Annotated in this window: 20 protein-coding genes (1 of these 20 only partly in view); all 20 read right to left on the bottom strand. The window is 47.5% G+C overall.

Annotated features, from left to right (window positions below):
* Nucleotides 1–2,612, bottom strand: a 2,612-nt coding sequence (locus tag HPS53_RS08660) for a UvrD-helicase domain-containing protein (RefSeq protein WP_172205680.1), incomplete at its 3' end; no start/stop codon positions are given.
* 97 nt (nt 2,613–2,709) lie between these two features.
* Nucleotides 2,710–3,381 (bottom strand): hypothetical protein, encoded by a 672-nt coding sequence (locus HPS53_RS08655; protein WP_172205678.1) that lies wholly within the window; start codon nt 3,379–3,381, stop codon nt 2,710–2,712.
* 333 nt (nt 3,382–3,714) lie between these two features.
* On the bottom strand, nt 3,715–5,010 hold the full coding sequence (gene mobV, locus HPS53_RS08650; RefSeq protein WP_172205676.1) for a MobV family relaxase: 1,296 nt from the start codon (nt 5,008–5,010) through the stop codon (nt 3,715–3,717).
* A 128-nt stretch (nt 5,011–5,138) separates the two neighbouring features.
* Entirely contained in the window at nt 5,139–5,327 is a 189-nt protein-coding gene (locus tag HPS53_RS08645; RefSeq protein WP_172205675.1) for a hypothetical protein, read from the bottom strand.
* 315 nt (nt 5,328–5,642) lie between these two features.
* A complete protein-coding gene (locus tag HPS53_RS08640) occupies nt 5,643–6,830 on the bottom strand; it encodes a primase-helicase family protein (RefSeq protein ID WP_172205674.1) in 1,188 nt (395 codons plus the stop codon).
* Between the two features lie 247 nt (nt 6,831–7,077).
* Nucleotides 7,078–7,443 (bottom strand): hypothetical protein, encoded by a 366-nt coding sequence (locus tag HPS53_RS08635; RefSeq protein ID WP_172205672.1) that lies wholly within the window; start codon nt 7,441–7,443, stop codon nt 7,078–7,080.
* 10 nt (nt 7,444–7,453) lie between these two features.
* Nucleotides 7,454–8,662 carry a site-specific integrase gene (locus HPS53_RS08630; protein ID WP_172205670.1) on the bottom strand — a complete coding sequence of 403 codons (1,209 nt, stop codon included), beginning with the start codon at nt 8,660–8,662 and terminating at the stop codon, nt 7,454–7,456.
* Nucleotides 8,663–9,070: 408 nt separating this feature from the next.
* Complete coding sequence (locus tag HPS53_RS08625) at nt 9,071–12,409, bottom strand: hypothetical protein (protein WP_172205668.1); 3,339 nt, start codon at nt 12,407–12,409, stop codon at nt 9,071–9,073.
* A 134-nt stretch (nt 12,410–12,543) separates the two neighbouring features.
* On the bottom strand, nt 12,544–14,913 hold the full coding sequence (locus tag HPS53_RS08620; protein WP_172205666.1) for a glycoside hydrolase family 98 domain-containing protein: 2,370 nt from the start codon (nt 14,911–14,913) through the stop codon (nt 12,544–12,546).
* A 658-nt stretch (nt 14,914–15,571) separates the two neighbouring features.
* Nucleotides 15,572–19,462, bottom strand: a complete 3,891-nt coding sequence (locus HPS53_RS08615) for a two-component regulator propeller domain-containing protein (RefSeq protein WP_172205664.1) — start codon at nt 19,460–19,462, stop codon at nt 15,572–15,574.
* 414 nt (nt 19,463–19,876) lie between these two features.
* Nucleotides 19,877–21,115, bottom strand: a complete 1,239-nt coding sequence (locus tag HPS53_RS08610; protein WP_104370029.1) for an Ig-like domain-containing protein — start codon at nt 21,113–21,115, stop codon at nt 19,877–19,879.
* Between the two features lie 331 nt (nt 21,116–21,446).
* Entirely contained in the window at nt 21,447–22,958 is a 1,512-nt protein-coding gene (locus HPS53_RS08605; protein WP_172205662.1) for a glycoside hydrolase, read from the bottom strand.
* Entirely contained in the window at nt 22,955–24,625 is a 1,671-nt protein-coding gene (locus HPS53_RS08600) for a RagB/SusD family nutrient uptake outer membrane protein (protein WP_172205661.1), read from the bottom strand. The genes HPS53_RS08605 and HPS53_RS08600 overlap by 4 nt, the downstream gene beginning before the upstream one ends.
* A 12-nt stretch (nt 24,626–24,637) precedes the next feature.
* Entirely contained in the window at nt 24,638–27,766 is a 3,129-nt protein-coding gene (locus tag HPS53_RS08595) for a SusC/RagA family TonB-linked outer membrane protein (RefSeq protein WP_253942859.1), read from the bottom strand.
* Between the two features lie 14 nt (nt 27,767–27,780).
* Nucleotides 27,781–29,403 (bottom strand): hypothetical protein, encoded by a 1,623-nt coding sequence (locus tag HPS53_RS08590; protein WP_253942858.1) that lies wholly within the window; start codon nt 29,401–29,403, stop codon nt 27,781–27,783.
* Nucleotides 29,404–29,443: 40 nt separating this feature from the next.
* Nucleotides 29,444–31,366: a fasciclin domain-containing protein gene (locus tag HPS53_RS08585; RefSeq protein ID WP_253942857.1), complete on the bottom strand. Its 1,923-nt coding sequence runs from the start codon at nt 31,364–31,366 to the stop codon at nt 29,444–29,446.
* Nucleotides 31,367–31,398: 32 nt separating this feature from the next.
* A complete protein-coding gene (locus HPS53_RS08580) occupies nt 31,399–33,087 on the bottom strand; it encodes a RagB/SusD family nutrient uptake outer membrane protein (RefSeq protein WP_172205658.1) in 1,689 nt (562 codons plus the stop codon).
* Nucleotides 33,088–33,097: 10 nt separating this feature from the next.
* Complete coding sequence (locus HPS53_RS08575; RefSeq protein WP_172205698.1) at nt 33,098–36,352, bottom strand: SusC/RagA family TonB-linked outer membrane protein; 3,255 nt, start codon at nt 36,350–36,352, stop codon at nt 33,098–33,100.
* A gap of 41 nt (nt 36,353–36,393) precedes the next feature.
* The gene (locus HPS53_RS08570) at nt 36,394–38,931 is read right to left on the bottom strand and encodes a hypothetical protein (protein WP_253942855.1); all 2,538 of its coding nucleotides are present in this window, start codon (nt 38,929–38,931) and stop codon (nt 36,394–36,396) included.
* A 907-nt stretch (nt 38,932–39,838) separates the two neighbouring features.
* Nucleotides 39,839–40,499 carry the 3' portion of a xylose isomerase gene (xylA, locus tag HPS53_RS08565; RefSeq protein WP_172205657.1) on the bottom strand. The gene runs 656 nt beyond the window's last position, so 661 of the gene's 1,317 nt are visible here — the last part of the coding sequence; its start codon lies beyond the right edge, outside the window; the stop codon is at nt 39,839–39,841.

Genomic DNA, 40,499 nt, shown 5'->3' with positions numbered 1-40,499 from the left:
CCTTCCAATTTTCCTAATCGCATTACTATCGAGGTTTGACTTCTGCCCATTTTCTCGGCTATGTATTTTATACTTTTCCCTTCATGATAAAGGGTAAGCAGAAAATTATCCGCACTGCGTGTCCACTTTTTGTTGGCGTTTGGATGCTTGGCATAACTTTCTTCCGTGACTTTTTCCGGATGCAAGAACTCGTCCACGAAAACAGAAGGGAAGCGTCTGTCATACAGTACATAGGTCTTGACTTTTGCTCTGGTAATGGCTACATAAAACAGCCTACGTTCTTCTCCGTATGGATATTGGTCGCTTTTTGTCAAGACATAATTAAGAACAGGGTCATCGCTTACAAGTGAGGGAAACCCGTATGTGTCCTTGTTACATTGAAGAACTATCACATAGTCTGCTTCAAGTCCTTTGGATTTATGAACGGTCAGAAACTCTATTTTCCTATCTCCGATGATATAGAAAAAACGATTACCCTCTTTCACGGATTTATACATGAACGACAGGTAATAATCATCAAAGGAATATCTCCCTAACAAAAATACTGATTTGTCCAATGGAATTGACGCAACCAATTGTCCGATGACATTGCAATATTCACGCCTTTCATAATCACAGAATTGTAATTCTGTTTTAACTTGTGGATTAAAAGGATGGATGTTCTTTTTAATTTGGGCTTCGTTGCGTTGGATGAATTGCGAGGACAGGCTGACCAAAGGCTCTCCAAACCGATATGTAGTTTCAATCTTGTTGATTTCCGTCTGACCGAAGTAATATGAAAATTGATTGAAAAGTGCCATGTCGCTCCCTGAAAAACGATAGATGGACTGCCAGTCATCGCCCACACAATACAACTTAGCAGGTGGATTTCCCTCTCGCAATACTTTTAAGAAGTTGTAACGGTCAACGGATATGTCTTGAAACTCGTCCACAATGATATAATCATACTTCACAGAATGGGAGGAACGACAAATGTCGGTAGCTTGCAGGATTGCATCCGTAAAATCTATTTGGTTGATATTCGTCAATTCTTCAATATACCGTTTATAAACGGGTTGAAAGATGTTTTTGATAATGAATGTACTGCGTTCGTCCCCTGCGTTTTTAGTTTGCCTTAATACTTCATCTACAGATTTGCAGCTTGACTTTATCAATGTCACAAAAGTCACGACAAGGCGGATAAAAGCCTTCTCCTGCTTGCTATTCGTGGGAAGAATCATATCGTATAATTCAGCATCTGTTTTCTCTTGGATAGGTACATCAGTCTTTTCCAATAAGTTTTTTAATTTCTCCCGAATATCGGAATAATGAAAATCTGCACTTGAAGTTGTTAATAGCTCTGTACCAAATTTCTCATGTGCCGCTTTTTTCCATGTTATGCCATCGTTATACTTTTGGTTTGCTTCTTCATAGGTAATGCCTCTGTCTTTGGCAAACCATATAGGAACAAGTCCATGTTCGTCCACTCCAAAATGCTCTAAATATACTCGCCTTGTTTTTCCACTTTGTTCAAAATATATGGAAAAATCCGGTTTGTATTGAGAGTGCATCTCGTCTGCCAATGGATGTTCGTATGGTTCTTCATATCTGAATTTTACGCTAAGGGAAGATAGCGCAAAGCATATTTTCTGCTCTTGCTCACTTCGTACATAAACAGTTTTTCCGTCCATATCAGGAAACGATGCTTTCAAACGTACATCCTTCTGTTCTGAAAGTTGTTGCCTACGTTCATTCTTCCGCTTTTCCCACTCCTTTTCGGGCGTTTGATAATCAATAAAGTATTCTATTACGCTTTCCTTGAATTTCTTATCATTCAATAATTCATGGTAGATTTTCACGAAGAGCGCGTCCGTCTTTTCATATATTGATGGCTTTTGACCTGTTGTTTGTCCGATAATGTCAAGGGCAAGTTTGTGAAAAGTGTACCCTCTCAAACCTGTAATACCCATTCTTTCTGTCAATTCGGCGGCAGCCTTGTTTGTGTAGCTGATAAGGAGGATATTTTGAGGATTGACTTTCTTTATTTCAGTCAAATACTTTACCTTTCCTACGATGGATGAAGTCTTTCCACTTCCCGCACTACTAACTACCAAACAATTTTCTTCTTCTGAAACGATTGAGCGTCTTTGTTGCTTGTCTAATGGATATTTCAGGCAATGGTCGAAAAACTCTTTATGCGTGTCAAGCAGAAATGTAATTACCTCTTCATTATGTTGTTTTACGAGTTTATTGATAGCTCCAAAATCATTGATAAATTTGGATATGGTTTCAGATGGAGTGATATTAAAGGATTTAAGTTTCTTAACAAGTGAATACGATTTTTGAAAATGTGGCTTATAATGATTGGCAAAATCTTTTTCTTGCGTTGCAGATATTACCCTCCCTGAAAAAACGTTATTAAGGTCGGTCGGAATATCGATAAATGCCTCGTTGTTTAAAACCAACAATCTTTCTTTTGCTTGCTCGTAATTGGATTTATTGCCATAAGAAGATATGTGGTTTAACTTTTCTGAAAGTTCCTTGGACTTGTTTTTTAGGCGTGTCCTTGTTATAACTATATAACAAATTGAAATAGCTATAATACAAATTACCCCAATAAACAATGCTTGCATACTAAAAAAAAGATTTGTCGTTGATAAAGGTTACATTGTATAAAAGGTTAACGTGCCATTAAGGCACGCTAACTTTCTAAGCTATTAAAAGACTGGATTACAGTAAAAAACTATCCTCCCTAAAATAGTCTATTATATCTTCATCAGAAGTTGCCTCATCTACAGCTTTCAAAATTTTTGCAAAGTTCTCAAACTTATCAACTTCATAACCGCCACAAGTTGTAAACTCTTTGTCGCAAAAGAAAATCATTTCTCCCGGAATGGTTATTGAACCTGTGCCATTAAGACTCCTAAATCTATGACTTACTGCCCAACCTGTAAATTCACCTTTGTAATATTTTACAACATTTTCTTTTAGAGAAACAAGTTGTTCTGAAAGTTTCTTGGTATATTTATCCAAATCAGATTTGGCTTCTTCTTTCTCTTTTTTTGCCCGCGCATATTCTCCACGAGAGTATTGAGAAGAATATCCATTAGGAGCAAAAATATCCATAGAAGATTCCGCAGATTCGATGTTTCTTTTACATCTGTTTATTTTAGACATCAAATCTTTGATGTCATCACTAATTTTCATAATAGGTTCAATAGTAGTTACATCAATGAACATACTATCAACTTTTGTTGATATTGGTTCATAAGAATCTGGGTGATATAGATAGCCTTTAAGCGTCTCTTTAACCAACTTCTCAGCTTTTTCCTCGTTAGAGAGTGTGCAAGAAGTCATAACTAATGCAACTGCACAAAATAATAAGATAATAACATTCTTCATAATGTTCACTATTTAAATGATAATTATTGACGCTTGTCCGAAACACGAAGCGTGGAACTGTATGCCACACTCTTTACTTGAAGGTCGTAGGAAACCTTGGATACAGATGTAACAATAGCAGCCCACGCTATAGCGTGAGAACCACTATGCTATCCTTGTATCCAATTTGAAAATTTCCTACGTTTTCAAGTACAAGATAAGCATAACGCTTCTTCTTTTTTCTATGTTTTTGGAAAGGGTTGCCCCAATCCAATTGCAAAAATAGCTAAAATTCTTGATAAGTCCCTTTCATTGAATGATTATCTTTACTTCTTGGGCGAAATTTATACATATTCAGATTTTCATCCTGTTACCTTGCTTTGGGGTAGTAAGCCCCAAACCGTTTCTCCATTCATGCGCTTTCTGCCGGAACCATTGTACAAGCGGAATGTTGTTCACACATATATGGAAACGCCCTGTCCTGCTTTTGTCTTCTTCAAACGAGAAAGCCGCCCCCTCTGCATGGAATTTACGGTTGAACTCAGGTGAATAGAAATCACCTTTCAAGTTCACTTTCTTCAACTTGCATAGTTCTTGGATAATCTGTTCGGAGAAGTGTAGCGTATTACGGCAGAAGTCAATCAAGGGCAGCAGTTTCTCTACATGAGGGAAGTATCGTTTTACCTTGTCCATATACTCGCTGAACTTGCTGCATTGGGCTTGGTGTTCACGTTCCATCTGCTTAATATGTTGCTCCAACCTTGCATTTTGGTTTTCAAGTTCCGCTATGCGCTGCTGAAATCCTTCCCTTTCCGCTTTCAACTTTCCACCGCCCAAAAAAGAACCGACCTTTGCCACGAGTGCGGCTTTCGCCTCGGTCTTGGCGGCTTCCAGTTTCTCCGACCTAATTTCTTTCTTCACCTCGTCAAGTTTCTGTTCCGCTTGTTGCCTTTCCGTCTGCAACTGCTGCACATTGACTTCAAGTTCTCCCGTCTGCCGCTTCAAGTCTCGGTAGTATTGGGCAGTGGTGATATGTCGTGCCTCCGAACCACGGATGCCACGCTGCAAGCCGTGTTTCGCCATTGCTTCCGCATAACTGTCGTGATAGGCTGTCAGCTTCTCTCGTGTCAGCACGTCATCGGCGCACAGACGAATGGCATCCGTTTTCTTACGGTAGGTGCGCTTGCCCTCCACCTGTTGCTTCTTTTTCGCTTTCCTGCGTTCGCCTGTTACAATCGGTACGACCGTAGCGTGGATGTGCGGCGTATGCTCGTCCATGTGCAAGACTGCAGAAACGGTATTCTCCCGTCCGAACGTGCGGTGCAGCCATTGTAGGTTGTCGGCACACCATTCGTTCAGCCTGCCCTCGTCCTGCACTTTCATCATGTCCTCATGTGTTCCCGAAAGCACGATGCGGATTGCCCTCACTTGGTCGGGCGTTATCTTCCTCTTGATGCCTGCCGTGCGGATGCGGTGGTTGATTGCCTCGGTGCGGTTCGTCACGCCATCGGGGAAGTCCACCAGCTCACGGTTGAGGCAGGTGCGTGTAGGGTTGGCGTTCTTGGGGAGGGTCTTGCGTTCGATGTGGTCGGACGCGCCCGTGTCCGCCGAGCCTTTCACCTTGTTGAATTGGATGCTTATGTATCCCATGTTCGTCTTTTGTTTTTATAGGTTATACAAACTTGTTTGTTCATGCCCGTCCGCTGCGGTCGTGCCGCATGAAAACGGGGGTGTCCAGAGGGGTGTAATCCCGTTGGCTCATTGGGGCGTTTTTAGCATTAGCGCAGCGGTGCGTGAAGAAAACGCCCTAATGAGCTATGGCTTTTTCGTTTCAGAAAATCCGCTGCGCTGTCGGTGGTTGTCGGATGCTTTTCCCCTTTCGCCAACTTGGGGTGTACCTCATGTCGCCATGTTGATATGTCGTCATTGTTTTGTGTCGTCATGTTGTCGTGTCTGCTTGTCGGCATGATGGCATGTCGGCATACGTAATACCTGCTTGGGGTATCCAGTCATTTTCCCACGGACTTGTTGATGGGTGTAAAAGCGTTGAAGTGTTGAATATGACACATAACACATTGTTATATTGCTTGATACGCGCTCAACTTGTCCTCAACAAACGCATAATGCCCAACAAACGGCAACGAAAAGAAGAAGTGATGGTATAACCGAATGCTGCTGCGTTCCCTCTTCATCGTCCGTTGGGTGTTGTTGGTATTCTGTTGAGCCTGTATTTTGCTATATATCAACATTATATTATATCTATTCAACAATTCAACAGAATATCAGAGGCTCTCCAGCAGTCCTTTGGTCACGGTGTAATACCTGCCCACATCTTTACGGGTATGATAGCGTCCGTTACCGCCATACACGTAGGTGGTATAGGTAAGCCCGTTGGGTGCCGGTGATAATTTCCAGCACTCCTGCAACACTTTACGCACCTGCGGCTTCTCCGCCTTGACCTGCGAACACAACAGCAGGGGGATGATGTCGTTCAGGCAGAATGACACCGTTTCCACCTCCATCTTCGCCATGATGTCGAGCAGTAAGTCCGCCATTTCTATTTCGAGGCGGTTGCGGTTACTACGGATTATCTTACGCAGGGCTTCTGTCTCAATTAGCTTCGGGGCAAACCACATACGGCTTTCTTTTTTCGTTGACAACTCCCGATGGATAAGGAAGTACAGAAAAGCGGGGATTTCATCCTTCAGCTTTTGCAGGAAATCGGTGTCATCACACTGCAACCGTCCTATCTTGCGTACCCAATAGCGTGTCTCGCCTGCGTCAATGATGACGGGCAAATGCTCGTTGTTGGAACACAACACGAACTTGGCGAAGAAACCGATTTCGTTACGGTCTTTGCCTTTGGCTTCCACCTTATAGGACAATGTAGTACTGAGGTTCTTCAACCGTTCACTGTCCTCCCTGCGGTTGAGCAGTACTTCGTCCACCATGATGAGCAGTTTCCCTGCCCAATCGGAATTGAACTGGCTGCGGAAGTCCTCGTTGGTGTTGAACGTCACGTTATCTTTAAAGATGGCTTTCAGGAAGTTCAAGAACGTGCTTTTGCCCGTGTTCCGTTCTTCGGACACCAACAGCAGGATAGGCAGCTTTTGAACAGGTTGCAGGTAAAGCAGTTGCAGGTAGTCCATGCCCAACTCGTATTGCTCTCCGAAGATATGCTCCACTAACGAGCGGATGCAGGGGAAGCAGCCCTCCTGCGGTCGGTGTCCTATCGGCTCGTAGAGGTTGAGGAACTTTCCGACAACGGGCTTGTAGCCCACATGGTCGGGGACGGTACAGAACCCGTCATACTTCGGCACGGTCGCCATGCGGTCTTTGCCGTAGTCCTGCCGCAAGGTCTCGGAGCTCCATGCGATGCGCTTCTTTACACAGCCTCCGTCAATCAGTGGCTGGTCAACAATCTTGTAGAGGGTTGTCCCTACGCGGATGAATTCGTTTTGTTCTGCCATAGGCTTTGCTTGGTTTTATGTCGCCGACAACAGTGTCTGCAACGGGTTAAACAATCGGATGCAAAACTACGGCACAATGCTTAAAACATTGATACGCAAAACGAAGCGGAACGGTGCAATCATAACAGACAGACGAGAAAATGCAGAAAATCGCATAAGGGAAAGGAGCAGGAAAGAATAAAGAAAGCCCGAAGAAGAGTGGCATTGTCGCTTCTTCGGGCGGTTGTCGTATGTACGTACCCACGCTCTAACACTCGCACATCGGTCTGTTTACTGACACCCACAAGACTTGTTTCTCTTTTCGCCCGTAGAACCTTTCCAATAGGGCATCGCGTACCCTTGCCGCACATTCGGTATTGATGCGGAATGCGAGTGCCACGACCATAGACAGGGCATACACGTCCATGCCGTAGCCGTCTGGCAAACGGATATACCGTTCTGCCTCATGTCGTTTCAGCACTCCACTCTTATATATGGCGCGAATGGCTGCACGGAGTGTCGGGGCGATTGTACCCAACAATGAGGACAGCTCTGCCTCCGTCATCCATACATTTGTAGAAGTGGGTATAGTCACTCTACCGTACTCATTTATCGTAATAATGTCCCGTTCCATAATCAAGCGGTTATATGGCGAAACGTCCGCTTATTTTGTTCTCAAAAGCGGAAATGTCGCTGTTTAATTTCGTGTTTGTTACCTTGGCATAAATCTGCGTGGTCTTGATGTCCGTATGTCCGAGTATCTTGCTCACGCTTTCTATCGGCATACCGTAGTTCAATGCCATGACAGCGAAGCTGTGCCTACTGAGGTGAAAGGAAACCGGTTTCTCGATGCCGCACTTCTTCGCTATGTTCTTTATGCGTTTGTTCACCATGTCAAGTGAGCCTATGTTGAACAGTCTCTTGTCTTTTCGGAACGGTTCGTAACGCTTGATTATCTGCATCGGGATGTCCATCAGCTTGACTTGGAACGGGACACCTGTCTTTTGCCGTTTTGACACAATCCACAGCGCACCGTTCATTTCCACGATATTGTCAGTCGTGAGGTTCTTGACGTCTATGAACGATATGCCCGTCCAGCACCCGAACAGAAACAAGTCCCTTGCTAGTGCGAAGTTTGGATTCTCTAGTTTGATAGTACCCAATGCCTGAAGTTCCTCCTCCGTAAGGAAGCCGCGCTCCTTGTGGTCGGGGTCAACGTGGTACATTGCAAACGGGTTTCTCGGTATCTTTCCGTTGTAGTGAGCCGTGGTGACGATATGTTTCAATGGTATGGAGTATATCCACACGGAAGATTGTGCAAGCCCTGCCTCGTTGCGCAGATACAGGCAATAGTCGCGGATGAAATCCTCCGTAAGTTCGTTCATCGTTATGTCGGCACGTTTATATTGCTTTCTGATAAACTCGGCTACATACTTGCGGACAGTCAGGTATTTCAGATATGTGCGCTTGGAGCGGTCTTTACCCACACGTTTGGCAAAAGCCGCGTTTTCCTTGTCAAAGGCACGTAACAAGGTTTCATATTCTGTGCCTATGCCCTGATAAGCATTACGTACCATTTCAGCGGTCACACAGGCTTCACGGTCTGAAAGACGTTGGTAGTGCTTTGCTATCTGTGCCTTAATGTTCTCCAACGCGAAGTTTACCGCCTGTGCCTCCTTGCTCTTGCCTTTGGCGCGGTTGCCTTTTGCGTCCCAAAGTGCCTTCGGGATGGTCTGTTTACAACTGAACTGTGCGATTGTCCCGTTGATGGTCACACGTCCCATGATGGGGACAACTCCGTTTTTCTCCTTGCTTGCGTTCACGTAGAACACGGTCTTGAATGTACTCCTCATAATCCTTACTTTTTGTTTGGTGCAAAATTAGTTTATGGGAGTTGTAAGGACAGAATGTAAACCTACGCAGAACGCAGAAATATAGACCGTTAGCGTTAAAAGTGCATCCGATGTCGGGTAATGATTTGGAAGTGCATCTGTTTCCATATTCTTCCCAAAGCCTGTCTCCCGCATCTGTGCCACTTTGTGCCAATCTATGCCGAAACCTCCTGACTGTCAATTGAAATGCTCAATTCTGCTCAAATCTTCATTTTATCCTATTCTTTTTATATAAAAGACGTCTCATAAACGTCTCTTTTGTCTTTCTATTCGTTTCAAAACAAGCACGTCTCTTTTTTTGCACAAAAAAATACGGGCGGACAATGCCTGCGCATGTCCGCCCGTAAATAAATACTATCCTAAAATATGTTATTTCACAATAACCTTTTCAGTGCGTACAGAACCATCGTTCATGTATTTCTTCACGATGTTCAGACCTTTCTTGGCCGTAACGATGCGGCGTCCGTTCAGGTCGTAAAGCTCAACCTTGCGTACTGCGTTGTTGTTTCCTGCCTCAACAGAGTCGATACCGTCTACAAGCTCTTTCAGTGCAGAAGCATAGTCGAAGCCCTCAGCGCTGTTGGTCATGAACAACTGAACGTTATTGAAGAATACGTGAGAGCCATTGGCTGCAAAAGCACCGAGAGTGAGCTGACCGTCAGTAATTACTACATTCGTGAATGCGAGGTTGCTGTACGGGAACGACTGTCCGATAACCGGAGCATGAACCGTCTGATCTGCCTCGTCTGCCGATGTCTTGATGAAGAAATGGTTGTTCAAGTCACCTGCATCGGTCTCGCGCTCGCCAAATCCGCCCATTATAGTATAGATACCTGCCGGCAGGTCTGTTATTGTCTGCTCTGCACGGAATTCTTTTGTCCAGTTCTGAACCATTGCGTCAACATAAGGGTTCTCTTCGCTCAACGTCCAACCCCAACCGGTAGACGCAGTTGCCTGCCAACCCTCACCGAGAGTAACCGTCCAACCGGGGAATGTCTCTTCATCAGGATTTACTATAATGTCGTTTGCCGAGCCAAGTTGGTTATCAATGGTTATATAGATGTTCGGGTTCTTAACGAACACTGTCATATCGAATGAGTCTTTGTACTCTTCCAATGTAACCTCGTCAACCTTGGTGTCGAAGAGGGTATTGTCGGCATCGCTAAGAATTGTATAGAGTTTCTCCTTGATACTGTGCTTCAGAAGTTCGGCCACTGCGTCATCGTCTGTCAGCGCTTTGTTTGCCTCCACGATTACAGGAGCGTCCTCTGCCACACCGAGTTTCTTGGCTACGGCTATACCCGCACGGATACGCTCTGTGAGAGCAGCCACACCTGATGTACCGGTCTGTGAGCCGATACCCTTTTCATTTACATTAGCCTCCGTGAACATGTTCTTACACAAGTTGATAGCTCTTGTCAACTCAGCAATCGCTGTTTCGAGTTCTGCATCGTCCGTCAAGAGTTTGCCTGTATACTTACCGTTCACCTCTACGAGGTTCTTATAGTAGTCAGTTGCGTTGAACTTAGTCTCGGCATACTTGTCAACCATAGCCTGAGCGCTGTTATCGCCTGTTATCAAGCCGTCATAATTATTGACGAGAGATACGTGTTTGTTCAGAGCATCGACAGCCTCTTTCAGTTCGGCAACGGCAGCCTCGTAAACAGAAGGAGCGGTAAAGCGCTTTCCGTCATACTTCTGTATAGCGTTGTCAAGAGCAGTCCAAGCCTCACCGAGGTAACGGTCGCCGTTATTGTTGTCACGGCAAGCCTTAGCCTCGTCAAGAGCCAGCTTCAACATACCGTCGTAACGGGCTGCGGGAGATGAGGGAACATAGTCGAGACGAATATTTCCGAACATTACCTCATGCCAATCAGAACCTTCTTCGCCTGCCTGTGCGCAAGGTATCCATTTAAATGTATAGTTTCCTGTCTCAGGAGCCTTGAAGTCAATCGTAAACTTGGTCCAATCCCCTGTCGAGGCACCGGTATTACCGTTCACGTTCGGCAGACATTCCTCAATAGTTTCCGCTACTATTTCACCACTCGGAGCCATAACAACACACTTCATCCAATTCTGACCTTTCCAAGAACATGCATTGAACGTAAGCTGATACTTGTCGCCCTCTTCCAATGCTATGTTATAGTCATCAGCCTGTCCATACTGGCAATGGTATGCACGGGTATACAGCGCATGACTGAAATTACCACCGCCTGTAAAGTTGAATATACGCGGACCTGAGCCGGCGCTACCTACGGGGATAGGATCACCGCTATCGTTGCACACTTCCCAACCTTCCGGAATATAGTTCGCGCCTTTCTCCTTGAAGTTGTCGGTATAGATATTGCGTACCACATCATTGGGATCAGCTTCCACCTCACCGAAATACATCTTGATTGTTTCCTCTCCGTAAATATCGTCACCGAGAATTCTTTCCGGGAATATCTTGGTAATATTCAGAGTGTATTCACCGGTCGCAAGGTCCGTAGCGTTAGGACGCTTGAAGACAACCTCGGCAGCCAGGCCTTCTGCCGGTGTGGCAGTCAGAGTCTCGCTGAATCCGTTGTCGCCAGTGAGAGTAGCCTCAATCTGAGAGCAGTCTACAACCTTGTTGAAGGTCACAGAGAAATCCGTAGTGGCGTTAGGCAGGTTGAAAGCACCGTTCTCGGGATCAGCCTTAACCAATACAGGAGTCTCATAGCAGAAAGAGAACACATCGGCTATTTCCTCGTTATAGCTACCTACCTCATTGCTGAAAGCGCGAACTACAACATCACCTTCGTGTACACGCGGGTGCTTGTTGCCTTTATACTGGATCTGATTTGCGCCTTCCTGATTCTTGAAGCTTACGATAACTTTTGAATCCTCACCGCCGGGATATACATCGTCGCAGAAGATATAGAGATAGCCGTCGTCAAGCAATTCAACAGAAAGCGCGTTGGCTTCCTGATCGTCAATGTTCAATGTCACGCAATCGTTGGGAAGGATGACACGTCCGTTGTTCGCCTTCACAAGATCCTTGATATTGGTATCGTATCCGAAGTCCACGCGGATCACGTCGTTCTTAAATGCCACACCGGCAATCTCAGACTCCTCGATAAGCACGTTATCGATATAGTAGTCACCGGGAGAGAACACGTTCAAGGTAAGGAAGTACTTCTTCACAAGCTCCTCAACCTTGCCCGGATGCTCCTTATAATACTCCTGCTGGATTGCGTCAAGAGCATAGAAGAACATCATGGTGTACTTACGATAGCCGGTCCCAGGCTCCTGGAAATAAGAAATATCATAAGTATACTGCTCGTTGTCTTTTCCAAGGAATGGCAGGTCGCCATTCTCCTGACCCTGCATGAGGGCCACACGGGCTTTCGACTTTATCATTGTCTCGCCGTCTATGGTATACTGGTTCAAACCGCAGAGGTCGAAAGACACACGATAGGATGTCTGTTCCTTGATGGGAAGATTTCTGAACTTGATGGCACGGGTCCAGTCGGTAGTGTCCACCATTGTGTTGTAGAAATGCATGGCACCGTCTTCGATATTACGCTCATCACCTTCCATGTTGTTGACGAACTCATACCAACCGACCTCGGTGTCTCCCTTGGTCTGTTCGGCATCGAATCCCTCAAACATCACCTGCGGAGCCTGCGCCCACGCGAATGATGCGGAAAAGAACAAGCCGAGACTTAGTAAAAGGTTCTTTTTCATACTTTAATGTTTTAAATGTTAATAATAATAGTTATGGTAAAAATTTTCATTTTCCGACGTGGCAAAGATAAAGCCATGTGATGTAACAGGCTTTATCTTATGTCTCATAGAGTTTTGTATTTGTATTTCAACCGTTATTTAACAACTGTTTTTCGACCGTCCCTTATATACACTCCCTTTACCGGATTGACTACCCTGCGCCCCGTAAGATCATAGTAACGGCCGGATTTTTTCATATTTTTACCGGTTTCGACACCGTCTATTCCGCTCGTCTCCTCTATCAGTTCTACCACGACATTGTCGATCAGCAACGGCTGCGGAGTGGCCACGGTGGCGTTTGCACGAAGGTAAAAGACATTGTCACCTTGATTAAGCTCCACGTCTTTCGACACAGCAAGCCACTCGTTTCCGGTCTTTGTAAACCTTATGCGGCCTTGATTTCCGGCGTTGCCGGTGCTGTTGAGATACATCAACACGTGCATCACATCGGCATCAGCCGCACGGTAGCGGAACGTAAAACGGTATTTCCCGGCCACGGGAACATTTACAGTATCCTTCACCATGGCTGTCGACTTGGTGCCGAAATCCATATATCCCTGAGCCGTGTAGCCCTTCACACCGCTGTTCACACCGTTTGTCACGCAACGCCCCACGTTCTTGTAATCGAAGCACTCTCCCTCATACTGACGAGGACCCATGTATACGGGAGGAACAGCCGGCGCCACGATATCCGCCCCGGGTATGTCTGTCAGACGCCCTGTAGCCTTGCCGGCACACTTCACGTCGAGCTCCACAGCCCCGTTGTGCGACACCTTTATTATATATACGCCGTCTTTCCACTCCGTCGTCACCGTACTACGGACATGAGCGCCACGGTCTTTCCATGTCACGTCAGGCTGAGCCGTGCTGCCGTATATTCGAAGCTCGTCTGTCTTTACATCCGTCGTGTCCACACGGTAATTGTTGAGATAGAATGTCACATGGTCGGAATATTCATGTATCAGTCCCGATGAATATTCAGAATATGTGATACGCATGCTGTCACATGTGTTATACTTGAAAGGAATCTTGGCCCAGGCCGTCTTTCCGTAGCGGTATGGATAGTATGTGACCCACGCGTTCTTCATGCGGCCGGCAAACAGATTGCCCTCATATTCCTCGGGAGCGTACTCGTTTATCTCGTCCACTTTGGCCTGCACCGACTTCCAACGGGCGGCATAACCCGAAGTACGCAGGCGGATGGGTATCTCTTTCACGTCATCCGTATTGTTGTAAAATCCCGGCACGATGGGTATTGCGCCGTAGCGGCCCGTCTTCTTGAACCATAGCGTGTTCTTATCGAGCGAGCCCTCGCCGTCCTGCTTGTACAGTCCGTCGTAAAGCGAGTTGGGCGTGGCATACATGTCTTGCGTGGAACCGGTGTTCACATCGTTCACCAAAGCGAGCTGCGTGCGGCCTATGACATCCTTTCTCGTGGGGATGCGCAGTGTGCCGTCGAGTATCTTGCGATACATGTCGACCCATATATTGTCGAACTGCGAGAATCTGGCCCACCGGCGCGACGTATACCCGTCGGGCGTCTGCCTCGTGCCGTTCTCATAGAAGCACTGCTTCCATATCAGCTCGGGGCCATCCATCACTGTCATACCGGTCAGCTGTATGTTTTCAAGCACCGGGGCTATGCCTGCCGCCGTTGGATAGGTCTCTTTCCTCTCTTCGTCCAGCGCCCATCCGCACTCGTCGAACCGTATGCCGTAATTGTTGGTAAGACCGCTTATGAACGTGCCGAGACACAGACTCTCGTTGTTATACCACGATGCGGCAGAAGTATACTTGTAGCACATTATAAGATTATCGGGATGCGCCTTGCAGGCTTCAAGAAAATTCTTGTCGCGTTTCATCATGGCGAGGGGATCGCTGTCCCAATGCCATATACCGCCGCACCAGCTTATCGTGAGATAGCCGCCATACCTGACACTGAGATCCATCAACTTGGCAAAGTGGGCCAGGCGCACCGGCACATCGACACCGTATTTAAGCGGATCGGTGGAGAATATCGAACGGAAACCCCAGAACTGCTCACAGTAGTTGAAACCTATGAAATTGGGATACTCGCGGTAAAACTCCTCGTAGACCTCCATCTCGTTATCGGGCAGATGCGAGAACGCTCCGCTCGCCGGCTGCACCATGCACCACACCCTGTTCTCGGCACAAGTACGCACCCACGAGCGCGCCGTCTCAAGACCGTCTGGCACTATATTAAACTCACCCGTTGTCTCGTTATGCGACACGGACAACGAGATGTTGAATACACACCACGGCTTCAAATCTTCGGGAACGAGGTTTATTATCTTCTGCGGATCAGGCCAGTTCCATGTGTCTATATGGATGATGAACATCGGGTTGTTCACGCTTACCGGACGGCGCATGGGAGCAGCCTCTTCGGCCCTTGACAAAAATGGGAAGGCAATGAACAGGATAATAAGTAAAAGCTTGTGTCTCATGTTGTATCTTCTTTTATATATCAGACGCAAAGATAGGCTTATCCGCCGAACAAGACTATTCCCTGTGTCTCACAAACTTTCGGAATTGTCTCCGGCCATGTTTTTATCGAATCAAAGACAAACGTATTTATCGCATCAAAGACAAACGTAAACAAAAGATACGGAATGCGCTGACAAAGGCGACGGCTCCGCTACACAGGCGTTCCGCCACACCTCCGAACGCCTCAAAACAACAAATGTTAAAACGCAGGAAATAATCTGACAAACAAGCGTTCATATTTCGATTTTCTGAAAATATAGACCCGGCGGCCGAAAATAAGCGAATTATGAGTTTTTCAGCACAACCACCTGTGTATCAACGCCATACATCCACCACACTTATTTTCCCCACCAAACAGCCCCACCAACCCGAAATACGTGTTCCATTCAGCGTCCCGTTGGCTCGCATTTAGCGTCTAAATGCAATGCAACGGGACGCTAAACGCAACGCAACCGGCAATCAAACGCACTCCAACGGGCGTCCCATCGCAAAAAAAGCCGCTTTCCGCCGGATGGCGAAAAGCGGCATATCGCATCGAATATAGAGGTGTGTATCGTTTTCATTTTCTATTTCAATGAAAAACGAAACGTTAAATCCGTGATTTTATTATTACAACGGCTAACTGTTTTCCCTGTCCACATACTTGGACGGGGACACACCGAAATACTTGCAGAACACTGTTGAGAAGTGGGCGAGATTGGAGAAGCCGGTAGCATAAGCGACCTGGGTGATGTTCAGTTTCTGCTCGCGAAGCATGCGGGCAGCCTGTTCGAGCCTTATGTTGCGGATGAACTCGCTCGTGGGAATACCGGTCATCTCTTTCATCTTGCGGTGCAACTGGGCACGGCTTATGCCCACCTCACGCGTAAGCATGTCTACGTTGAAATCGCTGTCGCCGATATGCTCGTTGACAACTTTCATTATTCGCTCCATCAGCAACTCGTCGTTGCCCTTCACTTCCTTGGTCTCCACCTTGTCTGTCTGCAACTGCAAGCCAGAGAACTTGCCTTTGAGCCTCAACACGTTATTAATGACATTCTCTATGTTCATGTGCAGCTCTTCCATGTCGAACGGTTTGGCAAGGAAAGCATCGGCACCGCGTTCGAGACCCTCCAGCCTGTTGCCCACGTCAGACTTGGAGGTAAGCATTATAACAGGGATGTGACTGATGTTGATGTTGGTCTTTATCATACGAAGCATGGTGAAACCGTCCATCTCGGGCATCATGACATCACTAATCACCACATCGTAGGCATTGGTAAGGAGTTCCTTGAGTCCTTCCTTTCCGTTGGTACATACACCGAACTTATAGTAACAACCAAGCTCGGTGCTGATATACCGGCCTATCTCAAAATCATCGTCGACCACAAGTACCCTGTACTTAGTCTGCGGACGCGCCTGACGGATGCGCTCGCGGCTTGTCTCCTGCTGTACCTCCTCTGAAGAGAAATGAGAACTTCCGAGAGGTATCCGCACTGTGAATATGCTGCCCTTGACGTCTGTCCTGTTCTCGGCTGAAATGGTGCCATGGTGCATGTCGACAATCATCTTGCACAGGTTCAGACCGATTCCCGTGCCGCTTATGTGCAGCCGGCGCGAGTTGCTTCCCTGGTAGAAACGGTCGAAGATATGCTTCATGCTCTCACTTTTCAGTCCCACGCCTGTATCGGCTACCTGTATCATGGCATGTGTCTTGTCGGAGGTCAGTCTGATTTCTATCGTTCCGTCATTATATGTATACTTGAAAGCATTGGAAAGCAGATTGGTTATCACCTTGTCAAACTGGTTTCTGTCTATCCACACGTCAAGTGTCTCGTCGAAATGGGTGAACACGAACTTGATGTTGCGCTCCTGGGCACTATACTCGAACATCTTGTATATGCCGTTTATGAACGACACCATGTCCGTCTGCCGGCAATGGAGGTGCATCTGCTGCTTGTCTATCTTCCGCACGTCGAGAATCTGGCTCACAAGGTCAAGTATTCTCCTGGCATTATGCTCTATCGTGGTTATGTCGCGCATAGAGTCGGGGAACGACTCTCCCACCCTGCGCTTCAAGTTTGCCAACGGACTCATTATCAGCGTCAGCGGCGAACGTATGTCGTGGGTGGCGTTGATGAGAAACTTCATCTTCTCTTCATACAGCTGCTCGCGCTTTCTGCGATTGTAGAAATAAATGATGTAGGCGACGAAAGCGATCAACAGGACGATATATATGAAATTGGCCACGGGCGTCTTATACCAAGGCGGACTGACAAGCACCGTTATGGTCTTCGTGCCCGAATAGATCCCGTCTATCATCGCACGTACCTCCACATCATACTTTCCGGGCTGCAAGTGGCTCAGAGTGATGGTGTTGTGCCCCTCACCGTTGTTTTTCCAATCATCGTTGTTCACCCTGTATTCATATATTATGTTACCGGGAGCGACATAGTCGAACAGCGAGAATTCGAGGGAGAACGTATTGTCAAGGTAAGACACGGTGAAATGGTCCGACTCGGCAAGCGGCTCGTCAGTCACCCTGCGGCCGCCCGACTCCGTATTCATGCTGACAGACTTGCCCGCTATGAGGAAGTCGGTAAGGCACACGTCGTTTATCTTGCCGTGGCTCTCATGTATGTCTTCCGGCCTGAATACCGTGAGACCGTCATTGTTTCCGAAATATACCATGTCATCGTCCGTATGCAGACCTACCGAATTGACATACTCCTTCATTGTAAGACCGTTACCGTTCACATGGCCGATGAACTTCTTCTTCCGGGCATTATACTGCCATATTCCCATCGACGTGGAACACCAGATGTCACCGTTGTTAGACTCTACGATATATCCCACTGTCTTGTCTCTCAGCACCTCGCCTCCGGGCATGTCTGTCACTTTGCCAGCACCAGGCCGGTACACGTAAATACCCTGCTCGGTGCCCATAAGGATACGTCCGTCGCGAGTCTCACAAAGTGAATAGCAGGCCACGCCTTCAAGCAATGACGACCAGCCCTGAACACGGAAACTGCCTGTGGCCGGGTCGAAACACGACACTCCCGAGGCCGTACCGAGCCATATATGCCCATTGCGGTCGGGCATCATACACATGACCCAATTGTTGCACAGACTGCCTTTCGGGCCGTTCACCGAACTCTGGACATAGTTTTTCAATTTGCGCGTTGTGGGATTGTATACACAGAACCCGCGCGAGAAAGTGGATATATATATGTTTTTCCCGTCATCGGTCATATCGTTGAACTTGTTGCACTCGAAAGTAACCCTCAGATCAGACTTGCCCGTCACCGGATCATATACATAGAAGCCGTTATCGGTGCCAAGCCAATACCGGCGCCTGCTGTCACGGAAAATAAACTCGGTGGAAGACGGAGACTGGGGACGGGCCACTATACGGCCGTTGCCGTCGAAACCGAACACGCCGTTGCCCTGCACCGTGCACCACATGATACCGTTATCGCCCTCGCAGATAGAAGTAATCGTAGAGCCGATACTGACTTTCTGGGCAGAAAAGCTCCAATTGCGGAACCTCGGCTGGCGACAAGGGAGCACGAAGAGTCCCTTAGACTGGCAACCGACCCATATATTGCCGTCACGATCCTGGGTGACAGCCCATATCTTGGCTGTGTTGAGGTCGATACCCTCGGTGACACTCTCTATCCGCTCAAACCTGCGGCTTCCGTTCGAGAGGCGGAAAAGCCCGTTTCCGCGAGTGCCTATATAGATGTTCCCCGATTTGTCTTTATATACCGTAAGGATAGGTATTCTCTTATCCGACATCACGGACATGTCTATATCAGACACACGGACACTTTTACCCCCCCCTATTGAAAATGACAATATTCCGCGCATACAGACAATAAGCACCTCGCCTTCGTACTCGGTGAAGCCTATGGGAGAACCGAAAGGAGAGACAAACTTGCGTATTGTACCGTTGGTCTCACGCAAGGTAAAGACATTTCCGAAACCGCCTTTCCACACACGGCCGCGGCTGTCCTCATACACACGACTGAAAAAAGCGTCTTCCTCGGGTACGGTATAACGCTTCGACACATCGGCCAGGCTGTCTCCACTCTCCACCAAATGGGCTCCATAGCCGGCCGTGCCTACGAACAGCCTCCCGTCACGAAGACTGCTTATGACATTCACACGGGGCTTCACCCCGTTGGCGAAGCGATAGTGGCGAAACATATTACGGCCGTAATCATAGCGGTCGAGCCCTTTTGCCGTGCCGACCCACAGACTGCCCTCATCGTCACAGAACAACCTGGAAACCGCATTGCAACATAGGGAAGTGGTGTCGCCGGGCTGGTTCAGATATGTGGTGAAACGATAGCCGTCGAACCTGTTCAGTCCATATTCCGTGGCTATCCATATATAACCATACCGGTCCTGGCAGATATCCGTAATCTGGCTGCTTGAAAAACGGTTGGAAGGGATGAACCATCCTGTCTGTCCGGACACAGCTGTGAATGAAACATACAACAAGAGAAATGTTATTATTCGTCTCATGGTCAGTCAATATATTTTACTGTTAAGATATGCTATTTATATTTATGTCTCTTATATCGTTTGGCAAATATACTCATTTTTTGCAATAATATGCAATATATTTGAGACGTAATGAAAAATTTCCCTTTTTTACCTGCTTTTGCGACTCACGTACTTTCATCTTTACCGGATTAGCGACGGCAGACACAAAGACCAATGACACAAAAAACACTAAACGGCTACCTATATTCACATACCGGTAACCGCTCTATTAGTCTTAACAATAAAATACTAACCTATTAAACTAACAAAAACTTAATCTTAAAAGAAATACTAATCTATTAACTTTTCAACAGCAAAAATAGCGATAATGCCGCAAAACCTATATAACACAGGTTTCCGAATGTTTTTTATTTGTATACAACACGGAAAACATTAACGGATGAGCACTTTTCTAAACTTTTTGCTACCATTTGAATGACCGGCGCCAATAATTCTAACGCCTTCCGCCGAGCTGCCGCTCACACGACGGCCGGAAAGGTCGTAGACAGAGGGACGCTCACCGGAATTACCGCCTCCCGCGACATCAGATATACCGGAACCGACTTCTTTCTTGACAGTAATCACAGACGTGCCTGTACCGGTACGTCCCTGGTCGTCGGTAGCCACCACGCGGATGACCCGCTGGCCTTTCGTCACGTTCTTCCAGACATACTCATACGGAGGAGCGGCAAGCTCGGCAAGCAAAGTACTGCCACCGTAAAAACCGACCTTGGCTATATCGCCATACTCGCTCGTCACATCGGCGGCGATACGGAGTTCACGCAACCCGGTGTCGCTCTCGGGGAAATATACGGTAGAGCCGTTGGCAGGCTCGGTTATGGTCACTTTCGGACTGCGGTCTACCAAAGAATAACGGCTGCAGAAATTCCATATCTCCTCGCCTGTCTTCACCACGTCGTTGGAAACCCAATGTCCCTTGCCGGCAAATTCAAGCAGAACGACCTCCACTCCGTTGGTGCCGCCGCTCCATTTACGGTATGTGGCATGCCCGGCTCCCTTATAGCTCGAAATGACCGACGGAGTGGTATTGCACTTGTTGAACTTTATCCATACGTCAAGAACACCCTGAACCTTATCGAACGTGCACACATCATCGCCCGTACCATGAGTATGGATAATGGGAACAGGACGCGAAGCGGCGGCAGTGGCTCCCCACATAGGATAACCGCTGATAGGGGCAAAAGCCGCAATCTTATCGGCGATGTTGTTCATGCAGTGGTAAGTAAACATGCCACCCATGGAAAAACCCGACAGATATACACGGTCGCGGTCGATATCGTGCAGTTCAGCCATCTTGTCTATAAGCTTCAGAATGAAATCGATGTCGGTCCTGCCGGATATATCCCAGGCCTTATTGATACCATCAGGGAAAACCGTAACGAACTTCTCCTTATCGGCAAGAGCTTCTATAGCCATCTGCCCTTTCTGGTAGTTGGCGTCCTGATTCATTCCATGACAGGAAATAAGCAACGGCCTATTGGCAGGCAGGTTCGACGGAACGTATTTAAGATAGTTGCGTGTTTTTCCGCCAACCTCTATATTGTCGGCATACGCGCCGAGCGATGCCATGCAAACAAGCATCATTAATAATAAATTCTTAAAGTCTCTCATTGAGTGGAAATTTTAACCGATTAATAGAATGTTGTTTTTATAAAACATGTTTAACTGTTTCGCAAACAAAAATACACATTATAACATATACAGGCTATCGCACAAGTTTCCGAAACTTTATTATTTGTATATATAAACGAAAAAAGAAGATCGCATAAGCCCATGATATGAAAGCATCAGGCTTAAAATGAAAGAAAAACACGAAACCTGACAAAAAACACGAAACCAGACAAAAAAGGATGTGAGTGCAAAAGAGCAGAGCACCCACATCCTTAATCTATCAAAACTCATGCGATAAGCAAAAGCGACCATATCGCATGCAAAACCGCCATTACTTTATATATATCTTCTTTCCGTTCTTAATATATATGCCTTGGCGCAACGAAGCACCGGAATTCATGCGCCGGCCTTGCATGTCATACAAGGCATCGTCTACCGGCTTCATCTCGCAATCGGACTTTATCTCGTCAACACCGCTTTCCACCCTGTTTATCTTGAAGATGTAGGTGTTTATGCTGCGGGCGGGCAAATCCAACATGACAACCTTGGCCGGCTCGGTCATTTCTATATCAGAGCGCCGGCAAACGGCCTCTTCCGTAGATAGGATCCACTCTCCCGACGTAACCTCATAAGGAAGGTGCACCCGCAATTTATGGGCATTGGCTGTAGTGTCTATCGCCATCACGATGAGAGAGTCGCCCTTGATATAGGCCGAGGTCTGGAATGCACTGTTGGTGCCTACTATTACGCTGGCCTTTGTGTCAAGACGGGTTGAACCGGGCAGGTTCTTGGAAAAGTGAGACATGACATATCCCCTACGCAACAGCTTTCCGTAGTCATTGCCAGGCTGTATGGTCTTGTCGCCGCTGCCGACAAATGACCAATGGGCGAGCATATACCAATACACATACGCGCTTCCGCCGGCAAGCAGACACTCGTTGACCTCCTCGGCAAAGAGAATTTCCTCGTGCCATGTGGGCAAGTCTACCGTGCCGTCGGCATCGCCGCGGGGGTTGACGCTGTGCTCGGTCATCCATACTTCCTTGCCCTGAGCCAACGCTTTCTTGGCCGCCTTAGCCATATTGCCAAGCGGCTCATGCCCGTAGATATGGCCGGCGATAATGTCTATATGCTTGGCCGTCTCGGGATCATCGAGCATGATATCCGAATATTCGGGATTGAAACCGAGAGGTTCCGCATTCATCAATCGCACATTATATGTTTTGCGGTCAAGACGTGAAGCGTATTTCTTGACAAGGTCATGAAGCTGTTGCGGCGTATACAGACATCCGGAATAGTCTACCCACCAATCAGGCTCATTCTGCAAAGAAACGATATCCACAGCCGCATCGTTCTTTTTCATATACGCAAGGAAAGTATTCAGCCAAGGAAAGAAACTGGAATAGCTCGACGCTTTCAATTCGCCGCGCTGATATCCCTGCGCCTCGCTGTTACCGCCTTGAGGGGTCCCGTTGGTCTTGTACTCCCCGGGAGGAGACCACGGAGTGCCGAATATTATCGCTCCACGGGCCTTTGCCTCTTTCACCACAGGCAGATAACCGTGCCAGTCGTATGGAGTGTCCCAAGGTACGGTGACATTGCCAATAAGATTCGGCGATATTTCCATACGCATGATGTTGAGTCCCACAGGAGAGTCTTCACCATAGAGCAACTTTATGATATTCACATCCTCAATCGGAGCCATAAGCCCCCAGCACGCAGCCGCACCAAAACCGGTCACACGCTGGTGGCGGACACTGTCGACGACAACGGTAATGGTAGCGGCGCCGGCCGACAAAAACGCGACCGACGCCAATACTAATGAAAAGATTATTCGTCTCATCTTAACGGTAAGTACCAATTATTCTTATCCAACAATAATGTATAAAGAGCATCGTCTCTCACGCCTTCACGCTCCGATATAGGACGGGCAAGGTAGCTCATGTCGTTCCGACGCAGCGCGACACGCATGAGGTCATAGAAACGGGAGCCGCCGAAGCAGCCTTCGAGAGCCATCTCATCGATTATCAAATCCTCGACAAGAGGAATCTGATATGCCACGGTATCTGCATAAGTAGCCAATTGCTGAGACGGCATCGGCAATGTGTAATAAGCATTGGCCTCGCTATTGCCGCAACCGATGGAATGAATTCCCTTTGTTGCTGCTTCCGTAAACACAAGAGGGTCGAAAGCTATGAGGTTTCCGGCCGCCTTTATCTCAACGCTGTCCACATACTCTCCAATGTTATCGGAATTAAGGCCATACTTCAATACGGCAAAGGCCGACTGCGGATAACCGGCACGATTGAGAGCCTCGGCATAGCGCAGATAAACCATAGCCAAACTATATGTGGGAACATAATCGGGTTCTATCTTAGAAATAACCTGACTTTCCGAACCAAATTCCGAATACTTGTCCTGATTTAGCTGTCTTATCGAATAATTGCCATAAAGGCGGAGATCGCCAACCGCCAATGACGAGAACAATCCTTCCTTAGGAGCATATATGGTATCGGACTTAGTGTCTGTCTTTTGCAAAACGCAATAAGTCTGATCTGCCGACAGTTTACGTATGCCTTTCGACGGCATTAACTGGAAATAGTTATAATTCTCTTTGGTTGAATTATATATATTCGGCAAATCGCTGACAACTCCCGAATATCTGTCACGTTCCATGGGAATATAAGAAATCGGTGGCTCACCATAGCCGTTAACTATATTTTTAAATTCAGTATCAGTCCATGATATAGAAGAGAATTGAGGTACATGCGGATCGTCCTTATGGCCAAGATAATCATGATACCACTTGGCGGCATCGGCATAACGACCGGTCCAAAGGCACATGTCACCAAGCAAGAGACGAACCGGAATGAAGAACGACTTTGATACGCGACCGCCTATCGAACCATAATCGGGAAAATTCACATCCACATGAGGCGCAATATCCGATATGAAGAAATTACATATATCGGTAATGGAAACACGAGGCTGCTCCATCGCCTTACGTGCCTCTGCCTCCGTCATAATAGGTTGAAGAACCAAAGGTACATTGCCGTATGCCATTGCAAGTTGCATATATGTCCAGGCACGGAATGTCTTGACAGCGGCAAACTCTTTCTCAAAAACCTTCTTGCCACGGCGGGCAAGCAAGGTATCCGCATTGGCAATGAAATAGTTGCAGTTGTTGATTACTGCATAGTAATCCGCCGGAACATTATACTTGTTTTTCTCATCGAAACTGAACGACGACAGACGCTTCAAGTCGGCAGATGCCGCATTGGTGGGACTCACCAGGTCGGCACGTACCTCGCCGAGAAGCGAAGTACGGTCGGCTATGACCTGCATCTTGTGAATAATTCCCAATACACTGTAAACGGTATCGGAAGGAGCGTTAATATCGTGGTCTTTGTCAAACTCTACAAGCTCCGAGTCTATGTCCATCATGTCGGCACAAGATACTGAGCCGAATATCACGCACAGAGCGCAAAGTATTTTTGATAAATATTTCATAGTGTCAAATGATTACAGATTGATATTTACACCTAACGAGAACGTACGTCCGGCAGACAGCAGACCACGGTCGATGCCCTGGGTGAGAACACCTCCGGCTATGCCGCAATCTGGGTCGCCACCGAGGTAACGTGTGATAGTGAACAGGTTAGACGCATTTCCCCATATCGTAATGCCTTGCAGATATTCGCTCTGCACGGGCAGGTAATAGCTGAGCGTGACAGAAGCCAGTTTCAGATAACTGCCGTCTTCTATCCAACGGTCGCTGAAACGGCTGTTGCCCATCGGGTCTTTATAATTGACACGAGGTATGTCGGTAACCTGTCCCTCGGTTGTCCAACGATTGGCCGTAGCCGTGGTCTGGTTGAGGTACAGGCTTCCACCCTCCAACAACGAGCGCTGGTAGTTGAAAATATCATTGCCCACCGAATAGTTAAACACCGCATTAAGCGTCAGGTTCTTCCATGTAAAGGTGGTGAAGATATTTCCATAGATATCCGGATTGGGATCACCTATGACACAACGGTCGTTGTCGTCGATAAGTCCATTATTATCAAAATCAACGAAACGCATGTCACCGGCCTGGAAATACTCACGCTCTCCGTTCTTCTTCAAGATATATTTACCGGCAGATGCGGCTTCTTCCGTAGTAGAATAAACCCCGTTTGTCTTCCAACCGTAGAAGAGTCCGACCGGGCCACCGACCTGTGTCAGCACGGTTGCGCCATAAATATCTGTCTCAAAAGGCTTGTTGCCGTCAGGCAGTGCCGTAACCTCATTCTTATAGTGACCGACAGACGCACCCACTTCCCACTTGAAATCTTTCAAGTTGAGAGCCTTTACACTCAATGACGCATCAAACCCGGTGTTCTCCAACTTACCGTCGTTGCTCCAGCTCTCAGCCAGTCCGCTTGTCCAGGCAAGGCTGTGAAGGGTAAGGAGGTTGGATGTCCAGCTCTTGAACACATTGAAACGCACATTCACACGGTTGTCAAGGAAACTTCCTTCCAGACCGGCCGTAAGCCGTCTTGTTGTCTCCCACTGCAACTCCGTGTTTCCGATATTTCCGATAGAAATACCGTCTGCAGATGAGCCAAGCATGGAATTGGCAATGAAATATGTCTTTGAGGCTGTATAATCAATGTTGTCATTACCTGTCACATCGAAACCGGCATTCAGTTTGAGATAGTCAAGACCTTTTATTCCGGCCAACCACTTTTCATTCGTCATCACCCATGATGCCTCCACACTCGGGAACAATCCCCATGGAACATTAAACAGGTTCAATCCACCGGCATCCTCGCCGAAACGTGAGGATGTCTGAGCGGACAGACCGGCGCTAAGATAATACTTACCCGCAAAGTTATAGTCGGCAAGTCCGTACCATGTTATCTCACGTACATTGTTATTAGCTCCGCCGGTACGCTTGAACAGCAACGAATTGCTCATCTGAGGAGTCTTGTCGTTACCGGTGTTGAAGCCGCTCTGCTTCGTAAGTTTATAATCCGAGGAAAGGTACCTTACACCTCCGTAAACAGATATTACGTGCGCTCCGTAACGGTTGTTCCAGTTAATACGCGTATCACTTTGTATTCCGGTCTGGCGTGCAGCCATACTTTGAGCTATATTACGAAGCTCCGTATCATCATCATATTCATCCTTTGTAAAAGGAGGCACACCCTGCATAGGCAGGTAATAAATCTCATTGACATTGGCCAGAGACAACGTGAAATGCTCCATCAAGGAAAGATGCTTGTTTATCTGGAACTTAGGCATGACGGAAAACATTATAAGACGATTGCCGAAAGTATTTCTGTTCTTGCCATCTCCGTGTTCAAGAATGCTGAGCGGATTTGCCAATGAATTGTCACCACCGATATAATCATCCGCCTCCGACAAATAATGACTCAGATTGCCCTTTTTGTCATAAGCATAGGGTGACAGGAAAGGAGCCTTGGCCAATCCGAGAAATCCGGGAGCCGTGACTACATTATTAAGCGGATCCACAATGGCTCCGTCATCACGGAGATTACGGTCCACATCGCTATAAAACGCGTCAAAACGTACATCAAAGTTGCGGAACACTTCTATATCGCTGTTCAGACGCATGTTGAAACGCTTGTAATCGTTGTTCTTCAAGGTGCTGTTGCCTATCGAATAGCCGACAGACAGGTTATAGCTCGCCACATTATCACCACCCTGCACGTTTATACCGTAATTCTGCGAGAAGGCATTCTCATAAACAAGATCCGCCCAGTCGGTTTGGTTGTGGTATTGCTTGTAGTAATAATAATTGGGATCGCTGTTAAGGAACTTCATACTACCGACGTCACTTACCTGATTGGCCAACAGTTGGGTCGTATAAAGACGATAGCCGTCGGCATCAAGCATCTTAGGCAAACGCGGAGTAAGCTCATAGCTTCCATTGATGGTGACATCGATTTTCGTTGCCATGCTCTTGCTGCGTTTTGTCTTGATGTTGATAACTCCATTGGCGCCTTTCGCTCCGTAAAGTGCCGTACCGTTCTTTATCACGTTCACGCTTTCTATGTCGTTAACATTGATATTGGCAAGAATGTTGTTAAAATAACCGTCATGAAGCATGGTGTTGTCATACTGCATGTCCATTATCACATCATCGATAATAACGAGCGGCTGGGCGTTTATCTGCAAAGAGTTAAGACCGGCGATAGTCATTATATTGCCGAGACCTACATTTCCGCCGCGCGACACGGAACGTACATGCGCTCCAAGTCTCTGCTGGATCAGCGGGTCAAGACTTACTTCTGCCGTGTTGTCGAAGCCGGAGGCCGTGACAGAGACGGTAGCAGTCGTATTCTGAGAGTAACCGGGAGTAAAAGCCGAAACATAAAGACGGCCGTTCGCCTTACCATCGGATATCGCGGTCTGATGATAATTGTAACCGTCCACTTTCATTCCCACAGACGATGTATATACAGGAACTTTCAGCTCATACTGTCCTTTATCGTCTGTCATAGCCGTATAACGGGCATCGCCATAGGCCTCGACGATAACACCGGCTATTGGTTTTCCGGAAGCAGCGTCGGTCACATGACCGCTTACTGTCTTCATGTTCTCCTGCGCTGTCGCCGTGATGCCGGCAAACAGCATTGCTGACATAATATATTTTTTCATCATTCTTCAGATTTAGAGGTTCGTGGTCTGAGATAGATACAGTCAAGATACATCTCGCGGTTGTATTCCGAGTTCTCACGAGGAAGGATTGAACATGTAAGCTGTACGCTTATCTTTATATCCTGCTGGTCAAAGTTACAAGCCGGGAACTCAAAGTTTTCGGCAAGAACCACTGTATCAACCTTTAACGGATCGTTTTTAAACTGTGTATTACCGCAGTTGAAAGTCTTCTTGTTGCCAAGTTCGTCGACATAGTTTATAGTAGCCTTGAACTTGCACGGACGCAAATCCGGATTTACCTTGTCTGCCACCGATTTCGGCAGGATCACCGCACATACATCGTACTTGGCACTCAACGTATTGTTCACACGGTAAGTCATAGTCCAGTTTGAAGTCGCTTTCAATGCCACGATATCAAGATACGCGCCTTCCGATATACTGTCTGCCGACATTCTACGGGTCGTATAGTTACAATCCTTACTTACTGTTATCAAAGCCTGGTCCTCGCCTTCACTCCTAAGTTCGGTAAAGAATGTCGTTTCAGGAGTAAAAGGCCATTCCGCTGTCTTGTAAAGAATACCGTTGCTGCATTCCACCTTAGTTGCATTACTCAATATTCCACCCTGTTCAAAAGGTTTATAGAACACATGATACTTCGGCTCTAATTTATTGTACTGAACAGATTTAAGAGAATCCGTAACCGATTCCTGGGTAGTCATGGTGAAAATGGCATCATCAAGCAACGCACGGTTTGTCCAATAATGCTGTATCGAGTCGCTCTTCAGCACCTTGCTGTCATAGCGGTAATACTGCTTGGCCATTTCCCACGCTTTGTTCCATCCATCTCTGGTAGGTGCGACCATCCAGTATGTAGAGTCCTCGTCATTGATAAGCCCTATCACCGAGAGCATCTTGTTGCGCTCTATAATAACCGAGTCAACATATACGGGTACACCTTCTACAATTCCGCTCGACACGGATGCATCCGCATCGAAATAGTCTTCATCGTAAACACGAAGGAAATCACCTATGTCGCTGAACTCATCCAAGTCACACACGTTCTCATAAATATTACGTACGAAAGGCAACGGCTGCTCACTTACATGGAGTATTCCGTTCTTGGCGTGCACATTCTTGTCAAGCAAATCTACACCTGAAATACCATTACCCTCCATTTCCACATGCTTTGAATTGAGCAACAGCATCTTGGACTGGGCGGCGGTCACGCTGCAAAGCGAGCGTGACACATGATTCATAACAAATGATTTCTCCACCACCGAGTCACCGCTGTTCGTCTGCGTGAGCCTTATCAACTCGTCTTTATCAAACGTTCCATTTACTGGAGCCACGACAGTGAAAGCCTGTCCGCCGTCAAGCAGCTCGGCATAGCTCACGGGAGTCTTCTTATGCTGTCTGAAAACCTTGGTGTTTTCAAGTACCTCGCAGAAATCCGTAAGTCTGCTGTCAGCCTTCATCTGTTGCCACAAAGTCACATTTCCGGCTCCGGCCGCATCGTCCGTACCTTCATAATGGTCGTCCCAGTCGGTACATCCCACGATAGCCAGCGGACAAGTCGCAAATGCGAGTCCTGCCAGTTGATATACTATATTCTTTATTTTCATAAAAGTCATATTCTTAAATGATGCTTATTATAAATTGTCATTAATGAGTGTCCTCACCTTCCGGACTTCCGTAAATGCTTTTCGGACAAAGCTCGATATAGTCAAACGACCAGTAAGCATTGGGGTCTTTAAGCACCTGACGGAAACGCAGATAATTCGGCTTGTCTGCCTGAAGATATCTCGTAGCCAAAACACGACGCAACGTCCAGCTCAACTCACGCAATGTCTGGTCCGCATCCCACGGGCGATAACAGTCGGGCGATTTCATGTAACCGCGGTTGTGCATAGCCTTATCATTGGCCACATTCTCTTCATCGTCATCCGTATCGGCAATCCAGCCGATAGTAGGATCGGGACCGTATACACGCAGGTCGACCGGAATGCCGCAAGGATCTTCATTGAGATACACCTGTACCACACCACGCTCTGCATTTGCAGTATATCCGAGCCTTATCTCATAAGTTCCGTCCGGAACCGGCGGCAACTTTATAGTCAGGTCAAACACTCCGCTCACACAGACAGCGTTACCTTCGTATGAGTTCCAATAGCCGACATCACTGTGAACACCTACATAAGTACCTTCACGTGCCACCCAATCGGTGATATAACCGTTCTTGAAACCGGTAAGAATATCCTCGCCATAACGGCCACGGCCATTGCAGTTCATAAAGTCGGGGCTGAGAGCGGTAGCGTCTATACGGATGCGGCAGTTGAGCACCTTGTCACGAACCTCGGGGGTATAAGCAAGTATTCTGTCAACATAATGGTATACACCGTTAAGCGCATTCTGGTCTATCGAGCCGGACTCGGAAGGAGAAAGCACCTTCACGCCGCGCACCGTCACATTGTTCTGCAGTCCCTTTCTGTTGATGAACAGACCGGCGGAAGGACCGCAGAAACGCATTATCGTTCCCGGGCACATCGTCTCATAGAACTCTTCCGGATCACTTACCGACGTAAGCCAGCAGTGCTCACGCATCTCACCCGAGCAAACCCAACTGTTATACTGTCCCACACGAGGCAGAAGATGATAGCTTACAAAACGGTTGAGCGGGTTCTTGCGGTGCGTGTAATCATCATCATACAGACCCGCGTCTTCCGGATATGTCTGATCATAAACCGATTTCGCATAACGTATAAGTCCGTTTATATCATTTATCCCGGCTTTCTCGTATACCTCATCCGTCTCCACGAACGCCGTATATTTGAAATAACGCTTCTCCGGCCAGAAAGAACGGGTCATCAACGCCGAACCGCTGGTACAGCGAACCATCACACCCTCATGCACAGAGTCTTCGCCACAGAAATACGTCTCATCGATATACTTTGTCAGGGAGTCCGCCATTCCCGTAAGCCGCAACGCCTGGGAGAAGATGGTAAGAGTGGAGTCTTCCGCTATCTTGTCCGCGAGCAACAGGTTACTTGCCGATATCACATTATCAATACTGTGCACCACACCATTGGTCACAGAATCGTCACGGGTAACCATGCGCGATGTCTTGTTCACATAGTAAACCAAGGCATTGTCGTTCATCACGTCAGAATCGGAAGACAATACAATATAAGCATCGTCCATATTCAACTGGGGCAAAGTTCCCTCACCGATATCGGTTGTGAAGAACGCGCCTTTCTTTATTATGTGCGTACGTACTATCGTGTCGCAAGTCTCTGTCGGTATATTGTCCACCGAGCCATAGCCCGAGCGGGCAAGGAACCTCTGTATACCATCGTTGTTCGGGGCGAAAACGGTAAACTCACCGTAAGTGCCGAGCATCGCGAAGTAAGGAGTACGCTTCAGTATTTTGTTGAACTCACTGAACTGATCGTTGTTCTCTTCAAGGAAACTCGCCGCTGTCAACTTCGTGGATGAATAATAATTCACGGGTATGTCATCATCGTTGCAACTCATAAGAGCGGCGATGAAGCAAAGACATGAGCAAAGAATTATTTTATTTAACTTCATAGTCATAACTGTAATATTTCTGAATATCTTGTTTACTTGGTCAACTCCGAATCTTCTCCGGCCATATAGGCGGGATTCTGCTTCAGCAACGGATTGGCTTTAAGTTCACTCTTGGAATACGGGAAATATATGATGTTCGGATTTGCCAGCTTTATCTTGATGGCATTCACGTTCTCGATATACTTACGCGTGGCAAGGGTTATCAGACGGTCGTTGTTGCCGTCACGGCGTGCGAAACGCACAAGGTCGAACCAGCGCTTTCCCTCATAGAGGAACTCACGGTGACGCTCCGCGAGCAACAACTCTTCCATCGACTCCTTTGAGGAAACATAGTCTTCCATCTTCAAAGTATCCGAGCGTGAAGTATTTGTCACGTCGTTTGCACGCTTGTTCACAGTGTTGATGAGAGCGAACGCTTTCTTGTAGCCGTCTTCCGCGCCACGTTCTATTTCCGCCTCCGCCTTCATCAGGATTACATCAGACAAGCGATAGAATATCCAATTGGACACAGTCGGAGTACCTTTCGAAGTCATCAAACCCAAATCTTTCTCAGAAGTTATGTTCTGGTTCTTGAAAGAAACATTCTGGTACACATACTTACTTATAAAGTAACGAGATCCGTCGACTCCTACGCTTGAATAGGCCCGGCAGTCCGTCTTCTTGAATATAGTATGATTGCCTACAGCCACATCCTTGCGAAGGAAATCGGGAGCACTCAGATACCCATTATTGCTATTCGCTCCATCTACATAAAATCTTCCGACCCATGTATTCAACCTGGTGGTATTAGTACGGAAATAAATTTCGAAAATGCTCTCAAACGAGTTTCCGCTACCGAATATGCTATTATACGAGTTTCCGCATTGTGTCCTTCCCACCGGCTTGTCAAGTATCATAGGGATGTCACCGAAAAGAGCTATATCTGTCGGAGCTCCATCACGGATAACCATCTCATCATACTGATTGCGCTTGAAATCGAGCACAAGATCACAATAATGAATACACTTATCATAATCTCCCTTCCAAAGATACATGTCGGCCAGCAGCGCATATATAGCCTGGCGCGTGATGCGGCTTGAATTACGGTATGCGTTATTGCTGTCGTCCGCATAGTAACGGCGGACGGCATCGTCTTTCACCTTTTCAAGATCGGCAATACATGTGTCAAGCACCGTCTCAAACGAAGACGCGGGTATTATGTACCTCTGTGCGTCATCTATACTCGGCTCTTTCGAGTATGGAACATCACGGAACGTGCGTATAAGATAGAAATAGCACAAAGCCCTTATCGCCGAAGCCTGAGCCATGTCAGATCTCATCTCATCCTCCGTGTAGTTCGGGTCTATCGCCTGTACGCCCGGGGCGTAATGGCACACGGTGTTGCAACGGTTTATCACGTCATATATCGCCGCCCAACTGCAATAAGGGTTCGAAGGAAGGATATTTTCTTTCAGTATCTCATTCACCTCGTTTGGAACGTTTGTACCGAGACGCATATTCTCCGAACGTATCTCACCCCACAGTCCCAGCCGATTGATGCATTCATTTATTTCCAGCGCTTCATAACATCCGTTCACGTTACTCGTGACATCGCTTTTCTCTGTCCAGTAGTTTTCGAGCACCACATCGTTCAGAGGCAGAATATCAAGGAAGTCCGAACAGCTTGTCAGTCCGAATGACGCACCCAATGCTATTATAATGTTATTTATTGTCTTCTTCATATCCTATCATTTAAAATTGTACAGTAAGACCGAATGTGAATGATTTGGCACGCGGTGTCTTGGCATTGTCTGTCACAATACCGAGATTGCCATATCCCACTTCCGGATCGGCGCCGGAATATTTTGTCAGGCACAACAGATTGTTTGCCGACAGGTATACATTAAGCATGCTCAATCCTATCTTCTTCACGAACTTAGGTTCGAATGAGTAAGACAGCTGAGTATAGTTCAGACGCACGAAAGAACCGTCCTCCACGAAACGATCCGAGCCAAGCCAGTTGTAACCCGCCTGACGGAGCGCACGGGGCACTTCCGTTATATCGCCCTCAACACGCCAGCGCCAGTTCACGGCACGGCTCTGGTTGTTGTTTGTATACATGTTCTCGGCATTCATACGTGCCGCGTTTATAATCTTGTTGCCGAAACGGAAGTTAAACTGGTTGTTCCATGAAAGGCGTCCCCATGACAACTTAAATCCGAAACCTCCGGTAACCTTGGGCAGTGACGAGCCGAGATAAACGATGTCAAGCTCGTTGATCTGTCCGTCATGGTTTATGTCTTCATATATGGCGTCGCCACCCTTAAACTCATACTCTGCGGATGTACCGTAGCAGAAAGTCATCGGCTTTGTCCTGTTGCTCTCGTCAATAAACACTTTTCCGTTAGCGTCACGCACCACGGGAGCGTTGGGGCCGCTCACACCGGGCACTTCCTTCTCCGAATACTCCGAATACTGGTATACACCCTTGTATTTAAATCCGTAGATGCTTCCCAAAGCGCGGTTGAGCTCCACTCGTGAAAGATACGAGCCGTTACTGCGGTTAAACTCATTGTTGAGCGAAGCGAGACAAGTCTCGTCCATTTCGGTTATCTGGTTCTTGTTGTTCGCAAAGGTGATGTTGAAATCCAGTCCGAATTTTCCGGCCTTTACGATACGGTTACCGTTGATGTTGAACTCCCATCCCACGTTCTTCATCTTACCTACGTTCTGATAGGCAAGGGTCGGGAAACCGGAAGAAGTCGGTATACCTCTATTCTGCATCAACAGGTCTGTCACATATTGAGCGTAGATCTCCACGTTACCGGTAAGTTTCTCATTGAAGAAACCGAAGTCTATACCGAGGTTGTATGTCTCCGTCTGCTCCCATTTCAGGTTCTTCAACTGTATGTTCTGCGGATGTATACTACCCTCGTTCATATATCCGGCACCGTTGGCGTACTTACTGAAATATAAGTACTCGGCATTTGGCTGTTTACCCACGATACCCCATCCCGGACGAACAGAGAGCATGGATATCCACGGGAATGTCTTTTCGAACCAAGGCTCCTTGCTGATATTCCAGCGTAAGGACACGGCAGGGAAATTACCCCATCTCTGGTCCGGACCGAACTTCGTGCTTCCGTCACGGCGCACCGAGAAGTCGAAAGCATAGCGTTTCTTGTATGCATAGTGCAGAGAATACGTCAGATATATGCTGCGCCACTGTCCGCTACCCGTGTTCATCTCGGCTATCAACGCCGGAGCGCCTGGGCTTGTGATACTGCCCGACGGCAATCCCCATGTCACAGTATGCTGGGATGTCGAGTTACCATCCGTCAACTGTCCGCGAAGCAACATCATCATCGAGTGGTCCTCGTTGCGGAAATGAGGAGTGAAAGTAAGAGTATGTGTCGTGGTCACTCCGAGGCTCTTTGAAGAGTTGGCCGTCGTGCGGTTGCTCTGCTTCTTGTCCGTGTCGTTCCATCCGCGTGTGTTCAATGACGACGGCATGAACATATCCTCATATTTATTGAATATGTTGAATACCACCTTACCTTCGTATGTGAGTCTCGTCTTGTCGTCGCTCAGTCCGAGCAGGTTGTACTTCAACTTAAACTCAGGCACGATGTTGTAGCTCGTCTCGTCGTTCTCTGCCAGATGGGCTACCGCCACCGGATTCATGTGATCCAACTGGTCGCGCAATGCCGGCGAAATGGTGGGTAGCATGTTGTAGAACTCACCGAGATCATTCCCGTATCTGTCTTGCTCGTATATCGACACGTTCGGCATACGTATATAAGCGGTAGCCAAAAGGTCGGCCGCGTTCTTCTTGTTCTTGGTGTAAGTGAGGGCGATATTGGTCTCAATCGCTATTCGGTCGCTCACATTATAATCAAGATTGACACGCGACGTGAAACGGTCAAGTTGCTGCTTGATGATAGAACCGGTCTCATGGTCATATCCGGCCGCGATACGGAATCTCGCTTTCTCTCCTCCTCCCGTCAGCGCAAGCGAGTGGTTCTGCCGCCATCCGGTCTGCTTCACCGCTTTCAGCCAGTCGGTATTGTTGTTATACATTTCATATTCCGAGAATGACGGATTGTAATTCAATTCCGGAATATCGCTCGTGGCGTCGCTCAATTTCGGATTGAAATACTCTTCTTTCAGCAACATGGTGTACTCGTCACCGTTGAGCATCTCATATCCGTTGGGCTGGTAAGTGCCCGTGAGGCGGAAAGAGTAAGACACTCTCGTGCGACCTCGTATACCGCGCTTCGTCTTTATCTCGATTACGCCGTTGGCGCCCTGCGATCCCCATATTGCGGTCGCGGCCGCGTCTTTGAGCACCGAGATGCTCTCTATATCGTCGGGATTGACATTGAGAAGTTCAGCGAACTTCTCGTCATTGGCCGACTGGAAGTCAAAGTCGTTAGTGTTTGTCTCCCAGACATTGCCGTCGACAACTATCAGAGGCTCGGCCGAACTGTTGATGGTCGACACACCGCGGAGGCGCATCGATGAGCCGGATCCGAGGTTACCCGAATTCGCCACGATGTCAAGACCGGCAATACGTCCTTGAAGCGCCTCATCGACAGTTGTCATCGACAATCCGTCAAACTCGGACATGTTTATGGTCTGGCGTGATGACGACACCTCGTCCATAGGAATGGACAAGCCCGAGCCTTGCGCCCTGCGGCGTGAAGTCACGGTCACTTCCTTTATCTGCGTGGCATCTGTCATCTTTACCACGAAGCGTGTCTTGTTTATCGGCATTGTGACTGTCTTGTATCCTACGAAAGATACACGCAGACGGTTTTTAGGACTTTTCAGCTTGAACGAGAAGTTACCGCTCATGTCTGTGACGGTAGAAGCCACGATACGGTTCGCCGCGTCTACCTCTACCACATTAGCCATCATCACCGGGCCAAAAGCATCGGTCACGGTTCCGCTGACTATGTCGCCTGCCTTTTGTGCCATGGCTCCCTGACAGAAGCATAGCCCCATACAGGAGTACAACAGTGCTTTTTTTATCTTGGTATCCATAATTAATTTTCAATTGGGTCTTTTATTAATAACAGCGGTCTATTTATCAAATGTACCACGGCTGATGACGTTGTCTCTATTCGGCCGGCCTGCGTCTTGTCTATGTGATCATACTGATACTCGCGTGCCATGCGATTGTAAATACGCTCATCGTCGGTCAGCACCTTGCGTGTATTTCCACCCTCGTCGCGGATGGTGATGCCGTTTTCGTCCAGTTGTGATGTCAGACGATGGAAACGTCCTGTCTCCGGGTTTATCAACGCCGTCTCATAGTCTCCGCTCTCATCGGCGGCACCTATGAACAGCGAATTGTCCTGCAAATGATATTTCACGAAATTGACAATGGCGAGCGAGTCGCGTGTCTTCTCGGCCAACAGTCCGGCATTTTCCAATCCTTCCACCTGCTCCCATGTGGGCAGCTTACCTGCCTGCTGCATAGCCTTTATGCTCTCGTTGGTAGGCACGTATACGGTGTAATGATATGTATTGAATGTGGAAATGTTGTCACCGCCGCAAGCATTGCGGTTGAGGTGTATCTGCTCCAACAGGCCTGTACCGTCGAGCAAATCCAGGAACGCAGAATATCTCTCGTCGCTTGCCAGTACATCGCGCACGGTGTGGCGCGTACCCAAGATGGGACCTCCGTCAAGTATATATGTCTTTCCGTTACCGTCTTTGGTCTGATCGTATATGTCGGTCACCACGAGCGGACTGCCTTCATTTATCTGGTAACTGCCCTCTACGGTCATGCTTCCGGCTCCGTTATTGACATTATTCACACGGATCTCAGTGCCTCCCTTAGTACGGTAGTAGGTCTTTCCGTCTTCCACATTACCTATTACAATATGTGTGTTCAGAATGTCGTTCAGCCTGTTCTTCACCTGGTCGGTAGAGGCACGGCCGATAGAGTCGAGCACCTCACCCGTTGTCACGTCATAGTTGAATATTCCGGCCCACACCCTGTCCGTCTCCGGCTTGGTAGGATCGTAATGGAAACGGTAGAGCTGCGTCCTGCTCTTTCCGTAAGAACAAGGATCTATGTATTCCAGCATGGCCTTGTTTGTAGGCAGGAAGAAGCTGTAATAAGAATTAAGCGAGTTGAGATATACGTTATACTGCAACTGGTCGATACCCCAGTTGAGAATGTTCATCGTCTCGTTGATAAGGGCCGGAAAACTTACGCTCACATATGCCGTCGGAGAATAGACGCGGTTTGTCAGATATATGGCGCCGTTGCATCCGAGCCATACAGAGTCTACCGCTTCGGTCTTCACGCCCATCGGGTCGTTTGCGTCGTTGAGGATATCCTCAAACTTAGACGGCACAGATGATATGAAAGATGTGAGCATGTTGTTGTTGATAAGTTTTGAAACCACGTTGTCGGGCACATTCTCCCACGATCCGTAATAGTCTTTCAGCACACGGCCGGCACCATTGTTCCAATACTCTTCCATCGCCTCGTCGCTCGGCACCATCATCACGGCCATGTCTCTCTCCATGGCCACATTGCCGCCGAGGTCGTTATTTCCCGTATAATAAGCGTTCCACTCCGGGTCAAACTGCAACAGTCCGTTCACCGGAGTATTGTCAGGAGACATGTTCAAAGCCTCTCCATTCTGTGACTTCTCCGAGAAGAACCGCTTCTGGAACAGAGAGTCGGTCGTGCCATACATATCATTATAGCGCACATTCATCTCCTCGCCTACCCAATACGGAGCGCAGAAACGCTCCAAGAGCGAGTTAAACTTGCTCACATTGGGCTTACGGGCTATTATCTCTGCCATGTTGGACAATGGTGTCACCACCTCTTCCATCTTATGTATGAATCCGTTGGAACACTTTATATTCGGATTTTCCACCTGCACACCGTTCACGCTGGCATCTCCGGCCTTGCGGTTGGTGGTGTAGTTGTACAGGAAGTTATAGTCTTCATTGGTGATCCGCTTCATTTCGAGCATCTTCTCTACAAAGTGAATCAACGGCACTGTGGAGTTATCACCCATACACACTATCTTGTTCGCTTCCTTGTATCTCTTCCAATAGGGATTGTCAGGCATCTGCTCCGCATTGAGCACCATTACAGAGTCGTAGGGTGTGTTCGACGCAAATCTGCGCATGCACTCGCCTTCGATAGGTCCCTCAACGCTCGACAGGCTGTTCAACTGCATCGAGTTGTCGATCATGTTGCCGAAAAGCAGCAGTTTTTTCTGCGACTCCGACAAGTCTTTGTAACTCTTCACTCCCCAAGTGTTGTTGGCATAGAAACGCTCGAATGCCGCGTCGTCCGCTACAAACAGGGTCTTCGAACCCGTCTTGCCCAGCACATTGCGATAGGACAAGTCGTCGATAATCCGAACCGTATTGGTATAATTGCCTTGCTCATCGAGCCAACTGTAAATCGAGGAACCCCACCCTGCGGGCGTTTCCTTGTCCAAGTCGTACTCCGAACAAGACGTCGGACCAAGAGCTCCTGCCATAAGCACAACCCCGGCTAACAGCCAATGACGGCTTCTTCTAACGAATTGTTTTTCGGTTTTCATAATTTTTTGGTTTGATTATTTGATTTTGAATATTTTTATTAAAGTTAGTTAACTACATGGTATTCCAATTATGCCTTTTTAAATTTTCACGAACAAAGTTAACAAAAACGCGCTATTATATATTAGCCGTATGTCTACAAGGGTTTTCTAAATGCCCACGGATTTATCATTTTGTTTCATTTGTTTTGCAAAACGTCTCAAAACCCCGTAATACACTGTTTTAAAGGAATAAAGAACGTTAAATGATGCAATATTGTATTAGCCGTATTACATTCGCCAAAATCCCACAGACATCAAAAAAACGTCCTGCGCACCACCATGCCAAACAACATCAGGGCATTACACGGGAACAACATGAAAGACTGCCGAGGAGTTTATTTTTACGACTCGAAAACACCATACCGCACAAGGAGAAAGACATGAAATAATATTACAAAAAGACTCTCATACTTCAATTATTTTAAAATTAAAGTCCCATGGCCGAAAATACCGCCGTATTTCATTGTTTAATATAACCACCTGTCAATCAGGCGCATACACCAGCTACACCTTGTTCTATGGTAAAACCGTATCTCATCGATTTCCCGTTTTTCGCCAACGAGTACCTAATTGCCTTTCATTTAGCGTCCCGTTGCGATGCAACGAGTATCCGAACGCAACGCAACAAGATACCAACCACGCCCCAACGGGCATCCCGTCGCAAGAAAAAGGCAAGAATATCTCTTTCCCGCAAAACGACTATCGCGATGTGTATCGCAAAACGTATAGAGTTGTTTTTCTATTTCACGAAAAACCAAAGTGTTAAATCCGTGACTTTATTATTACAAACACATAAAAAAGGCCGACGATCATTTATTAACCGCCGGCCGTCAAACATTTTACAAACTTATTTTAACGTAAAGCGCCATCACTTCGTGTAAAGAGCCACTATCGTCTCATACTTCTCCTGCTTGCCGCTCGTCTGCTTAGGCTCCTCGACCTGCCTGCCATACTCGTAGATCTGCTCAAGAGTAAGACGGCCGTCCTCGAAGTCCTTGCCGATGCTGCTGTCGAAGCTGGAGTAGCGCTCCTCCAACATTGAGGGAAGCTCGCTCTCCTCAAGGATTGCGGCCGCGTTCAACAACGCGCGGGCCATGGCATCCATGCCGCTGATGTGGGCAATGAAGATGTCCTCGGGGTCAGTTGAGTTACGGCGAAGCTTGGCGTCGAAGTTGGAGCCGCCATCACCAAGGCCGCCGTTGCGGATTACCTGCATCATGGCCTGGGTCAGCTCGTAGTTGTCGATGGGGAACTGGTCCGTGTCCCAGCCGTTCTGGGCGTCACCGCGGTTGGCGTCCAAGGAACCGAGCATGCCGTTGTCCACCGCGACGGCAAGCTCATGCTCGAATGTGTGGCCGGCAAGGGTCGCGTGATTAACCTCGATGTTGACCTTGAAGTCCTTGTCAAGACCGTTAGCCTTGAGGAAGCCGATAACGGTCTCTGTGTCAACGTCATACTGGTGCTTGGTGGGCTCCATGGGCTTAGGCTCGATAAGGAACGTGCCGGTGAAGCCCTTGGAGCGGGCGTAG

Source organism: Prevotella sp. PTAC, assembly GCF_013166535.1.
Lineage (GTDB): Bacteria > Bacteroidota > Bacteroidia > Bacteroidales > Bacteroidaceae > Prevotella.
This window is presented reverse-complemented; position numbering and strand designations above follow the sequence as displayed.

What these genes read in the sequence shown, in the direction of transcription:
- HPS53_RS08620 (WP_172205666.1), bottom strand. Translation starts at nt 14,913, where the DNA reads ATGAGACACAAGCTTTTACTTATTATCCTGTTCATTGCCTTCCCATTT.
- HPS53_RS08640 (WP_172205674.1), bottom strand. Translation starts at nt 6,830, where the DNA reads ATGGCAGAACAAAACGAATTCATCCGCGTAGGGACAACCCTCTACAAG.
- mobV (WP_172205676.1), bottom strand. Translation starts at nt 5,010, where the DNA reads ATGGGATACATAAGCATCCAATTCAACAAGGTGAAAGGCTCGGCGGAC.
- HPS53_RS08610 (WP_104370029.1), bottom strand. Translation starts at nt 21,115, where the DNA reads ATGAGAGACTTTAAGAATTTATTATTAATGATGCTTGTTTGCATGGCA.
- HPS53_RS08575 (WP_172205698.1), bottom strand. Translation starts at nt 36,352, where the DNA reads ATGGGGCTATGCTTCTGTCAGGGAGCCATGGCACAAAAGGCAGGCGAC.
- HPS53_RS08645 (WP_172205675.1), bottom strand. Translation starts at nt 5,327, where the DNA reads ATGCCGACAAGCAGACACGACAACATGACGACACAAAACAATGACGAC.
- HPS53_RS08585 (WP_253942857.1), bottom strand. Translation starts at nt 31,366, where the DNA reads ATGAAGTTAAATAAAATAATTCTTTGCTCATGTCTTTGCTTCATCGCC.
- HPS53_RS08600 (WP_172205661.1), bottom strand. Translation starts at nt 24,625, where the DNA reads ATGAAATATTTATCAAAAATACTTTGCGCTCTGTGCGTGATATTCGGC.
- HPS53_RS08655 (WP_172205678.1), bottom strand. Translation starts at nt 3,381, where the DNA reads ATGAAGAATGTTATTATCTTATTATTTTGTGCAGTTGCATTAGTTATG.
- HPS53_RS08595 (WP_253942859.1), bottom strand. Translation starts at nt 27,766, where the DNA reads ATGTCAGCAATGCTGTTTGCCGGCATCACGGCGACAGCGCAGGAGAAC.
- HPS53_RS08625 (WP_172205668.1), bottom strand. Translation starts at nt 12,409, where the DNA reads ATGAAAAAGAACCTTTTACTAAGTCTCGGCTTGTTCTTTTCCGCATCA.
- HPS53_RS08570 (WP_253942855.1), bottom strand. Translation starts at nt 38,931, where the DNA reads ATGAAAACCGAAAAACAATTCGTTAGAAGAAGCCGTCATTGGCTGTTA.
- HPS53_RS08590 (WP_253942858.1), bottom strand. Translation starts at nt 29,403, where the DNA reads ATGAAAATAAAGAATATAGTATATCAACTGGCAGGACTCGCATTTGCG.
- HPS53_RS08580 (WP_172205658.1), bottom strand. Translation starts at nt 33,087, where the DNA reads ATGAAGAAGACAATAAATAACATTATAATAGCATTGGGTGCGTCATTC.
- HPS53_RS08630 (WP_172205670.1), bottom strand. Translation starts at nt 8,662, where the DNA reads ATGAGGAGTACATTCAAGACCGTGTTCTACGTGAACGCAAGCAAGGAG.
- HPS53_RS08615 (WP_172205664.1), bottom strand. Translation starts at nt 19,462, where the DNA reads ATGAGACGAATAATAACATTTCTCTTGTTGTATGTTTCATTCACAGCT.
- HPS53_RS08605 (WP_172205662.1), bottom strand. Translation starts at nt 22,958, where the DNA reads ATGAGACGAATAATCTTTTCATTAGTATTGGCGTCGGTCGCGTTTTTG.
- HPS53_RS08635 (WP_172205672.1), bottom strand. Translation starts at nt 7,443, where the DNA reads ATGGAACGGGACATTATTACGATAAATGAGTACGGTAGAGTGACTATA.